The 57,671-nt window shown below is 70.5% G+C and carries 43 protein-coding genes, 6 tRNA genes and 1 riboswitch (1 of these 50 running past the window's edge); of the genes, 22 read left to right on the forward strand and 27 right to left on the reverse strand.

Annotated elements, in window-relative coordinates:
* Positions 1-385 precede the first annotated feature (385 nt).
* Positions 386-940, reverse strand: a complete 555-nt coding sequence (locus tag ACIHFB_RS42555) for a MarR family transcriptional regulator (RefSeq protein WP_365288103.1) — start codon at positions 938-940, stop codon at positions 386-388.
* 122 nt (positions 941-1,062) lie between these two features.
* Here ACIHFB_RS42555 and ACIHFB_RS42560 point away from each other — a divergent pair, with 122 nt between their 5' ends.
* A complete protein-coding gene (locus ACIHFB_RS42560; protein WP_400129729.1) occupies positions 1,063-2,337 on the forward strand; it encodes an MFS transporter in 1,275 nt (424 codons plus the stop codon).
* Between the two features lie 15 nt (positions 2,338-2,352).
* Here ACIHFB_RS42560 and ACIHFB_RS42565 read toward each other — a convergent pair whose 3' ends face one another.
* Together ACIHFB_RS42565 and ACIHFB_RS42570 are read right to left on the reverse strand one after the other, a co-directional pair.
* Positions 2,353-3,993, reverse strand: a complete 1,641-nt coding sequence (locus ACIHFB_RS42565) for a SpoIIE family protein phosphatase (RefSeq protein WP_365288105.1) — start codon at positions 3,991-3,993, stop codon at positions 2,353-2,355.
* A gap of 215 nt (positions 3,994-4,208) precedes the next feature.
* A complete protein-coding gene (locus tag ACIHFB_RS42570) occupies positions 4,209-5,576 on the reverse strand; it encodes an NAD(P)/FAD-dependent oxidoreductase (protein WP_400129683.1) in 1,368 nt (455 codons plus the stop codon).
* A gap of 377 nt (positions 5,577-5,953) precedes the next feature.
* Between ACIHFB_RS42570 and ACIHFB_RS42575 the strand changes: the two genes are divergently transcribed.
* Both ACIHFB_RS42575 and ACIHFB_RS42580 read left to right on the forward strand, forming a co-directional pair.
* Positions 5,954-6,709, forward strand: coding sequence for a helix-turn-helix domain-containing protein (locus tag ACIHFB_RS42575; protein ID WP_365288109.1), 756 nt, complete (start codon positions 5,954-5,956; stop codon positions 6,707-6,709).
* 357 nt (positions 6,710-7,066) lie between these two features.
* On the forward strand, positions 7,067-8,983 hold the full coding sequence (locus ACIHFB_RS42580) for a sigma-70 family RNA polymerase sigma factor (RefSeq protein WP_400129684.1): 1,917 nt from the start codon (positions 7,067-7,069) through the stop codon (positions 8,981-8,983).
* 3 nt (positions 8,984-8,986) lie between these two features.
* Here ACIHFB_RS42580 and ACIHFB_RS42585 read toward each other — a convergent pair whose 3' ends face one another.
* Both ACIHFB_RS42585 and ACIHFB_RS42590 read right to left on the reverse strand, forming a co-directional pair.
* Positions 8,987-12,310: a BTAD domain-containing putative transcriptional regulator gene (locus ACIHFB_RS42585; RefSeq protein ID WP_400129685.1), complete on the reverse strand. Its 3,324-nt coding sequence runs from the start codon at positions 12,308-12,310 to the stop codon at positions 8,987-8,989.
* A gap of 276 nt (positions 12,311-12,586) precedes the next feature.
* Positions 12,587-14,689: an asparagine synthase-related protein gene (locus tag ACIHFB_RS42590; protein ID WP_400129686.1), complete on the reverse strand. Its 2,103-nt coding sequence runs from the start codon at positions 14,687-14,689 to the stop codon at positions 12,587-12,589.
* A gap of 681 nt (positions 14,690-15,370) precedes the next feature.
* Here ACIHFB_RS42590 and ACIHFB_RS42595 point away from each other — a divergent pair.
* The 4 genes from ACIHFB_RS42595 to ACIHFB_RS42610 all read left to right on the forward strand — a co-directional run bounded on the left by ACIHFB_RS42595 (position 15,371) and on the right by ACIHFB_RS42610 (position 20,411).
* On the forward strand, positions 15,371-16,795 hold the full coding sequence (locus ACIHFB_RS42595) for an MFS transporter (protein WP_365288117.1): 1,425 nt from the start codon (positions 15,371-15,373) through the stop codon (positions 16,793-16,795).
* 79 nt (positions 16,796-16,874) lie between these two features.
* Entirely contained in the window at positions 16,875-18,116 is a 1,242-nt protein-coding gene (gene lhgO, locus ACIHFB_RS42600; protein ID WP_365288119.1) for an L-2-hydroxyglutarate oxidase, read from the forward strand.
* 119 nt (positions 18,117-18,235) lie between these two features.
* Positions 18,236-19,063, forward strand: a complete 828-nt coding sequence (gene trmB / locus ACIHFB_RS42605; RefSeq protein WP_365288121.1) for a tRNA (guanosine(46)-N7)-methyltransferase TrmB — start codon at positions 18,236-18,238, stop codon at positions 19,061-19,063.
* Positions 19,064-19,115: 52 nt separating this feature from the next.
* Positions 19,116-20,411, forward strand: a complete 1,296-nt coding sequence (locus tag ACIHFB_RS42610) for a PrsW family intramembrane metalloprotease (RefSeq protein WP_365288123.1) — start codon at positions 19,116-19,118, stop codon at positions 20,409-20,411.
* 114 nt (positions 20,412-20,525) lie between these two features.
* Here ACIHFB_RS42610 and ACIHFB_RS42615 read toward each other — a convergent pair whose 3' ends face one another.
* The 4 genes from ACIHFB_RS42615 to ACIHFB_RS42630 all read right to left on the reverse strand — a co-directional run bounded on the left by ACIHFB_RS42615 (position 20,526) and on the right by ACIHFB_RS42630 (position 24,651).
* Positions 20,526-21,566 (reverse strand): M23 family metallopeptidase, encoded by a 1,041-nt coding sequence (locus ACIHFB_RS42615; protein ID WP_400129687.1) that lies wholly within the window; start codon positions 21,564-21,566, stop codon positions 20,526-20,528.
* 11 nt (positions 21,567-21,577) lie between these two features.
* Positions 21,578-21,734: riboswitch (cyclic di-AMP (ydaO/yuaA leader) on the reverse strand.
* Positions 21,735-22,054: 320 nt separating this feature from the next.
* Positions 22,055-22,128: transfer RNA gene (locus tag ACIHFB_RS42620), tRNA-Met, on the reverse strand.
* Between the two features lie 55 nt (positions 22,129-22,183).
* Entirely contained in the window at positions 22,184-23,401 is a 1,218-nt protein-coding gene (locus ACIHFB_RS42625; RefSeq protein ID WP_365288135.1) for an alginate lyase family protein, read from the reverse strand.
* Between the two features lie 119 nt (positions 23,402-23,520).
* Positions 23,521-24,651, reverse strand: coding sequence for a dihydrofolate reductase family protein (locus tag ACIHFB_RS42630; RefSeq protein WP_365288137.1), 1,131 nt, complete (start codon positions 24,649-24,651; stop codon positions 23,521-23,523).
* A 65-nt stretch (positions 24,652-24,716) separates the two neighbouring features.
* On the opposite strand from ACIHFB_RS42630, the gene ACIHFB_RS42635 reads away from it, so the two are divergent.
* Positions 24,717-25,232, forward strand: a complete 516-nt coding sequence (locus tag ACIHFB_RS42635; RefSeq protein WP_365288139.1) for a MarR family transcriptional regulator — start codon at positions 24,717-24,719, stop codon at positions 25,230-25,232.
* Between the two features lie 106 nt (positions 25,233-25,338).
* Positions 25,339-25,980 carry a GTP cyclohydrolase II gene (gene ribA / locus ACIHFB_RS42640; protein ID WP_365288141.1) on the forward strand — a complete coding sequence of 214 codons (642 nt, stop codon included), beginning with the start codon at positions 25,339-25,341 and terminating at the stop codon, positions 25,978-25,980.
* Position 25,981: 1 nt separating this feature from the next.
* On the opposite strand, the gene ACIHFB_RS42645 is transcribed toward ribA, so the two are convergent.
* Together ACIHFB_RS42645 and ACIHFB_RS42650 are read right to left on the reverse strand one after the other, a co-directional pair.
* A complete protein-coding gene (locus ACIHFB_RS42645) occupies positions 25,982-26,632 on the reverse strand; it encodes a response regulator transcription factor (protein WP_365288143.1) in 651 nt (216 codons plus the stop codon).
* 13 nt (positions 26,633-26,645) lie between these two features.
* A complete protein-coding gene (locus ACIHFB_RS42650) occupies positions 26,646-27,800 on the reverse strand; it encodes a histidine kinase (RefSeq protein ID WP_400129688.1) in 1,155 nt (384 codons plus the stop codon).
* A 113-nt stretch (positions 27,801-27,913) separates the two neighbouring features.
* On the opposite strand from ACIHFB_RS42650, the gene ACIHFB_RS42655 reads away from it, so the two are divergent.
* Entirely contained in the window at positions 27,914-28,954 is a 1,041-nt protein-coding gene (locus ACIHFB_RS42655; protein WP_400129689.1) for a helix-turn-helix domain-containing protein, read from the forward strand.
* Positions 28,955-29,102: 148 nt separating this feature from the next.
* Here ACIHFB_RS42655 and ACIHFB_RS42660 read toward each other — a convergent pair whose 3' ends face one another.
* Both ACIHFB_RS42660 and ACIHFB_RS42665 read right to left on the reverse strand, forming a co-directional pair.
* Positions 29,103-30,005: a catalase family peroxidase gene (locus tag ACIHFB_RS42660; RefSeq protein ID WP_365288149.1), complete on the reverse strand. Its 903-nt coding sequence runs from the start codon at positions 30,003-30,005 to the stop codon at positions 29,103-29,105.
* A 160-nt stretch (positions 30,006-30,165) separates the two neighbouring features.
* The gene (locus tag ACIHFB_RS42665; RefSeq protein ID WP_365288151.1) at positions 30,166-31,371 is read right to left on the reverse strand and encodes an acyl-CoA dehydrogenase family protein; all 1,206 of its coding nucleotides are present in this window, start codon (positions 31,369-31,371) and stop codon (positions 30,166-30,168) included.
* A gap of 130 nt (positions 31,372-31,501) precedes the next feature.
* Between ACIHFB_RS42665 and ACIHFB_RS42670 the strand changes: the two genes are divergently transcribed.
* Positions 31,502-32,545: an AraC family transcriptional regulator gene (locus ACIHFB_RS42670; protein WP_365288173.1), complete on the forward strand. Its 1,044-nt coding sequence runs from the start codon at positions 31,502-31,504 to the stop codon at positions 32,543-32,545.
* Positions 32,546-32,633: 88 nt separating this feature from the next.
* Here ACIHFB_RS42670 and ACIHFB_RS42675 read toward each other — a convergent pair whose 3' ends face one another.
* The 4 genes from ACIHFB_RS42675 to ACIHFB_RS42690 form a co-directional block, all read right to left on the reverse strand.
* The gene (locus ACIHFB_RS42675) at positions 32,634-33,353 is read right to left on the reverse strand and encodes a leucine-rich repeat domain-containing protein (protein WP_365288153.1); all 720 of its coding nucleotides are present in this window, start codon (positions 33,351-33,353) and stop codon (positions 32,634-32,636) included.
* 72 nt (positions 33,354-33,425) lie between these two features.
* Positions 33,426-33,989 (reverse strand): hypothetical protein, encoded by a 564-nt coding sequence (locus tag ACIHFB_RS42680; RefSeq protein ID WP_400129690.1) that lies wholly within the window; start codon positions 33,987-33,989, stop codon positions 33,426-33,428.
* Between the two features lie 110 nt (positions 33,990-34,099).
* Entirely contained in the window at positions 34,100-34,501 is a 402-nt protein-coding gene (locus ACIHFB_RS42685; RefSeq protein WP_400129732.1) for a hypothetical protein, read from the reverse strand.
* Positions 34,422-34,853 (reverse strand): MerR family transcriptional regulator, encoded by a 432-nt coding sequence (locus ACIHFB_RS42690; protein WP_400129691.1) that lies wholly within the window; start codon positions 34,851-34,853, stop codon positions 34,422-34,424. Before ACIHFB_RS42690 ends, ACIHFB_RS42685 begins: the two co-directional genes overlap by 80 nt.
* Between ACIHFB_RS42690 and ACIHFB_RS42695 the strand changes: the two genes are divergently transcribed.
* Together ACIHFB_RS42695 and ACIHFB_RS42700 are read left to right on the forward strand one after the other, a co-directional pair.
* Positions 34,848-35,240 (forward strand): FAD-binding protein, encoded by a 393-nt coding sequence (locus ACIHFB_RS42695; protein ID WP_400129692.1) that lies wholly within the window; start codon positions 34,848-34,850, stop codon positions 35,238-35,240. The genes ACIHFB_RS42690 and ACIHFB_RS42695 overlap by 6 nt on opposite strands.
* Before the next feature lie 8 nt (positions 35,241-35,248).
* On the forward strand, positions 35,249-36,100 hold the full coding sequence (locus ACIHFB_RS42700) for a hypothetical protein (protein ID WP_400129693.1): 852 nt from the start codon (positions 35,249-35,251) through the stop codon (positions 36,098-36,100).
* Between the two features lie 18 nt (positions 36,101-36,118).
* Here the strand turns inward: ACIHFB_RS42700 and ACIHFB_RS42705 are convergent.
* The 6 genes from ACIHFB_RS42705 to ACIHFB_RS42730 form a co-directional block, all read right to left on the reverse strand.
* Positions 36,119-36,191: transfer RNA gene (locus ACIHFB_RS42705), tRNA-Lys, on the reverse strand.
* Positions 36,192-36,301: 110 nt separating this feature from the next.
* Positions 36,302-37,837, reverse strand: coding sequence for an amino acid permease (locus ACIHFB_RS42710; protein WP_400129694.1), 1,536 nt, complete (start codon positions 37,835-37,837; stop codon positions 36,302-36,304).
* A gap of 48 nt (positions 37,838-37,885) precedes the next feature.
* The gene (locus ACIHFB_RS42715) at positions 37,886-40,945 is read right to left on the reverse strand and encodes an FG-GAP repeat domain-containing protein (protein ID WP_400129695.1); all 3,060 of its coding nucleotides are present in this window, start codon (positions 40,943-40,945) and stop codon (positions 37,886-37,888) included.
* A gap of 211 nt (positions 40,946-41,156) precedes the next feature.
* Complete coding sequence (locus ACIHFB_RS42720; RefSeq protein WP_400129696.1) at positions 41,157-43,328, reverse strand: DEAD/DEAH box helicase; 2,172 nt, start codon at positions 43,326-43,328, stop codon at positions 41,157-41,159.
* Between the two features lie 217 nt (positions 43,329-43,545).
* Positions 43,546-44,088, reverse strand: coding sequence for a hypothetical protein (locus tag ACIHFB_RS42725; RefSeq protein WP_365287312.1), 543 nt, complete (start codon positions 44,086-44,088; stop codon positions 43,546-43,548).
* A 111-nt stretch (positions 44,089-44,199) separates the two neighbouring features.
* Complete coding sequence (locus tag ACIHFB_RS42730) at positions 44,200-44,550, reverse strand: metallopeptidase family protein (protein ID WP_067022470.1); 351 nt, start codon at positions 44,548-44,550, stop codon at positions 44,200-44,202.
* A 104-nt stretch (positions 44,551-44,654) separates the two neighbouring features.
* Here ACIHFB_RS42730 and ACIHFB_RS42735 point away from each other — a divergent pair, with 104 nt between their 5' ends.
* The 7 genes from ACIHFB_RS42735 (at position 44,655) to ACIHFB_RS42765 (ending at position 51,389) form a co-directional block, all read left to right on the forward strand.
* Entirely contained in the window at positions 44,655-46,241 is a 1,587-nt protein-coding gene (locus tag ACIHFB_RS42735) for a metallophosphoesterase (RefSeq protein ID WP_365287310.1), read from the forward strand.
* Positions 46,242-46,321: 80 nt separating this feature from the next.
* Positions 46,322-46,394, forward strand: a tRNA-Glu gene (locus tag ACIHFB_RS42740).
* A 37-nt stretch (positions 46,395-46,431) separates the two neighbouring features.
* Positions 46,432-46,506: transfer RNA gene (locus ACIHFB_RS42745), tRNA-Asp, on the forward strand.
* A gap of 24 nt (positions 46,507-46,530) precedes the next feature.
* Positions 46,531-46,604, forward strand: a tRNA-Phe gene (locus ACIHFB_RS42750).
* A 143-nt stretch (positions 46,605-46,747) separates the two neighbouring features.
* Complete coding sequence (gene hrpA, locus ACIHFB_RS42755) at positions 46,748-50,734, forward strand: ATP-dependent RNA helicase HrpA (protein ID WP_400129697.1); 3,987 nt, start codon at positions 46,748-46,750, stop codon at positions 50,732-50,734.
* Positions 50,735-50,828: 94 nt separating this feature from the next.
* Positions 50,829-50,903, forward strand: a tRNA-Asp gene (locus tag ACIHFB_RS42760).
* 285 nt (positions 50,904-51,188) lie between these two features.
* Positions 51,189-51,389, forward strand: a complete 201-nt coding sequence (locus ACIHFB_RS42765) for a DUF6274 family protein (protein WP_365287306.1) — start codon at positions 51,189-51,191, stop codon at positions 51,387-51,389.
* A 413-nt stretch (positions 51,390-51,802) separates the two neighbouring features.
* On the opposite strand, the gene bldC is transcribed toward ACIHFB_RS42765, so the two are convergent.
* Complete coding sequence (gene bldC / locus ACIHFB_RS42770; RefSeq protein WP_003949541.1) at positions 51,803-52,009, reverse strand: developmental transcriptional regulator BldC; 207 nt, start codon at positions 52,007-52,009, stop codon at positions 51,803-51,805.
* 528 nt (positions 52,010-52,537) lie between these two features.
* On the reverse strand, positions 52,538-53,380 hold the full coding sequence (locus tag ACIHFB_RS42775) for a hypothetical protein (protein ID WP_400129699.1): 843 nt from the start codon (positions 53,378-53,380) through the stop codon (positions 52,538-52,540).
* Positions 53,381-53,602: 222 nt separating this feature from the next.
* Between ACIHFB_RS42775 and ACIHFB_RS42780 the strand changes: the two genes are divergently transcribed.
* Positions 53,603-54,703: a Glu/Leu/Phe/Val dehydrogenase dimerization domain-containing protein gene (locus ACIHFB_RS42780; protein WP_365287302.1), complete on the forward strand. Its 1,101-nt coding sequence runs from the start codon at positions 53,603-53,605 to the stop codon at positions 54,701-54,703.
* A 318-nt stretch (positions 54,704-55,021) separates the two neighbouring features.
* On the forward strand, positions 55,022-55,279 hold the full coding sequence (locus ACIHFB_RS42785) for a DUF3073 domain-containing protein (RefSeq protein WP_365287300.1): 258 nt from the start codon (positions 55,022-55,024) through the stop codon (positions 55,277-55,279).
* An 82-nt stretch (positions 55,280-55,361) separates the two neighbouring features.
* Here ACIHFB_RS42785 and purM read toward each other — a convergent pair whose 3' ends face one another.
* Positions 55,362-56,462, reverse strand: coding sequence for a phosphoribosylformylglycinamidine cyclo-ligase (gene purM / locus ACIHFB_RS42790; protein WP_365287298.1), 1,101 nt, complete (start codon positions 56,460-56,462; stop codon positions 55,362-55,364).
* Between the two features lie 34 nt (positions 56,463-56,496).
* On the reverse strand, positions 56,497-57,671 hold the 3' portion of the coding sequence (gene purF / locus ACIHFB_RS42795) for an amidophosphoribosyltransferase (protein ID WP_210593702.1). Its footprint extends 352 nt past the window's final position; 1,175 of the gene's 1,527 nt are visible here — the last part of the coding sequence; the start codon falls outside the window, past its right edge; it ends in the stop codon at positions 56,497-56,499.

Here is a 57,671-nt window from a genome sequence, read left to right on the forward strand (position 1 = left end):
CTTCCTTTGTACTCACCCGAGAGACTCTCTCGCGGCTTTCCTCCGGGCGCTTCCCTTCGGTCTTGCGTTTCCGACTCTATCAGATCCTTTTCTCGGCCTGACCCCCAGTCAGCGGGGTTTGTCTTCCCGGCCGTTGGGCCGTTCCGACGTCTCAAACCTTAGCGGATCCTCTCGGCGATTCCCAATCGAGCCGATCGGGGCTGTCGAGTCCCGATTCGAATTGAATTCGGGCATGCCGAATTCGACCCGGTTGGGAGGTCGTGCTGAGGTTTGGTTGCCGCTTGCGCGGCGGGAGTTGCTGTCGAAGAACCGTTACGGCTCCGCGGCAACCCGGAGAACTTTACGGATCGGGCGGGGGGCTGTCAAGCGTCCCCTGTCAAGATCTTTAATCGAGGTCCGTGAGGCGGCCGCCGGCGTCCGGCTGGGCGTGTTCCACCCTGCGCAGGAGGCGGGTGAGGACCTCGCCGAGTGTCATGCGCTCATCCGGGGACAGATCCTGGAGCAGTTCCTCCTCGAAGACGGACGCGAGGCGCATCGCCTCCAGCCACTTCGCGCGCCCCTCGGCGGTCAGCTCCACGATGACGCGGACGCGGTTGGACTCGTCGCGCTCGCGGGTGACCAGACCCTCGGTGACCATGCGGTCGATTCGGTGGGTCATCGCGGCCGGAGTGAGGCCGAGTCGCTTGGCGAGGTCGCCGGGGCCCATCCGGTAGGGAGCGCCGGAGAGGACGAGGGCCTTGAGGACCTCCCACTCGGCGTTGCTGATGCCGAGGGCGGAGGTCTGGCGGCCGTAGGCGACGTTCATACGGCGGTTCAGGCGGGACAGTGCCGAGACGATCTTCTCGACCTGGGGGTCGAGGTCCCGGAACTCGCGTTGGTAGGCGGCGATCTGCTCTTCGAGCGTCGGTTCGCTGACGCCGGTGCCTGTGGTGTCACCCATCGTCGGAGTATCGCACGGTCGCGCTTGGCGTTGAAGTCCTTCGGCATGTACTCTTTAGCTTCGAAGTTTAGACTTGAAGTCTTCACTCCTAACTACTGAGAGAGGTGAACGTGACCAGGGCGATGGGCGCAGCGATGCGCCGGATTCATGTGGGTAACGCACTCAGCGCGTTCGGGCTCGGCTTCACCGTCCCCTACCTGTACGTCTATGTGGCGCAGGTACGGGAGCTGGGAGCCATGACGGCGGGTCTTGTACTCGCCGTCTTCGCCGTGGCCGCGCTGATCGTGCTGCCGTTCGCCGGACGGGCCATCGTCCGACGGGGCCCGCTGCCGGTGCTGCTCACCGCCCTGGTCACTGCCGCGATCGGCGCGCTGAGCCTCGGGCTCGCGAGCAACGCCACGACCGTGTTGCTGTCGGCGGCCGCCCTCGGTGCGGGACAGGCCGTGATGCAGCCGGCGCTTGCGACGATGATCGTGGACTGCTCGTCGGCGGAGACTCGGTCGCGGGCGTTCGCGACGCAGTTCTTTCTCCAGAACCTGGGACTGGGCGTCGGTGGCCTCATCGGCGGTCATCTCGTCGACGCCACGCGCGTCAGCTCCTTCACGCTGCTGTTCGCGATCGAGGCGGCGATGTTCCTGTCGCTGGTCGTGGTGATGGTGACCGTGCGGATGCCGCACTCGCCGGGGATCGGGGACGCTCCGGTCGGTTCTGCCAAGAGCAGCTGGAAGCAGTTGACGTCCAACCGGGCCATGGTGCAGCTGTGCGTGCTGGGCTTTGTGCTGTTCTTCGCCTGCTACGGACAGTTCGAGTCGGGGCTCAGTGCGTACGGGGTCGAGGCGGCCGGGATCTCGACGTCCGCGCTCGGGACCGCGCTCGCCGCGAACACCGGGATGATCGTGGTGGCGCAGTTCGTCGTACTGAGGTTCGTGGAGCGGCGGAGGCGGTCGCGGGTGATCGCGGGCGTCGGGCTCATCTGGGCCGTCGCGTGGATAGCGGCCGGGTACGCGGGGCTGGGGCAGGGCAGTCAGGCCATGGCGACGGCTGCCTTCATCTCGACGTACGCGCTGTTCGGGCTGGGTGAGGCGATGTTGTCGCCGACGGTGGCCCCGCTGGTGGCCGATCTTGCGCCGAAGGGGCTGGCGGGCCAGTACAACTCCGCTTTCGCGCTGGTCAAGCAGTTGGCGCTGGCTGTCGGACCTGCGGTGGGCGGGCCCATGGGGGCCTCGCTGCACGCGCCGTACATCGTGACGTTCCTGCTGTTCTCGCTGGGGATCACCTACCTCGCCGTGCGGTTGGGGCGGCAGCTGACGGATGTACAGGATCGGCCGTGGCTGGAGAAGAGCCGGGTTGTCGTGCGAGGTGGGGCACCGGTGGGGTCGGTGTCTGCTGAAGCCTGAGGTGCGGGGCCCGCGTCAGCTCTTCGGGAGCACGAACTCGCACCACACCGCCTTGCCGCCGCCGGGGGTTCTGCGTGAGCCCCAGCTCGAGGCGATGGTGGCCACGATCGCGATGCCTCGGCCCGACTCGTCGCCCGGTTCCGCGCGGCGGCGTCTGGGGAGGTGATCGTCGCCGTCCGTCACCTCGATGATCAGGCGGCGGTCGGTGCGGCGGAGGCGGAGACGCATGGGCGGGGTGCCGTGCTGGAGGGAGTTGGCGACCAGTTCGCTGGTCGCCAGGACGCCCAGGTCGTGCAGGTCGGGCGGGAAACGCCAGCTGGTCAGGACGCCGGAGGCGAACGCACGCGCGCGTGGAGCCGCCTCGACGCCGCCGAGGAGTTCCAGGGCGGCATTGCGGAAGAGCTCGCCGTCGGGGCCCGTGCGGGCGGGGTGCTGGAGGACCAGGACCGCCACGTCGTCGTCGTGGTCGGCCGTGACGCCTGCCGTGCGGACCAGGCGGTCGCAGACCACCTGGGGCGTGCCGGTCGCGCCGGCGAGGGCGCGCTCGAGGCTCGCGATTCCCTCGTCCAGATCTTCGTTACGGCGCTCCACCAGGCCGTCCGTGTAGAGGACCGCCGTCGAACCCGGGCTCAGGGCGACCGTGCCCGACGCATGGATCCAGCCGCCCGTCCCCAGGGGCGGGCCTGTGGGCTCGTCCGCGCGGACCACCTGGCCGTTCTCGTCCCGGACCAGGATCGGCAGGTGGCCAGCCGAGGCGTACACCAGCCGCCCTTCGTTCGGGTCGTGGACGGCGTACACGCAGGTGGCGATCTGGTTGGCGTCGATCTCGGTCGCCAGGCCGTCGAGGAGCTGGAGCACCTCGTGCGGGGGCAGGTCGAGGCGGGCGTACGCGCGGACCGCCGTACGGAGTTGGCCCATCACCGCGGCCGCCCGGACGCCTCTGCCCATGACGTCGCCGATGACCAGGGCGGTGCGGCCGCCGCCGAGTGTGATCACGTCGTACCAGTCGCCGCCGACCGCGGCCTCCGTGCCGCCGGGTTGGTAGGTAGCGGCGATGCGCAGGTCGTCGGGCTGTTCGAGGACCTGGGGCAGGAGGGAGCGCTGGAGGGTGACGGCGGTTTCGCGCTGGCGGCGTTCGCTGGCGCGGAGGCGTTCGGCGGCCTCGGCGTGGTCGGTGACGTCGGTCGCGAAGATCAGTACGCCGCCGTCCTCCGTGTCCGTCACCGGGGTGCAGGTGAAGGTGTAGCAGCGGCCGTCGGGGGCCTTGCGGGACTTGACCGTGCGTGGCTTGCGGCTTCGCAGGACCTGGTCGAGGAGCGGGAACAGGCCGAGTTCGTCGAGTTCCGGGAGGGCCTCTCGGGCCGGGTCGCCGAGGGGGCGCAGGCCGAAGGCGGTCACATAGGCGTCGTTGACGTACGCGAGGCGGTGGTCGGGGCCGTGGATGAGGGCGACGAGGGCCGGGACGCGGTCGAGGACCTCGCGGACCGGCAGTTCGTCGACGGCGGGCGCGGACAGCGCCTCGTCGGTGAGCTGTTCGCCTCGGGCGGCGGGCACCGAGCTCTCGCCCCGCCGGTCCGGTGGGACCGCGTGATCGGTCCGCGCTGCGGCGCGGCGCTGCGTTCCGGGGAGCCGGGCGCTCCAGCGCGTGAAGTTCACGAATCCTTGCCTCGTGTCGTCGTCTTCGGCCAGCTCCGGACCCGGCCGGGGGTCTGGGGGGTGGCACCCCGGGGTTGCAGCACTGTGGGTGAGCCTCGTGGGTTCGAAGGGCGAGCAGGTGCTCGTCCGTGGGGGCGGGGACCAGTCTGGCAGGGTGGCCGCCCGGGCCGACATCCGTCAGACGCCGGTCCGGCCGGAGGAGTTCCTGAGTCCGGTCAGGTCGACCCCTTCGGGTCGTCTGAAGGCTTTCCACCGGCCGCGAGTTCGAACTCCGCTCGGGGATGTTCGAGTGATCCGAGGGAGACGATCTCCCGCTTGAAGAGCCCCGACAGCGTCCACTCGGCCAGTACACGGGCCTTGCGGTTGAAGGTCGGCACCCTGCTGAGGTGGTAGACGCGGTGCATGAACCAGGCAGAGTAGCCCTTCAGCTTGCGTCCGTAGACTTGTGCGACGCCTTTGTGCAGTCCCAGGGAGGCGACCGAGCCCGCATATTTGTGCGCGTACGTCTCCAGCGGCTCACCGCGCAGTGAATGCGCGATGTTGTCGCCGAGAACCTTGGCCTGGCGCAGGGCGTGCTGGGCGTTGGGGGCGCATTCCTTGCCGGGTTCGTCGGCGGTGACATCGGGGACGGCGGCCGCATCGCCCGCTGCCCACGCGTGCGTGGTGCCCTCGATCGTCAGCTCGGCGGTGGCCTTCAGGCGTCCGCGGCCGTTCAGCGGGAGGTCGGTGGCGGCGAGGATCGGGTGGGGTTTGACGCCGGCCGTCCAGACGACCGTACGGGTCGGGAAGCGCTGTCCGTCGCTGAGTACGGCGATCCGGTCCTCGCAGGAGTCGAGGCGGGTCTCCAGGAGCACCTGGATGTTACGGCGGCGCAGTTCGGTGACCGTGTAGCGGCCCATCTCCTCGCCGACCTCGGGCAGGATGCGGTCCGAGGCCTCGACGAGGATCCACTTCATGTCCTCGGGCTTGATGTTGTGGTAGTACCGCGCGGCGTAGCGGGCCATGTCCTCCAGCTCGCCGAGCGCCTCGACTCCGGCGTAGCCGCCCCCTACGAAGACGAAGGTGAGGGCCGCGTCGCGGATCGCGGGGTCGCGGGTGGAGGAGGCGATGTCCATCTGCTCGATGACGTGGTTGCGCAGGCCGATGGCTTCCTCGACCGTCTTGAATCCGATGCCGTGGTCGGCGAGGCCGGGGATCGGGAGCGTGCGCGAGATCGAGCCGGGCGCGAGGACCAGTTCGTCGTACGACAGCTGCTGTGCGCCCGCGCCCTCCTCCTCGGTGGCGAGGGTGGTGAGCGTCGCGGTGCGTTTGGCGTGGTCGATGGCCGTGGCCTCGCCGATGATGATGTGGCACTGGTCGAGGACGCGGCGCAGCGGTACGACGACATGGCGGGGGGAGATGTTGCCCGCGGCCGCTTCGGGGAGGAACGGCTGGTACGTCATGTACGGGTCGGGAGTGACGACTGTGATCCCGGCCTCGCCCTGCCTCAGTTCCCGTTTCAGCTTCTGCTGGAGGCGCAGGGCCGTGTACATCCCGACGTAGCCGCCGCCGACAACGAGAATGCGCGCACGTTCCTTCACCATCCCATGACGCACCCGACGCTTGCGTTTGTCCACAGGCTCGACAATTTGTGTGACCGCACGCCGGGGACGCCCCTAGTTGGCCGAATTGCCGGAGTGCGGGAAAAGTTCGCAGGTCAGCGGCGTGAGTCGGGTGGGAGGAGGGGGCGGAATCAGGACGTATACGGCCCGTACTCCGATCGGGGGGCGCTCCGTGCGGAACCTGCCCCTTCTGAATTGACCCCCGCTCAACTATGTTCGTGTGTCGACGGGGTGTAGGGGGATGCGCCTTCGGGCCGGCCGACAGGGCGGGCCCGTGATCCGGGTTTGTTCCCAATGCCCCGGCGTCCAATGGCGGGGAGAGTCTCCGGGGGGAGACGTCATTAACCGGGGGAACACGTATGCATATTCAGGACAATCATTGGTCGTCCGCGTCCGCTGTCGCGCCCGGTGGTGCGATCGGCATGGCGACGGGCAACGGACGTGCGGACGGTGGGCGGGCGACACCGCTGCGCGTGGATGCACAGCGCAATCTTGAGCACGTACTGCGTGCGGCGCGCGAGGTCTTCGGCGAGCTGGGATACGGCGCGCCGATGGAGGACGTGGCGCGGCGCGCACGGGTCGGTGTCGGCACGGTGTACCGGCGCTTCCCGAGCAAGGACGTCCTGGTCCGGCGGATAGCCGAGGAGGAGACCTCCCGGCTGACCGACCAGGCACGTGCGGCGCTCGGTCAGGAGGACGAGCCCTGGTCGGCGCTGTCGCGCTTCCTGCGGACGTCGGTGGCGTCCGGGGCCGGGCGGCTGCTGCCGCCGCAGGTGCTGCGCGTCGGGGTCGCCGACGAGGGCTCCGGAGTCGAAGAGGCCCGGGTGCCGCAGCAGCGCACCCAGCCGGGAGCCGGAGAGCTGCGGCTGGTCCCGGAGGAGACGTCGGTGATCGCCGCGGACGACGCGGGTGCCGCGGCGCTGCTCGAGGTCGTGGGCCAACTCGTGGACCGGGCGCGCACGGCGGGCGAGCTGCGAGCCGATGTGTCGGTGTCGGACGTACTGCTGGTGATCGCGACGGCAGCGCCCTCGTTGCCGGATGCGGCGCAGCAGGCGGCGGCTTCGGCACGGCTGCTGGACATCCTGCTGGAGGGCTTGCGGTCGCGGCCGGTGTGAGTGCGGGTGACCCGCCGTGTGAGTGCGGGTGGCCTGCCGGCCGAAGTGGCGACGCCAGGCGGGGGTGGTGTGCCGCCCCCGCTTCGAGTGCTGCCCGGGCCCTCCGCTTCAAGTGCTGCCCGGCCTCTCCGCTGCGATCGCGATCCCGAACGTTCTGCGCATTTCGGGCGGGAAGCTCAACTCCTACCCCACGAACGCCAATTGACCCTTCCCCGTACGAGTGACGGCTAGTACTGCATCGCGACAAGTCGCCACGGACGAGTGGAAGGTCTGCACTGCCGGGTCCTGAACAAAAGCCAATATGGCACTCTGACCGGGTGTCGGGACGGGTAGGGCAGGCGGCGGGGGCTTTCCGCGATGGGTGTTGACGGGCGGGACGGGTCACTCGGTGACGGCGAGGCGGAGCCCGGTGGGCTGACGTCGCCGCAGGTACCGAGCCAGGGCGGACGTGCGGACGTGCCGCCGGCCGGCGATCCCGTGGAAGGCGGCGTGCCGGCGCAGCGCAACCGGCGTGCGGACGAGCGGCGTGAGGACGACGCCCTGCCGCCACCGATCGACCTGCCGCCGTCCGATGCCGATCTGATCGAGCGGATGCGCTCGGGCGACGACACGGCGTACGAGGCTCTGTACCGGCGCCATGCGGACGCGGTGCGCCGGTACGCGCGCACCTGCTGCCGGGACGCCCACACCGCGGACGACCTCACCGCCGAGGTCTTCGCCCGGATGCTCCAGGCCGTGCGCGGGGGTTCCGGTCCTGAGCACGCCGTACGCGCGTATCTCCTCACCACCGTCCGCCGGGTCGCCGCGAACTGGACGAAGTCGGCGAAGCGGGAGCAACTGGTCGACGACTTCGCGGTGTTCGCCGACCAGGCCGCGCGGGTGTCCGAGGTGTCGGACGACGACACACTCGACCTGGGCGCCGATGTGCGCGCGATGCACGAGGCCGAGCAGTCCATGGCGATGCAGGCCTTCCGGTCGCTGCCGGAGCGGTGGCAGGCCGTGCTGTGGCACACCGAGGTCGAGGACGAGTCGCCGAGCGATGTAGCCACCCTCTTCGGGCTGGACGCCAACGGCACGCGCGTGCTCGCCAGCCGCGCCCGCGAGGGCCTCAAGCAGGCCTACCTCCAGGCCCACGTCAGCGCCACCCTCGCCACCGACGAGGAGTGCGCCCGCCATGCCGACCGGCTCGGCGCCTATGCCCGCGGCGGTCTGCGCACCCGGGCCGAACGGGGCCTGCGCAAACACCTGGAGGAGTGCGCCAAGTGCCGGCTGGCCGCGGGCCAGATCAAGGAAGTCGCCGGCGGTATCCCCGCCGTCGTACCGGTCGCGGTCATCGGTTGGTTCGGCGCCGCCGGATACGCCAAGGTGGCCGCGCTCATCGCCGGCGGCACGGGCGCGGGAGCGGCGGGTGCCGCGGGTGCGGCCGCTGCGGCGAGCGGCAGTTCGTCCGGCGGGGCGGGCGGCGGTGGCGGTGCGGTCGCCTCCGAGGGGCTGGGCGCGCCGATCAAGGCCGGTATCGCGGCCGGTGTGGTCGCGGTGGCCGTCGCCGCGGTGGCGCTCGCGCTGATCGGCGACGAGGATCCGCTCAAGGAACCGGTGGCCAAGCCGCCCGCGTCCTCGCCGGCGGTGCCGCCCGCGAAGGAGACGCCGGCGCCCCCGAAGCAGGGACCCGCGCCGAAGCAGCCGGTGGTCGCGCCCAAGCCGACGCCGACCCCCACTCCGACGCCGACACCCACGCCCACACCTACGCCGCCCCGGACCCCGCCCCCGAGCCCCGCCCCGACGCCTCCACCGAGCCCGACGCCCACGCCCACCCCGACCCCGGAGCCCCCACCGCCTCCGGTCGACTACCAGTGGAGCGAGCTGGCCTACGACGTCAGCGGCGACGGCACCGGGCCGGAGATGCGGATCGCCGAGAGCAGCTGGGTGTGGCAGCGGTACGGCATCTCGATCGCCGGCCAGCGGTACGCGCACGGCGTGACCGTGCACGGCAGGTCCTCCGTCACCATCGACCTCAACCGCGAGTGCACCTCCTACGACGCGCGGGTCGGCGTCGACGACATGACGCTGGGGCTCGGCAAGGTCCACTTCTCCGTCTACGCCGACGGGGTCCAGCTGTGGAAGTCCGGCCTGATCGGCGGCCGCGACCAGGCGGTCCCCGTCCATGTCGACCTCACCGGCCGCAAGACCGTAAGGCTGGTGGTCGAGCCGCACAGTGTCCTCGACAACCTGATGCTCGCGGACTGGGCGCAGTCGAAGTTCGCCTGTTCGTAGGGCTCAGCGGGCCTGTCCGGCGGGGTGGCTGCGCACCGCTTCGACGAGTTCGCCCTGCGCGTCCGCGGGGGTGAGGGCGGCGCCTCTGGTGCGCTCGGCCGCGTACCGGGCGGAGCCCAGAGCGGTACGGGCGACGGCCTCGGTTCGCTCGGCCACCGTGCGCCCGGGCAGTGGGCGAAGGTGGCCCTCCCTCCAGTCCTCGGCGGCGGCGAACAGGCGGACGGCGCGGGCGTGGTCGCCGAGTGCGGACACGAGCCGTGCCGCGTTTTCGGCGAGCTCTGCCGTGATCCATTCGGCGCAGCGCCATTCCACCGCCTGGCGCACCGCGTCCGCGAGGATCGGCAGTCCGTGCTCCGGGCCGGACTCGGCGGCCGTGATCGACGCGTCGAGCCCCTTCAGCCCCACCCGGAACTGGGGCGGCGGGGTGCCGGACGCCGACTCCACGCCGGCCGCGTCGCACAACTCACGCGCGCGTGCGACATCGTCCACGTCCAGAGCCATGTGGGCCCGCAGCATCAGGAGGAACGCCCGGGCGTCCACCACTGCGTACCGGTCGGCGGCGGCGCTCGCCTCGTCCAGCGAGACCAGGGCGGCGGCGCGATCGCCCGAGCGGTAGGCGATCTCGGCGAGCCGGGCCAGGAGGAACGGCGACTCGGTGTAGGCGCCCACCTCGTAGGCCAGCCGCAGGGCTTCGGCGTACTCCTTCTCGGCGTCCTCGAAACGGCTGCGTGCCATGGCCGCTTCGGCGCGCGCGCTGCACACCTGGGCCCTGATCCAGCGGTCTCCGATGCTCTGGCTGAGCTCCTGTAGTTCCGCGAGGTCGTCGTCCACACCCTCGAGCCGGCCGGACACGTCGATGACCATGTGCGCACGGAACATCAGAAGGACGGCGAGCTCCCAGTCGCCGCCGTACGTACGGCAGTTGGCGACCGCCCGGTCCATCATGCCGCGGGCGCCCGTCGAGTCCCGCAGATAGAAGTTGATCAGGGGCCACGCCAGGCCGGGCATGCGGGCAGCTGCCGGACCGCCCGGCTCGAAGAAGGCCCGCACACGCGCGATGTACGTCCGGTACCGCAGATCCTCCGGCGCGGGCGGCGGCTCGATCTCGGCCGTCAAGAAGAGGGCCAGCATCCTGAGCTCCATCCGCCGGGCGTGCAGCGGATGGCCGGACTCCCCGTCAGCGGCGGCGAGGTAGGCATCGATCGGGTCGGGCGAGCCGAGGGACGAAGCGACGCCACCCACCGCGCGGACACCGGGCCCATGGCCGGCCCGAGCCACCGGATCGCCGCTGCCCACGGCATCCAGGGCCGTGCCGAGGCGCAGAACCCGGTCGATCCACTCCACGGCCTCACGGCGGTAGTTGCGCAGCCAGCAGAACCAGCCCATGGCGAGGGCGATGGCACCGGCCTCCGCCTCGTCCCCGGCCGTGAGGGCACGATCGAGAGCCGCGCGGATGTTGTCCAGCTCCGTCTCCAGGCGGGAGATCCAAGGGAGTTGACCGGCGGAGTGGAGCAGGGGCTCGGCCTCCTCCACCAGGGCGCGCACCCACGCGCGGTGCCGGCGCTCGGCGGCCAGGCGCGCCCCGGGGACCTCGGCGGCACGCTCGACGGCGTACTCATGGATCGTCTCGAGCATGCGATACCGCATGCCGTCGCTGCCGTCTCGCCTGCAAGGGGCCGCCACTATCAGGGACTTGTCGACGAGCGCCCCGAGAAGATCCGCGACCGGACCGGTGCACACGGCCTCCGCCGCCGCGAGGTCCCAACCACCGGCGAAGACAGACACCTCACGCAGTACCGTCCGCTCCCCCTCGTCGAGCAGCTCCCAGGACCAGTCGACGACCGCGCGCAGGGTCTGCTGGCGGGGCAGGACCGTGCGGCTGCCGGAGGTGAGGAGGCGGAAGCGGTCATCGAGCCGGTCGGCGATCTGCCGGGGGGTGAGCAGCCGCAGCCGGGCGGCGGCCAGCTCGATGGCGAGCGGCAACCCGTCGAGACGGCGGCAGATCTCCGTCACCGCCGCCGTGTCCCGGAGCACGGCGGCCGCGTCGGGACGGACGGCGGCCGCGCGCTCCGCGAAGAGGCGGCTCGCCTGGTCGGGGACGAGGGGCTCGACCGGGCGCACCGACTCACCGGGTACACCCAGGGGTTCACGGCTGGTGGCGAGGATCGTGAGCCCCGGGCAGCGGGTGAGCAGTGTCTCGGCGAGGGCGGCGGCAGCGCCGATGACATGTTCGCAGTTGTCAAGGATCAGGAGCTGGCTGCGCGGGGCGCAGTGCTCTATGAGCAGGGCGACCGGGTCGTCCTGCTGGGCCGTCAGCTCGGTGGTCATCAGCACGGTCTCGCGCAGACCGAGCGCACTGACCACCGCGCCCGGCACCGCCTCCGGCCGGTCGAGCGGGGCCAGCTCGACCAGCCACGCCTGCGGCAGCCCGGCGGCGGCTTCCTCGGCGAGGCGGGTCTTCCCAGAGCCGCCCGGTCCGGTGAGCGTGACCAGTCGGGCCCTGTGCAATTCGGAACGAACAGCGTCGATTTCGGGTTCCCGCCCCACGAAAGAGGTAAGCCGTGGACGGAGGTTGCCGTTGCGAAGCTGGGGCGCCGCCGAAGAAGCCCCCGGCCGCTCCAACAACGCCTGGTGCAGGGCCCGGAGTTCCAGCCCCGGATCGGTACCGAGGCCGTCCGCGAGAGCGCGGCGCGCGGCCTCGTACGCAGCCAGGGCGTCCGCAGACCGGCCGGTGTCACGCAGGGCACGGATGAGAAGGGCATGCAGCGGCTCGTCGTACGGAAACGCCGCAGTCAGTTCCTTCAGCTCCGGTACGACGTCCTGAGCACGCCCGAGCCGCAGCCGCGCCTCGGCCCGGGCCCGGGTCGCCTCCAGACGCAAAGCCTCCGGACGGGCGGCAGCGGTCCGGTCCGCCAGATCGGCGAGTGCGGGACCGCGCCACAAGGCGAGCGCGTCGTCGAAGTCCCGGGCCGCGGTGGTCGGATCACCTTCATCGAGCGCAGCCGTGCCCTGTCGCACGAGGCCTTCGAACACAAACAGATCGACGTCGTCCTGCGTCGCCGTGAGGCGGTAGCCGCCGGGGTGCGAGGTGACGGCGTCCTTGCCGACGGCACGACGGAGACGCCCGACGAGAGCCTGAAGGGCCGCCGGGGCATCCAGGGGCGGGTCGGCCGCCCACACCTCGTCGATCAGCGTGTCCGGCGTGACGATGCGACCGGGATGCAGAGCGAGGGCGGTCAGCAGGGCGCGCAGACGCGGGCCGCCGACGGCCACGGCCCCGCCGTCACCGTCCTCCGCAAGGGCACTGCCCAGAATTCTGTACCGCACCGGCCCATTGTCACCGCCCCGACTGCGAGGAACACAGAATTCGCAGCCCCGGGCCGGTCAAAGCCCCCGGTGTGACCGCCAGCCGCGTACGGCGGCAAGGGGACGTGGCGGGGTGTCCGCCCGCAGCGGTTGGCGCGTCAACACGGGTGAGTTGGTAATTGACCGATTCCGCGCCGTTCCGAGGACGGACACCCCCGCCACGTCCCCGACCCCCACCCGCAGGCGCTACAGACACCCCCCACAAGCCGCCACCCCCCGCCGGGAGGCACAAAACCATCACCCCCGCCGGGCCGCAGCCCCCGCCCCCAGCGCCCGCCCCTGCGGAGCGATCCCCGCCGGCACCGCACGCGCACGTGCCGGCGTCCCGGTCCAGCAGGTCCCCCTTCGGGCAAGCAGACGACGAAGCCAGAGCTCCAGGGAGACCAGGTCGGCCAGGCCGTCCAGGGGCAACGGCTCACCCTCGGCGGCCGCCCTCAGGGCCTTACGGACGACACGGGCCTCGACCAGCCCGGCCTCGGCCAGGAGGGGCGTGCCGAAGAGGGACATCAGAGTCTCCGCGGAAACCCGCAGTCCCGTGCGCGCGGCGGCCGCAGAGGACGCATGGGAAGGGGCGCCCCACCCCGGCGGAAGATCCATGACCCCCGCGCCCTCCAGCACCGTACGGAGGATCGCCGCCCGCGCACCGGGCCGTACCCGCAGCGCCTCGGGAAGCGTGCGGCAGGCGCGGACCACCTGGTTGTCGAGGAACGGCGCGTGCAGCCGCTGGAAACGGATCTCGGCGGCCTGCTCCAGGACCCGTAGATCCGTGGCCTGACGGGCGAGTGCGGCACGCGCGCGGTAGTCACCGGGACGCTGCCCCGGACCCACGCCCGAACGATTCGTCGCGCCTTGCAGGAGAACCGATACTTCAGCGAGGGCCTCACCGGTCAGCCAGCGGGCGGCCGGCCCCGGTCTGCCCCAGGTGAGCGCGGCGAGGGACGCCCCCACGGCACCTCCGGGCTCGTCGAAGCGACGATGCAGAAGACGCTCGGCGAGGACCTCCAGCCCCGTCCGGTAGGGCGTACGGGCCAGCCGCCGGGCCGCGCCGTACACGCGCGCGGGAACGAGTACAGAGCCCCCGTCGGCCTTGGCCAGCGCGGCGACCGGTCGCACCAGATGGCGCCGCTTGCGGTCCATCAGCAGGTCGGCGAGGCGCGCCGGATGCGCGTCCAGGACCTGCCGGGCGCCGTACCCGGTGAAGTGGTCCGCGCTTCCGGCCGCGAGCCGGGCACGATGCCGGGCCGCCGTCACCAGACAAGGACCGGGCTCGTCCGTCAACGGCCCGTCCAGGTCGGCGTACGGCAGCGTCTCCTCGCCCCCGGTCACCACCACGTGGTGCAGCCGGGGATTGGCCGCCAGCGCACCCGCCCGCTCCAGCTCGGCCTCCCGACCGCCCACGGTCAGGTCGTTGAAGGTCACGGCCAGCAGCCGCTCCCCCGCCCCCGTACCGTGCCCGAGCACCGTCCCCGGCATCCCCGGCAGCCCGGCCGCCAGCAGCGCCAGCGTGCCCGAGGCGGGCCCCCCGGACAGATCCGCGCCGATCCCCGGAACCGGCATCCCGCGCGCGGCACGCCGCTCGGCGGGCCCCATCCCGGGCACCGGCCCGGGGTCGATGTCGGCGCCGGGTACATGCCGGGGCGCGGACAGACGCGCGCGTACGGCCTCGATCAGGGCGTCGCGCACCGCGTCCACGGCGCGGTCGGGGTCGGTCGAGGGCGCCGCGACGGCGAGGGAGGCGACCGGTTCGTACCCGGCGATCTCGCGCGCCCCGGCGCGCAGGATCAGCGCATGCCCCGGCGGAATCCGCCGTACGCCGTCGTACGGGGTGGAGTCGTGCAGCGCGGCGGGTACGTCGGGGGCGGCCAGCAGCGCGGCGAGGTGCCCGAAGTCGAGGTTGGCCTCGATGAGGTCGGCCAGGGGCAGCGCGGCGGTCGCATAGGCCGTGCCGCCCGCCCAGGGGGTGTAGAACACGGGGCGCGCCCCCGCGAGATCGCCGCAGACCATGATCCGGCGGCCGACCTGGACGACGGCCGTGTAGCTGCCCGGCCAGGCCGTCAGATGCCGAAGTGCCCCTCCGCGCGCGGCGAACAGCCCGACCCGGAGCTCCTCGTCCGTCGCCCCGCAGGTGCCGAGGACAGCGATCCGGTTCTGGGCGTCGGCCTTCACCACCCGCACCTCGTCCGGGCGCCAGTCGCCGACCGCCCACAGCGGATCGGGGTCGCCCCACAGGAGTTGGGAGCCCACGGGGTGCAGGGTCTCGCCCTCGTGTCCGGTGGCGCCGGCCGAACCGGGCTCAACGGCGCCCGCGGCGGTGCTGCTCCATCCCACCAACCACCGCATCGACGCCTCCACAGGCTGTGGACAACCAGTGCACCGCACGAACCGGTTCACCATGCTGCCATGAAGGACGCACCCCAGAGGGGCGGTGGGACCGCTTGTCCTCGGGAAACGCGCCTGAGTGGAGATACCCGGAATCACCCGAACAACCGCACGGGAGAGGGAATCTGCGACGCGAATGCGCCCCCTATATGCTCCCCAAAAACACCGGATGCGCCCTCAAGTCCCATGGTAGGAGGGGTAATCGCCCGCAGAACAGGGGGTCGGTTTTCGGCCAAATCGCCGACGCGGGGACAGCCTTGCACACGCTCCGTACATGCCCTGCCCATCGCAGGGTGAGCGCACAGTCCGGGAGGCGGAGTTCGCCTCCCGGACCGGTCCGCCGCCCGCGGGGATGTAGGCGGCGGTGTCCCCCAGCCCACTGGATCCAGTACAGCGGGCCGACCCACGCACGATCCATGGAACCGCTCCCCCGATGGCCGGAGAAGAGCGCACACACGGGCGCACGGCCACACATCGGGAGCACGCCGCAACAGTCCGTACCTGACCCGCACTTCAGTACGGACCACAATCCCGCCAACCGGAAGAATGCCCCTTAACGCTTGGGATGCGGCGAACTACGCTGGGTTTACGAATGCCGCGTGGTTATGCCAGCGCGGCAGCCGTCTGTGTCGAGGGGTGGCCATGTCCAGGGAGCAACGCGGGCCGAACGAAAAACTCGGCGCCGTTCTCGCCCTCGCGGGAATCAGCAACGCAGGACTCGCGCGACGCGTCAACGACCTTGGCGCTCAACGCGGGTTGACTCTTCGCTACGACAAGACGTCGGTGGCGCGCTGGGTGTCGAAGGGAATGGTGCCGCAGGGCGCGGCGCCACACCTCATAGCCGCCGCCATCGGCCAGAAGCTCGGCCGCCCTGTGCCGCTCCACGAGATCGGCCTGGCGGACGCGGATCCCGCACCCGAGGTGGGCCTCGCCTTCCCCAGGGACGTGGCACAGGCCGTGAAGTCGGCGACGGAGCTGTACCGTCTCGACCTCGCCGGCCGCCGCGCCGGCTCCGGCGGCATCTGGCAGTCGCTCGCCGGGTCGTTCGCAGTCAGCGCATACGCAACGCCCGCCTCACGGTGGCTGATAACCCCTGCTGACAGCTCGGTGGCACGGGACGCGAACCCCGCGGAGGGTTCCGGAGCACCGCTCAAAGTCGGCCACAGCGATGTGCTGAAGCTGCGCGAGGCCGCGGAGGACGCCAGGCGCTGGGACTCCAAGTACGGCGGCGGCGACTGGCGTTCATCGATGGTGCCGGAGTGTTTACGGGTGGAGGCGGCGCCGCTGCTACTCGGCTGCTACTCGGACGAGGTCGGCAGGGCACTGTTCGGGGCGAGCGCCGAACTCACCCGTCTCGCCGGGTGGATGGCCTTCGACACCGGCCAGCAGGAGGCCGCGCAGCGGTATTACATCCAGGCGCTGCGGCTCGCGCGCGCGGCGGCCGACGTGCCCCTCGGGGGGTACGTGCTTGCCTCCATGTCGCTCCAGGCGACATACCGCGGCTTCGGCGACGAGGGCGTCGATCTCGCGCAGGCCGCGCTGGAGCGCAACCGTGGCCTGGCCACCGCCCGCACCATGAGCTTCTTCCGGCTGGTCGAGGCACGCGCGCACGCACGCGCGGGTGACGCCCAGGCCGCGGGGGCGGCCCTCAAGGCCGCCGAGGGGTGGCTGGAGCGGTCCCGTGAGGGGGACAACGATCCGTCCTGGCTCGGCTTCTACTCGTACGACCGTTTCGCCGCCGATGCCGCGGAGTGCTACCGCGATCTGAAGGCGCCGCGACAGGTCCGCCGCTTCACGGAGCAGGCGCTGTCGAAGCCGACGGAGGAGTTCGTGCGGTCGCATGGGCTGCGGCTGGTCGTGTCGGCGGTCGCGGAGCTGGAGTCGGGCAACCTCGACGCCGCGTGCGAGCAGGGCGTGCGGGCGGTGGAGGTTGCGGGGCGCATATCGTCGGCCCGCACCACGGAGTATGTGAAGGATCTTCTGCATCGGCTGGAGCCGTACGGGGACGAGCCGCGGGTGGTGGAGTTGCGGGAGCGGGCCCGGCCGCTGTTGATGGCTCCGGCGTAGCGGCTGCGGCACAGAGGCTTCGGCGCAGAACCGGTTTCCTTCGCAGATCCCTGCGTTTGAAGTGACTGTCAGTGGCGCAGTGCACTATCGAAAGCGGGAGGTGGTGCTGGTGCGGTCGGAGATCGCGTACGACTGTGACGTGCTCGTGATCGGCGGTGGGATCGTCGGGCTGTCGACCGCGTATGCGATCACGCGGGCCGCGCCGGGCACGCGGGTCACGGTGCTGGAGAAGGAGGGCGGACCGGCCCGGCACCAGACGGGGCGCAACAGCGGCGTGATCCACAGCGGGATCTACTACCGACCGGGCTCGCTCAAGGCGCGGTACGCGGTGCGGGGCGCCGCCGAGATGGTGAAGTTCTGCGCGGAGTACGGCATCGCGCACGCCGTCACCGGCAAGCTCATCGTCGCCACCGACCGGGAGGAGCTGCCGCGGCTGCACGCGCTCGTGCAGCGCGGCCGGGAGAACTCCATTCCGGTGCGCGAGCTGGGCCCCGCACAGATCGCGGAGTACGAACCGGAGGTCCGCGGAGTCGCCGCGATACACGTCGGGACGACCGGCGTGTGCGACTTCGCGGGCGTCGCCCGGCAGCTGGCCGACGCCTCCGGCGCGGAGATCCGCTACGGCGCGGAGGTCGTACGGGTGGACCGGCGCCCGACGCTCGGAGTGGCCGTACGGACGCGGGACGGGGCGGTCGTGCGGGGGCGGGTGCTGGTGAACTGCGCCGGGCTGCACTGCGACGAGGTGGCGCGGCTGACCGGGGACGATCCCGAGATGCGGATCGTGCCGTTCCGCGGGGAGTACTTCTCGCTGACGCGACCCGAGCTGGTGCGGGGGCTGGTGTACCCGGTCCCGGATCCGGCGTTTCCGTTCCTCGGGGTGCATCTCACGCGCGGGATGGACGGCGGCGTGCACGTCGGGCCCAACGCCGTGCCCGCGCTGGCGCGCGAGGGGTACGGCTGGGGGACCGTGCGGGTGCCGGAGCTCGGCGCGGTGCTGGCCTGGCCGGGCGTGTGGCGGATGGCTCGACGGCACTGGCGGTACGGCGCCGGGGAGCTGCGGCGCTCGGTGTCGAGGGAGGCCTTCGCCCAGGCCGTGCGGAGGTTGGTGCCGGCGGTGACCGCGGACGACCTGGTGCCGACCGCGGCGGGGGTGCGGGCACAGGCGGTCCTGCGGGACGGCACGCTGGTGGACGACTTCATGATCCGGGAGGGGCAGCGGGCCGTGCACGTACTGAACGCCCCGTCTCCGGCAGCGACGGCTTCGCTGCCGATCGGGCGGGAGGTGGCTCGGAGGGCGTTGGCGGTGTTGGGTGGGGTGTGAGGGTGCCCCGGTGCTGTGAAGGTGTCCGGCCGGACCGGCTGGACGCGGCCGAAGCGGCCCCGTCCTCAGGGCACCGGACGGGCTGGATGTCTCGCGCTGCCAGTAAAATCGACCGCACTGTGTCTGAGACTCACCACGCCCCCGAAGCCGAGCACACTCCCGGTGCCTCTGTTCGTCACACCCGTGCCAAGGGGGAGCCGCGGTTTCCCGATGGGCCGAAGGCCGATCCCGCCGGGTCGCATTTCGAGCGGCGGATTCGGAGTTTTCAGCCGCGGCGCAGCAGGGTGACGGCGGGACAGGCCGACGCGTTGCAGCGGCTGTGGGCCAAGTGGGGGCTGGACATCGACGGGCAGCAGGTCATCGACCTGGCGGAGTTCTTCGGCAATGCGGGCCCGGTCGTGCTCGAGATCGGCTTCGGGATGGGGGAGGCCACCGCCCAGATGGCCGCAGGGGACCCCGGCACCAACATCCTCGCCGTCGACGTGCACACCCCCGGCCAGGGCAATCTGCTCAACCTCGCCGACCACCACGGCCTGTCCAACATCCGCGTCGGCAACGGCGACGCCATCATCCTGCTCCGCGAGATGCTCGCCCCCGACTCCCTCGACGGGCTGCGCGTCTACTTCCCCGACCCCTGGCCGAAGAAGCGGCACCACAAGCGGCGCCTGATCCAGCCGGAGTTCCTCAGCCTCGCCGCGACCCGGCTCAGGCCGGGGGCGATCGTGCACTGCGCGACCGACTGGGAGCCGTACGCCGAACAGATGCTCGAGGTGCTGAGCGCGCACCCGGACTTCGAGAACACCCAGCCCGACGGCGGTTTTGCGCCCCGTCCCGACTTCCGGCCGCTCACCCGTTTCGAGGGCCAGGGGCTGGACAAGGGACATGTCGTGAACGACCTGCTCTTCCGTCGCGTACAGCACCAAGACCGTCCCCCCACCGGCGCCTGAGCCCACCCAGCGCTCCTGCGGGCTGCGCCCCTCCCTCGTTAGGGTCAATGCCGTGGCCACCAGTCCCCCGTATCCGCCGCGCCCCAGCGACCCCGCCGGTGGCGCGCTGCGGCACGCGCACTGGTGGCAGGCCCGATGGGTGCGCTACGGCGCTCTGATCACGCTCCTCGCGCTCTCCGGGCTCGTCATCCTCGCCCTCGTCCGCGAACAGACCGGCACGGAGGGGTTCCTGGTCGGGCTCGGGCTGTCGGTGTTCCCCGTGCCGCTGCTCATAGCCGCCTTCCGCTGGCTGGACCGGGTCGAACCCGGCCCCTGGCGGAACCTGCTCTTCGCCTTCGCCTGGGGCGCCTGCGCGGCAGCGTTGATAGCGATCGTCGCCAACAGCTTCGCGACCCGATGGATAGCGACGGCCACCGCGGATCCGTCCAGCGCGGACACCCTCGGGGCGACCGTGATAGCGCCGATCGTGGAGGAGTCGGCCAAGGCGGCGGCCGTCTTACTCGTCTTCCTCTTCCGGCGACGCGACTTCACCGGGATCGTCGACGGGGTGGTGATAGCCGGCGTCACCGCCACCGGCTTCGCGTTCACCGAGAACATCCTCTACCTCGGTACGGCCTTCGGTACCGACCAGCTCAGCGGCGACCGCGGCATCGCCTCCGTCACCGCGGCGACCTTCTTCGTGCGCATCATCATGTCGCCGTTCGCGCACCCGCTCTTCACCGTCCTCACCGGCATCGGCTTCGGCGTCGCCGCGCTCTCGGGGGACCGGCAGCATCTGCGCCGGGTCCTCGTGCCGCTGTCCGGGCTGCTGCTGGCGATGGGCATGCACGCGATGTGGAACGGCTCGTCCACGTTCGGCGAGTACGGGTTCTTCGCCGTGTACGCCGCCTTCATGGTGCCCGCGTTCGGGCTGCTCACCTGGCTGGTCATCTGGACCCGGCAGCGCGAGCTGAGGACCGTACGAGCCGAGCTGCCCGCGTACGTCGCCGCCGGCTGGCTGGGGCCGACCGCGCCCTTCGTACTCGGATCGATGCGGGCGCGACGGCTGGCCCGGGAGTACGCCCGCCATCACTTCGGCAGGCCGGCGGGGCGGGCGGTGGCGCAGTACGAGGCGTACGCGACGTCGCTGGCGTTTCTGCGCCACCGGGGGCGGCGGGGGCGGGCGGGCACCGACTTCGTCGTACGCGAACGGGAGTTGCTGCATGAGCTGTGGCAGCGGCGGAGGGTCGCGGGACCGGCGCTGGAGTACGCGGCCCGAGTGACGGCGCCGGTCGTCATGCCGCCGGCCTGGCCGATGTACGGTCCCGCGGCACCGTATCCGGCGCACCACAACCCGTACCGGACCTAGGCCTCGCGAGTGGCCGCGAGTAACCCGCCCAGGCCGAGCTGCGCTCCGCCCGAAAACCGGCAGCCCTGACGTCGGGGGGTCGTCGTCAGGGCCGCCGGGGAAGGGGAGGCTGGCTCAGGGGTTCAAGCCCTTGCTCCGCAGCCAGGCCATCGGGTCGATGCCGCTGCTGTCGGAGCTACTGGTGTGGACCTCGAGGTGGAGGTGAGCGCCGGTGACATTGCCGGTCGCACCGACGCGGCCGATGACATCGCCGGTGGCGACCTTCTGGCCGACGCTGACACTGATCGAGGACTGGTGGGCGAACCACAGCTCAGTGCCGTCGTCCAGGGTGAGGACGGTCTTGTAGCCGTACGAACCGTCCCAGCCGGCCTGGGTGATGGTGCCGCTGTGGATGGCCTTGATGAGCGTGCCCGTGGGGGCGGCGAAGTCGAGCCCGGTGTGGTAGCCGGAGGACCAGAGGGAACCGGCCTGACCGAAGGTCGAGGTGATGGTGTACGAGGAGGTCGGCAGCGCGAACTGCTTGGCCAGCTCGGCGAGCCGCTCGGCCTCCGCCTTCTGCCGGGCCGCCTCCTCCGCCTTCGCCTTCGCGGCGGCGGCCTTGGCCTCGGCCTGCCTCTCCGCCTCGGCTGCCGCGTCGGCGGCCTTCTTCTGGGCGGCGGCCTGCGCGGCCTGGGCGGCCTTGGTGTCGACCTGGTCCTGCTGCTGCTCGGCCTGGGCCAGGATCCTGGACCGCAACACCTCACCGGCGTCGGAGGTGCCCTGCTCGGTGTCCTCGGAGGCCACATTGACGCTGCTGAGCGCGGTGTCCTGGGCCTCCTCGTCCGAGGAGTCGTCCGAGATGATCGAGCCCACGGACGGCAGGTCGGGCATGGAGATGGACACCGGCGGCTTGCCGGTGTTGGCGCTGGCCATGCCGCCCGCGCCGACGGCGGCTATGACACCGACGCCCAGAACCGTGGAGCTGCGGGCGAATGCCCCGTTGCGCTGCTTGCTGACGCGGTGCCGGCCGCGTAGGGGAGGGAGGGACTCCTCGGTGGGATTCCACTCCTCCTGCGGGCCCTCGTCGTCGGTGCGGTAGCCCCCGTACACAACGGTGTCGGGCTTGCGCTGACTAGGCACGAACGGGGCCTCTGGAGCAGGCCGGTTGGACGCCACGTAGGCGTACTCCTTTCCTTCCCTATCGCCTACCGGGTTAGCTGACGGGTTCGGAGAGGAAGGTCTCCTACGCGCGTATACCCGCCGTGCTTCCACGGTGGCATCCGCGCGATTCACCCCAAGGTGGTGGTTCCCCGGTTCCCTTGCGGAATTCGGCGCGTGCGCACGGAGCCGACTCTTGTGACGGCTGGGACGACCGCGCTGCGTTATCGAACGTTAATAGACCCAGGGGCCGGATTCCAAGCGGTTCCACTTGATCATTAACGTTTTTGCCCAGGACGTACGGGCCATGACCGGTGAAAATCGGGCGAGTTGACCACGTCACCGAAGCAACTCATCGGCCCCACCAGTTCTGACGTTGTGTCAGTTGTTATCGCAACGGGGTGGCTCGATCACGCCGGGTGACAACGGGCATCACTCGGGCTCGGCATGGGCCGGAACACACCGAAGGGCCCGGATCGCAATGATCCGGGCCCTTCGGCCTTCAGTAGCGGGGACAGGATTTGAACCTGCGACCTCTGGGTTATGAGCCCAGCGAGCTACCGAGCTGCTCCACCCCGCGTCGTTGTGTTCACAAGTGTACGTCATCCGTGGGACACCCATGACCACACGGTGGTTCACCCGGCGGGATTGCCCGCGTGGGTGAGGGTTTCCCAGGCGACGAAGAGGCCGTCGGTGCCGGCGGGGCGGGTCTGTTCGGCGAGTTTGCGGGCGGTGGGGACGGAGAGGTGGAGACGGTCCTCGAGGTGGTTCAGGGCGACTTCCAGGTCCGGGCCCATGGTCCTGGCGATCCTGCCGCCGCACAGCCAGGTCGGCGCGGGTGCGCCCAGCTGGTGGCGGGCGTGCAGGGAGAGGGCGGCCTTGAGCCGGTCCTTGGCCTCGGCGTACAGGTCGACGCCCTGGTGCCAGGCGGTCTCGGCGATGTGCGCGGTGGCGGCGAGGGAGTGGCCGACGTGCTCGAAGTCACGGCAGGTCTCCTGGGTGACGCCGTCCTTGTAGGTGGACTGCTTGAACCAGTACGACGTCAGCCGCTGCGGGCTGTCCATGCCGGAGCCGGGCGCGGTGAGCGGGAGGCGGCCGTCCTTGCGCAGGTAGAAGTAGGCGGGGACGCGGTCGCGGAAGCGTTGCAGGGCGTGGTCGAAGGTCTTGTGGTCGTCGAGGAAGACGGCGATGCCGATGGCCGCGTCGGTGGAGACGAGGTCGCGGTTTCCGTTGACGTCCAGGACGCGTCGGGTGACGTGGGGGAGGTAGGCGGTGCGGAGCATGGTCTCGAAGCGGAGTACGCGGTGGGCGGGCCAGTCGCCGCCGGGTGTGTGCCGAATGATCTCGGCGGCCCGCGCCCAGGTGGACCCGGCCCAGGCGGCCTGAAGAGCGGCGTTCTGCCCCGTGTGCCGCTCCAGCTTCGCCGACCAGCCGTCCATGATCTCCCTGGCCTTGACGGCGTGCTGCGGCTTGCCGGTGACGGTGAACATCAGGGCCTGGGTGTAGGCGGCGATGGCGTCCGCGCGCTCCTGGATGCAGCCCCGGCCGGCCATGGCGCCGGCGGGGCAGGAGACGGTCCGGTACGGCTCGGACCGGTACTTGTACGCCCCGTACTTGCTGTCCCGCATGTCCAGGAACGCCTTCAGCCAGGGCTTCCTGCCCTCGTTGACGTTCTCTCGTACGGCGTCCAGCTGGTCCTTGCCGACCAGGACGCCGGGGTGGGTGAACTCGGCGTCCGGCGGCAGGGCGCGGCCCATGGTGCGCGTACCGTCGTCGCTCCCGCACGAGGCGAGCAGTGCCGTGACCAAGGGCAGGATCAGCAAAGCCGCCGTCCGTCTGCGCACCGACCTCATCGCCACCTCCGTGATCCACACCGGTCATTGGCAGCGTTACCTGTACGGCGGCGGGGCGCAGGATCTGATGGGCCGAAGGGGAGTTGGGGTCGGGCCGCAGCCGAGGCCGATTCCGTGCTTCACCCCGTCAGATGCCGGTTCGGCGCCTTCGCCCGTTCCTCGTACTCCGGCAGCACCACCACGGCCACGCCCGCCGCCTCCAGGAGCCCGCTCCCGTCGGCGGCCACGACGAACGTGTCAGGCTCGCGCCACGCCGTCACCACCCGCCGTACCCCGGCGTCCAGAATCAGCCGGGCGCACGGCGCGGGGCGGGACGCGCGGTGGGCGCACGGTTCGAGGCTGCTGTACACCGTGGCGGTCGGGAGCCGGGGATCGTCAGGGGCGAGCTTCGCCAGCGCGGCCTCCTCCGCGTGTACGACCGGGTCGTCGCCCTCCCTCGAGTGCCCCCGCGCAAGCTCGGTCCCGTCGGCGGCGACCACGACCGCTCCCACGCTGAACGCGGTCCGCGAGGGCGGGCACTGCGCCGCGAGTTCACAGGCCAGGGCCAGCCAGTGGCGGTCGGCGGCCGACGGGGTGTTCCCGGTGCCGGGGGCGGTGGGCTCGTAGCGCATGAGGACGACGTCCTCGATCCGCCGGGTCTCCACCAGGCGGAGGCGGCCGGCCTGGTACCCGCCGGGGCCGAACAGCCTCGGCGCCTTCGGTTCGCCCACGAACAGCGGTGCCAGGACCAGCTGCAACTCGTCGGCGAGCCCCTGCTGGAGCAGCTGGGTGTGGATGATCCCGCCGCCCTCGACCATCAGGCGCCGTACGCCTCGTACGTCGTGGAGGTGCTCCAGCAGCCGAGGCCAGTCCAGTTCCGGGCCCAGCGGGACGACGTCGGCCGCGACCGGCGTCCGCCGCAGGCGCTCGGCGCCGTGGTCCGTCGTGTAGACGACCTTCTCGCCGCCGGTGTGCCAGAACTTCGCCGTCGGGTCGAGGTCTCCGGAGCCGCTGACCGTGACCTTCAGGGGGTACGCGGGTCTGCCCGCCGCCTCCCGTGCCGTGCGGCGCTCGGGCGAGTTCACCAGGAGCCGGGGGTTGTCGGCGCGGATGGTGCCGGCGCCGACCAGGATGGCGTCGACGGAGGAACGTACCTCGTCGACCCGGTCGAAGTCGGCGGGGCTGGACAGGAGCAGGCGTTCGGGACCGGTGTCGTCCAGGTAGCCGTCGAGGGAGACGGCTGCGGAGAGCAGGACGTAGGGGAAGGGCATCGGCGTACTCCACCTCGGCAACGGGCGGGCTTGGTTCAAGTTTGAAACAAACCTACACTGGGTGCATGACGACCCGCTGGCTCACCTCCGAGGAGCAGCGCGCCTGGCGCGCGTACATCGGCGCCGTTCTCCTTGTGGAGGACGCGCTCGACCGGCAACTCCAGCAGGAAGCCGGCATGCCGCACATGTACTACTCCATCCTCTCCACCCTGTCCGAGGCCCCGGAGCGCAAGCTGCGCATGACCGACCTCGCGGAGCGGCTGAAGATCACCCGCAGCCGGCTGACGTATGCCGTGACGCGTCTGGAGAAGGACGGGCTGGTGGGGCGCGAGAACTGCCGCTGGGACAAGCGGGGCAGCATCGCGTCGCTGACCGACGAAGGGATGGCGGTCCTGGAGCGGGCGGCGCCCGGGCATGTCGAGACGGTACGTGCGCTGCTGTTCGACCGGCTGTCCGAGGAGCAGGTGGGGCAGCTGGAGGAGATCTTCAGCAAGGTCACCGAGGGGTTCGAGGGGGACGCTGCACAGGCGGCACCCGACGAGGTGCCGTGGCGTCGCCGGTCCACCAAGCCCTGTTCATGACGCGGATCACAAATTCATTGCTTCAAAATTTAAACATGAGGTAGGGTCCTGGGCCGAGGAGCTGCTTCAAATCTGAAGCAGATGTGCCGAGGACCGGAGTACCCGCATGCCCGACTACCCCGCCGCCACCCAGCGCTCCCGCGTCCGCGTACCGCTGCGCTTCGGGGACGGCTACCGCGTCGACGCCGAACTGGTCACCTTCCACGGTCTGACCGACGGCCAGGAGCATGTGGCCGTCGTCCTCGGCGACCCGGCACCCGGCACCGTCCCGCTGGTCCGGCTGCACTCCGAGTGCCTGACCGGCGATGTCTTCGGCTCGGCCCGCTGCGACTGCGGCCCGCAGCTGCGCGAGGCCGTCGAGCGGATCGCCGACCGAGGCGGCGTTCTCCTCTACCTCCGCCAGGAGGGCCGCGGCATCGGCCTCTACAACAAGCTCGACGCATACGCCCTCCAGGACCAGGGCCTCGACACCTACGCCGCGAACACCGCGCTGGGCCTGCCCGAGGACGCCCGCGACTACACGGCGGCCGCCCAGATGCTCAACGCCCTGGGCATCACCGAGCTCGACCTGCTCTCCAACAACCCTGACAAGGCAGGCCAGTTGCGGGACCTCGGCATCGCCGTCCACGACCGTGTGCCGACCGGTGTGTTCACCACCGCCCACAACGTCCGCTACCTGCGCGCCAAGGTCCTTCAGACCCAGCACACGCTGCCGCTGGGCGAGCTGACGGAGCGTACGGCGGGCTGAGCTACCGGGGTGTGTGCGCCAGGTACGCCAGCACGGCCAGCACCCGGCGATGTCCGCTGTCGCTCGGCGGCAGGCCGAGCTTCAGGAAGACATTGCCGATGTGCTTGCTGACCGCGCGTTCGGTGACCACCAGGGTCCCCGCGATGGTCGTGTTGTCGTGGCCCTCCGCCATCAGCTTCAGCACCTCGCGCTCGCGCGGGGTCAGTGAGTCGAGCGGCGAGTCCCGGCGCCGGGTCAGCAACTCGGTGACCACCTCGGGGTCGAGGGCGGTACCGCCGGAGGCGACCCGTTCCAGCGCGTCGAGGAACTCGTCGACGCGGCCGACCCGGTCCTTGAGCAGATAGCCGACGCCGCTGCTGCCCCCGCCGAGCAGTTCGGCGGCGTACGACTCCTCGACGTACTGCGAGAGGACCAGCACCGGCAGTCCGGGCATCCGCTGCCGCGCCTCCAGCGCCGCCCGCAGCCCCTCGTCCCGGAAGCCCGGCGGCATCCGTACGTCGAGGACGGCCGCGTCCGGCCGGTGCTCCAGCAGGGCGGGCAGGATCTCGGGCCCGGTACCCACGACGGCCGCCACCTCGTGTCCGGCCGACGTCAGCAACAGCACGAGCCCTTCCCGCAGCAGGGCGTTGTCCTCGGCGATGACGACTCTCACGCCGGGCCTCCGATCACCACACGCACGGCAACTCCACCTCGATCACCGTCGGCCCCCCGACGGGGCTCGACACCTCGCAGCTCCCGTCCAGCGCGGCGACCCGCCGCCGCATGCCGAGCAGCCCCGATCCCCCGCCGTCGTCGGCGCCGCCCCGCCCCTCGTCCCGTACGGTAACCCGCAGCCCGCCCCGGGTCCGCGCGAGCGCGACCCCGGCCGCCGCGGCCCCGCTGTGCTTGGCGACGTTGGTGAGAGCCTCGGCGACCACGAAGTAGGCGGCCGCCTCGACCGCGGCGGGCGCGCGCGGACCCTCGTCGAGACCGCCGTCGTCCACGGTCACCGCGAGCCCTCCCCACCTCGCGGCGAGCGCACGCACCGCGCCCGCCAGCCCCCGGTCCGTGAGGATCGGCGGATGGATGCCGCGCACGACGTGCCGCAGCTCCAGCAGCGCCTCCTCGGCCTGGTCCTGGGCGTCGTCCAGCAGCTTGCGAGCGGCCTCGGGGTCACGGTCGTAGGCACGCTTGGCGAGACCGATCCGCATCGACAGCGCGACCAGGCGGGCCTGCGCGCCGTCGTGCAAGTCCCGCTCGATACGGCGCAGTTCGGCACCGTGCGCGGCGACCGCGTCGGCCCGGGTCGCCTTCAACTGCTCGACACGCTCGACGAGTTGCGCCTTCGGCGAGGGCTTGAGAAGCGTTGTGGACCACCGTGCCTCGACGTCCGCGAGCCGGGTGACCAACGGCAGCGCGACGGCGTCGCGCCGCAGCGCCCCGCACCACACGCCGTCCACGACCAGTCCGACGACCAGCAGCGGCAGGGCGACGACGAGGAGAGCGCCGTACACGTAATGGGCGGCCAGCCACTTCAGGTCCGCCGTCGTCCCCGGGTCCTTCACGGCCGTCCGGAACCGCTCGGCGAGCGGCCCCTCGATCGGCCGGTACGCCTCCGGGATCTCCCGCCCCGTCCACGCGGCCGTCATCCGCCGCTTGGCACCCGCGATCCGCCGCAGCAGCAGCACCGCCTCGGGCAGCATCCAGGCGCCGATCACGACCAGCGTGCCCGTGGCGGCGATCAGCAGCACGGTGATGAAGAGGTACGTCCCGAAGGTCATCGCCGCGACGAGCACGAGGTGGGCCGTGGCCCGCGCGGCCTGCCGCACCGTTTTCCACATGCGGCAACGCTAGATGACGACACCGCCCGCGCACGGGAGAGCAGGCTCCCCGGGCGGGGGTGTAGCGGGCTGCACCCTTCTCTGGTGCCACCCCTGCCGGGCACTATCGCTGCATGTCCATCCCCAAGGAGACCTCAGGACAGGACGCCGCGGCGGCGGGGCCGGTCCTGACGATGGACGCCGGCTCCCTCCCGGCGTCGGACCGGTTCGGCTGGTGGGCCGAGGTGGTCGACGAGATCATGCCGGTGTCGATCCGCAGTGCGCACGAGCCCAGCTTTCAGGGCCGGCTGGAGACCGTGGGGGTGCTGCCGCGCAGTCAGGCGACGACGTTCACCTTCTCCCCGATGACCGCCCGCCGTTCCCTGGCCCAGATCCGCCGCCAGGATCCCGAGGACTACTTCATGCTCCTGGTCGGGGGCAACAGCTCCGCACGGATGGAACAGGCCCGCAGCGTCGCCTGCCTGGGCGCCGGCGAAATGACCCTGTACTCGAGTTCGCACCCGCTGATCACCGACTTCCACGACCCCGGCCAGCAGTGCCGGATGACGGTGCTACGGCTGCCGCGTACCGTCCTGCCGCTGGCGGGCGGACGGGCGGACCGGCTGCTGGCCGAGCCCCTGACCCCCGCGACCGGCTCCGCCGCGCTGCTCGCCACCTACCTGACGGGGCTGCCGGAAGCCGCCCGCACCTGCGGCCCGGCGGAGCTGGCCCGGCTCGCTTCGATCGCCGTCGACCTGGCCGCCTCCGTGCTGGCCGCGCACCTCGGCGACCAGGGCACGCTTCCCGTGGAGACACGCAAGACCGCACTGCTCGCCCGCATCAACGCCTTCATCGACCACAACCTGGCCGACCCGTGGCTGCGCCCGGCGGCCATCGCCGCCCACCACCACATCTCCGTACGCACCCTGCATCTGCTGTTCCGCGACGCACCCGAGCCCGTGGCCGCCACGATCCGGCGCCGCCGCCTGGCGCGCTGCCACGCCGATCTGACCGACCCCGCACTGCGCCACCGCACGATCAGCGAGACCGCGACCCGGTGGGGATTCCGCAACCCGGCGGACTTCAGCCGGTCGTTCCGCGCGGCCTACGGAATCTCCCCCAGCGAGGTCCGGGAACGTGCACAGAATGCGAAGGATCTCGGCACGGGCTGCTAAAGACGGGACTGACCAGCACAGGAGACAGTTGGATCACAGCATCCCAGTGGCTTCAGGACCGGGGCCGGAACCCATCGGGCACGCTCTCGATGCGGCGGAGGACCGCGGGGGGACCTGAGGCCCTGGGGTGCTTCCTACGTCGAACAGGTCAATCGGCGACGAGTCGCAGCCCGCCCCGGGGGCGTCGACTGCGCCGGTCGAAGGACTCGGCATAGGCATGGGCGCGGAAGGCGAGCACGGGATCGTCGGAGAGTGCGATTCCGGGGGTGACGCGGGTCGCGTCGAAGCGTTGTCCGTCCCAGTGTTCCGGGTCCTGGACGGGCGCTGTCAGCTCCAGGCGTCCGGCGGTCAGCTCCTTTCGCGTGTCCGGCCAGGGGACGGTGGGATCGTGCGTGGGGTCGCCGTCCTCCCCCAGCTGAACCTGGAGCGTGAACGCGACCGGGCCGCTTCGCAGGCGCTCGTGGAACTCCCCGGTCAGATAGTCGGCGGTACGGGTGGCCGCCTCCTCCGCGGTCAGGGCCGTACGGCCCGACACCGGCTCCCAGCGGTAGCGGACGGGCTGACGCCCGCCCCTCGCGTCCTCCCAGACGAACGCGTGGATGGCCCAATAGGCGACGCTGCCATAGCTGACCGGCACGGGAGGCTGCTGCATCACGGCCGGGGCGAGGTGCGGGTGCGCCGCGACATAGGCCTGCACGGCGGCCGGGTCGGGGTGTCCGGTGGTCGGGTCCGGCCGCAGCGCCTCGGTCAGTCCGAGGAATTCCTCGGGCGTCGATGCCACGAACAAGGGCACGGTGATGCCGAGGAGATCGGTCCCGGTGCCGTCCGGGAGATGGAAACGGGTCGCCATGCCACGGGTGACCGGGGCGGCGTCGGAGGTGTGCGGGTTTCCCTCCGAGTTGGAGAACCGCACGGTGACGGGGACCTGCTGATGCTGAAGGTGCGCTGCCGTGGTCAGCGCCGACGCCTCCCCGGTCGGGGTGAAGGTGCCGGCGAAGCAGGTGCCCCTCGCGCTGGAGCGGCGGTATCCCGGACAGGGCCCTCCGCTCATACGCTCCATGCTGTCGACCACTTTCCCGGCGTCGGGCTGGTCTACCGGTCGGGTAGGCATGTCGCTCCTCCTGGGGCCCGGTGGATGTGGTCGAGGGCGTGTCCGACGGTTCCGACGGTGTCGAACTGCCGCCCCGCGCCCACTCGTTCGTCGGCCGGGGTCAGATGATGAAGGTCGGCTGGTCGGTGAAGCCCAGCAGGCTGCGGCCGTAGATCTCGCGGCCCAGGTCGGGGTTGACGACGCCGTGCCGGGAAGCCGTGCCGAGGTCGCGCCAGATCCGCTGGAGGGGGTTGGCCGAGGCGAAGGCGCTCGCCCCGGCCACGGAGACGAGACGGTCCACGGCCTCGCGGGTGCGGATGGCGGCGACGGCGGTGTCCATGCGGACCCGGGCCCGCTCGGCCAGGGTGAGCTGCCGTGCCTCGGCGGCGGCGTTGTCGAGGTCGTCCGCAGCACGGAAGGCGTGCAGTTGGGCCGTGTCGATGAGGGACGCGGCATCGGCGACGGCGAGCTGCACGCTCGGCGACTGCGCCAGGCGCTCGTAGAACGTCAAGGACATGGGCTTGCGGCCGGCGATGTCGAGCGTGAGCTCCAGGGCGGCCCGGGCCATGCCGATCATGGGGGCGACCACGGTCAGGGCCAGCATCGACGCCGGCGCGACGGCGATGTGGGGCTCGCCCTCGTGACGGGTGGCGTAGGCGCCGGCCAGGACGGCGCCCATGTTGAGGATCCGATGGGCCGGGACGCTCACCTGATCGGCGACGACGGTGTTGCTGCCGGTGCCGGCCATACCCGCCACGTGCCAGGTGTCCTCCACCGTCAGCTCCTGGACCGGCACCAGGGCGATCATCGGAGGCGTGTCCGCGGCCTGCGGGGCGATGGCGAGCACCACCCACTGCGCGTGGTCGATGCCCGAGGCCCAGGCCCACCGGCCCGAGATGACGAGTCCACCGTCGTCGGTGGCGGTGCTGCTCCCCGACGGGGTCAGCGACGCGGCGACGGCCGCGTCACTGTCCCGGCCCCAGACGTCGTCGCGTGCCCGGCCGTCCATCATCGAGGCGACAAGACTGCCCCCCGTGTAGACCATCGCGATCCAGGCGGCGGAACCGTCGCCGCACGCCAGCTCCGCCGTGACCTCCATGTTGGTGCGCACCGAGGCCCCGTGGCCGGCGAACGCGCGCGGTGTGCCGAGGCGGAACATGCCGGCCTCGCGCAGGGCCCGCGCCGCGTCGTCCGACACACGACGCAGCCGTTCGCCCTCATCGGCCTGCCCGGCGAGAATGGGCACCAGCTTCCTGGCGGCCGCCACCAGCTCGCCTCGGCTTTCGCGGTCGTCGACCTGGGGGCGGAGGTTGGGGGACAAGTTCACAGCAGAGCTCCACAGCGATGGGTGCGGGCGGCCAGGGTGCACGCTCGACGCGTTGGGAGCAGCGTATGGAGCACGTCACGGCATCCGTAAGGAACGCCGGTGCCACGAAGGGGGGATTCGCGTGCCACGCATGGGAGTGCAGGACGACGTACGAGAGTGGCGGCATCGCGCGTCCATAGCCGTGCCGCTGCATCTGCCCCACCGGCAGGACCTCCTGCGCGAGGAGTGGGGCCGCCGGCTCGGCCACATCGGCCATGTGCGGAACCTGCGTCTGCCCACCGACCGGCCCGACGGTGTCTACCGCACCCGGGTCGATCACCGCCTGATCGGCGACGTCGCCGTCAGCCGCCAGTACAGCGACCCCGTGGCAGGGGTCTCCGGCCTCGGCCGCGGCGACCTGGTCGCCGTGCACATCATCGAGAGCGGTGGCCTGACCGTCGAGGACGCCGGCCGACGAGTCGGCGTCGCACCAGGCGTCCTGTGCATCCGCGACCTCCGGGTCCCCTGGCAGTTCGCCTACACCGAGCCGACCAGGACACGCGTGCTCGTCCTGCCGCGGGCCGCGCTCATCGATCACCTCGGCCGAACACCCCTGCCGGCCCTGACCACCGTCTCCGCCACGGCCCCGGAATCCCGCCTGCTGCTCGCCCACCTCGACACCGCCTGGACCCTCTCGGACCAACTCGGCCCGACGGGCACCCGAGCGGCGTCCGCCGCCCTGGCGATGCTGCTCACAGCCCTCATCAACACCCATTGCCCGCCCCCGCCCGCCCCGCCGCACGCCCTGCACGCCGCGGCGACGGCCTACGTGGACAGCCGCCTGCGGGACCCGGACCTGAGTCCGGCGACCATCGCCCAAGCCCTGAACGTCTCCGTCCGCACCCTCCACCGCGCCTTCGCCGACGATGAGTCCGTCATGGCCTACGTCCGCCAAAGCCGCCTCCGAGCCGCCCGCCGCGAACTCGACCGGCCCGACAGCCCGTACACGGTCGCCGAGGCCGCCGCCCGCTGGGGCTTCGCCGACCCCAGCCACTTCCGCCGCGCGTACCGCACGGCTTTCGGGCGGGCACCTCGCGGGGGTGTCCGGCCCAGCCCGCAGGCACACCCGCTCACGCAGACCCCCGAAAACAAGTCAGCGCCCGTGCCGACCGAAGCCGGCCCGGACGCTGCGTAGCAGGTCAGAGGGCATACCCCCTGGCGTACGGCTCCGTCTGCCCACGCAACGCTCACGCACGGCGGGCTGCTGAGCGGCAGCTTGTGGTCTACGAGAGGACGACGCACCCTCGCTGCTCCAGTTCGTTCAGCAGCGACGGGGAAGGCTCGCAGGAGTTCCAGCGCAGGTCCAGCTTCTCCAGCGAGGGCATGCCGACGACCCAGTCCGGCAGCCGCGTGAGGCGGTTGCTCCGCACGTCGAGCTGACGCAGTCGGGGAAGGCCGGCCAGCGCTTCCGGGAGTTCGGCGAGTGCGTTCTCCCGCAGGTCCAGGTGACGCAGTTCGCGGAGGGCAGCCATGGAAGGCGGCAGGCTTTCGACCACGTTGCCCCGCAGCCACAGCTCGCGCAGGCTGCGGAGGTCTCCGATGCTGTCGGGCAGTGTGGTCAGCCGGTTGTGCTGTGCCCGGAGTTCGATCAAACCGGTCATACGGCCGATGGTCTCGGGCAGGGCGGTGAGGGTGTTCTCACCGACGTTGAGGTAGCGCAGCCGCGTCAGGCTTCCCAGTGAGTCGGGAATCTCCGACAGCTTGTTGTCGTGCAGATAGAGGCAGCCGCTGAGGTCGGCCAGGTCGCCCAGGTCGGCGGGCACCGAGGTGAGGTGGTTGTGGCCCAGGTCCAGGGTGGTCAGCCGGTGCAGCCGTCCGATCCCGGGCGGGAGGTCGGTGAGCCCGTTGTCCGCGAGGATCAACACCTGAAGTTCGGCGTCCTGCCAGACCGACTCGGGTACTTTGCCCAGCTGTTGACGCCAGAGGTTCAGCACGTGCGGCACGGTGTGATCCCTTCCTCGGTATGTCGAAGCTCGAAGGTAGCTACGGCCGAATCCCGAGAGCCACGCTTAGGGCTACGGGGCCGTTTCCGGGGTGGGCTCGTGTGTGGTTCGCGCTCGTGTGATGGCGTCGTGGAGGGTCTTCGGGTCGTCTGCGTGGAGCCTGATCACGGTGACGAGGCGGGGTGTGCCGAGGAAGGTCGGTGCGTCGAACGGTTCGGTGAGGTGCAGGGTGATGGACGTCTGTGAGCCGATGGGGAGGTTCAGCTCGCCGTCCTTCTTCTCGTGGGTGAAGCGTGACTCGCGGCGGATGGAGGCGATCTGGTCGAGGGGGAGGTGGATGTCGACGTTGGCGGCCTGTCGGATGCGCAGGGTGCGGCCGGTGAGGGTGTGCGGCCGGGTACGGGAGGCGGCGTGCAGGCCGAGGACGAACAGGACGGTGTAGACGTCCACGACCAGCATGATGGTGTGGATCACGGGCCAGCTCGCGAGTAGATAGGTCAGGGCGACGGTCTCGACCACACAGGCGAACGTGAGGCCGTACATCAAGGCGGCCTGGTCCCGGCCGTGGGTGAAAACCCCGTCGGCCCCGTCGATGCCGTGTGGCCGGCGGGTGATCCACCGGATCAGGCTTTCCATGATCCGGCCCTCGTGTGCGAGGAACCGCAGGGCGGGTGGGGACGGGCGTGTGGGTGCGGACGGGCGCGCGGGTGCGGCGCGTTGCGGCTGGTCAGCTGGGGGAGTCATGGTCATACCCGTGCTTCCTGTCGTTGCTTGACGAGTTCGAGGGCGGAGCGCACGGCCGCGGCCTGGGCCGGGTCCAGGTCCTCGTAGAGGACGTCGGTCAGGCCATGGGCGCCTGTGCCGGGGACATGCGACGCCAGGCCATCGGGCAGAAGGGCCGCCAGCGCCGTGGCGGCCCGGGAGACCTGCGGGTCCTCCGGCTCCAGGCCGACGAGGCCGTCCAGTAGGCCGTAGACCGCTCCGGCGTGCTGCTGCATTGCTTGCAGCGCCGCCATCAGTGACCCCCGGCTTTCGTGGGGTGCCACGGTGTCGAGGAAGACCAGGTGCTCACGGTCCTTCACGGCCATCGGTGAGCCGTCCACGTCGTCCCCGAGGGCGGCCAGCAGGCCGGTGAGTGCAGGTGACACGGGTCCCTCGGGGGGGCAGAGATCCGGTCCGTGTCTCGATCAGCAGCGCGGCCAGGCGCGTTCGACGCTGCCGAGTCACGGCTTCCTGCCGGGCCAGGTCGGTGTCCAGCTCTTCCAGGACCTCACTCAGGTCATGACCTTCGGTGCCCGCGAGGACGTGCCGTATCTCGTCGAGCCCGCCCCCGAGTTCGGTCAGCTGCCGGATCCGGGCGAGCAGGACGGCGTCCCGGACGCCGTACTCGCGATACCCGTTGCTGCGCCGTAGGGGCTCGGGCAGCAGCCCGAGTCGGTGGTAGTGCCGCACAGCCCGCGGGGTCACCCCCACCACCGCTGCGACTTCGCCGATTTGCATGAGCCCAGTGGAAACCGTGACGTCGCGTCAAGGTCAAGTGCGGGGCGCGTCGCCGCCCGCCACCGCGCGGCGGTCGCCGTCCAGGCCACCGGCCACGGCATCTCCCGCTCGGCGGACGGCGGACTGCTCATCAACACCCGTCTCATGAAGGACACTTGCGTCAGCACGGCACGGCGCAGCGCGGTCGTGGGTCCCGGTGTCGTCTCCTCCGAGCTGATCACCGAAGCGGCCGCGCACGGCCTCGCACCCGCCAACGGTTCGGCGCCCGACATCAGCGTCACCGGCTACACCAGCGGCGGCGGCCTGCCGGTGCCGCCCAGAACAGGTCGGAGTTCCGGTACGGGTGAGCCTGCGGCGGCGCCGGAGGCAAGTCGAACTTCGGTGTGATCACCGAGATGGAGACGGCGCTCTTCCCCGTCACCCGGCTGTACGGCGGGAACATGCAGTTCCTCGGTGGACTGCCCGAACTCCTGGCCGCCTACCGGGAGTTCACCCGCGACCTCACCGAAGAGATGACGACCTCCCTGGCCATCATGAACGTCCCCCCGAGCCCGGCCTTCCCCGAGGCGCTGCACGGCAGGATCCTGACCACCCTGCGCGTCGCCTTCACCGGTGACGCGGCCGAGGGCGAGCGGCTGCTGAGCCCGCTGCGGGCGCTGGGCCCGATGGCGGACGCCGTCGCGGAGATGCCGTACACGGATGTCGCGAAGATCTACGCCGACCCGGCGGGCCCCATCCGCACCCGGGAGCGCTCCGGCGCACTGCGCGAACTGAACGACACGACACTGCGCCGCCTGCTCGCGGCCGCCGGTCCTGGCGCCGAACGGCCGCCGCTGGTCGTGGAGATCCGCCACCTCGGCGGTGCGCTCGCCCGTGCCCCCGGGCGCCCGAACGCGGTCGGTCCGCGCGACGCCGAGTTCACCCTCTTCGTGGCGGACATCGCGCCGGACCCTGCCCTGGACGCCACGCTCGAAGAGGGCCGGCAGCGCGTCTTCGACGACCTCGGCTCCTCGCTGACCGGCCAGGTGATCCCGCCCAACTTCCTCACGGACCACGACACCACGGCCCGCCAGGTACGTACCGCCTACCGCTGCCAGGACTACGACCGCCTCGTCTCCCTGAAGCGCCGCTTCGACACCGGCTTGCCCATCCACCCACGCATCGCTCACGCACGGCCCCGAAAAAGCAGCAGCGCCCAACCCGACCGAAGCCGAATCAGACGCTGCGCAGCAGGTCAGAGGGGGTAACCCCGTCACCCGCATCCGTAGGCCCTGTGGGACTCGAACCCACAACCAATGGATTAAAAGTCCACTGCTCTGCCAATTGAGCTAAGGGCCCAGGCGATGTTGCCTCCCCGAGCATAGCCGGACCCGGCCGGGTCTCCGATCGGGTATCGGGGACCCGGCCGTGCCGTCACCGGTGCGGCGGGCCAGGAGTGTCCGGGCGTGTTACGGATCTACCGGTTCGGGCGCCTGCGCGCGGGCGGCCTCGCGGGCGATCGTCCGTTCGTGGTCGGGGTTGAGGAACCAGTGCCGGGCCGAGGCCAGCCACCAGGTCGCGGCGAAGCCGACGACGACCAGGACGGCGACCGGGGCGTAGTTGAAGGTCTCTGAGGTGACGGGGGAGACCTGCGGCAGCATGAAGAGGATCGTGATCACGACGACCCAGGTCACCGCCACCACGCCGATCGGTCGCGACCAGCGCCCCAGGTGCCACGGTCCGCGCTCGAAGTCCTCGCCCTTCCGCAGCCGCAGCAGCGTCGGGATGACGTACGCGATGTACAGACCGATCACGGCGATCGACGTCACCGCCGCGTAGGCGGTGACATTGATCAGATACGGCAGCCCGAGCACCAGCGCGCCCAGTGCCGCCAGCCAGACCGCCGCCACCGGGGTGCGGGTGCGCGGGTTCACCGTGTGCCAGAGGTGGGAGAAGGGCAGCGCGCCGTCCCTGGAGAACGCGTAGATCATCCGGCTGTTGGCCGTCACCGACGCCATCCCGCAGAACAGCTGCGCGCCGATCACGACCAGGAGCAGCAGCTTGCCCGACGTGGCGCCCAGCGCGTCGAGCAGGATCTGTGCCGGCGGTGCGCCGGTGGGAGACGTCAGCGCCCCCTCGTACGACTGGATCGCGAAGGTGAAGCCCAGGAGGAGGACGAAGCCCGCTATCCATGACGTCCAGATGGACTGGACGATCCCCTTCGGGCCCGCCGTCGACGCGTCGTGGGTCTCCTCGGTCATATGGGCGGAGGCGTCGTAGCCGGTGAAGGTGTACTGGGCCATCAGCAGGCCGATCGCGACGACGTACACCCCGCTGCCCCAGCCCGTGTTGTTCACGAACTCGCCGAACACGAAGGACGCGGACTGGTGTTGGTCGGGGGTGAAGGTCAGCGCGCCGACGATCAGGGCCACGCCCAGCACGTGCCACCACACGCTGACGCTGTTCAGCAGCGCGACGATGCGTACGCCGAAGGTGTTCAACAGCCCGTGCAGGACGAGGATCCCGGCGAAGAGCAGGATCGTGCGGCCCGGGGTCACCTCGAAGTCGAACTGGAGGTTCAGGTACGCGCCCAGGAAGGACGCGGCGCCGAAGTCGATGCCCGCGGTCACCGCGACCTGGCCCAGCACGTTGAACCAGCCCGTGAACCAGGCCCAGGCGGCCGCGCTCCGGGGTGGCGCGAGACGGTGCGCCCAGAAGTACAGGCCCGCCGACGTCGGGTACGCCGAGCAGATCTCGGCCATCGACAGGCCCACGAACAGCGTCATCAGTCCGACCGCGACCCAACCCCAGGTGATCACGGCGGGACCGCCGGTGTTCATGCCGAACAGATACAGCGTCAGACATCCCGACAGAACCGAGATGATCGTGAAGGAGACCGCGTAGTTGGAGAACGCCGACATGCGGCGGGCAAGGACCTGTGTGTAACCGAGCTGGGCCAATCGCTCTTCGTCAGACAGCCCACTCGCTTTGGCGTCATCTGTCATGCCCCCAGCGATTCCCTCGCCGGGGGCATGACATGCATCACAACTTGGCTAGAAAAGGCCCTTGTAGTACTGCCAGCCGCTGCCGATCTTGGCGCGGGTCCCGAACGTGCCCTTGCCGGTGCCGTTGAGACGGTAGAGGTTGCCGGCCGTGTCACGTGCGACGAGGTCGGCCTTGCCGTCGCCCGTGATGTCCCCGGTGCCGACAACCGCGTTGTAGGAGACGCCCCAACTCGCCGACAGCTTCACGCGGGCGCCGAACCCGCCATTGCCGGTGCCGTAGTAGCGGTACAGCGCGTTCGTCTTGTCCTGCGCGATCAGATCGCCGACACCGTCGCCGTTCAGGTCCCCGGCACCGACGACCTTCTTGTACGTCTTCCAGTTGTCGTAGAGCTTCACGCGGGCGGAGAGCTTGCCGGTGCTGGTGCCCTTGTAGACGTAGACGGCGCCGGTGGATGTGTTGCGGGCGATCAGGTCGGGGCGGCCGTCCTTGGTGAGGTCGCCGGGGGCGGTCAGGACGTCGTACTGGTTCCATCCGGTGCCGAGCGTCGTGTACGGCGTCGTCGTCTGCACGGCGTTGCCGCAACCCGGCTTGTACAGGCGCAGGGAGCTGCTCAGCCGTATCAGGACGTCGTTGCAGTTGTCGCCGTTCAGGTCCCCGACGGGCACCGCCTTGAGGGCCGCGGACCAGCGGACGCCGATCGCCGCCGTCTGGAACTTCCCGTCCCCCGTGCCCCGGTGGAAGGTCAGCTCGCCCGAGGACTTGAGGGTGAGCAAATCACCAGTGCCGTCCGAGCCGCCGACGTAGTCGCGGTGCACCGCGCGGCCGTGCAGCAGCCGGATCGTGCCCTGGAGCGAGAGCGGAGCGCCCACGCCGTCCGCCGGGGTGATCGACAACGTCCAGTCGTACGGACCACTGGGGAGCAGCTTCGTGCCCACGCCGTCCCAGCCGACCGTCAGCTTGCCGCGCGCGGGGCCACCGGTCGTGGTGTCGACGACCCTGCCGGTCGCCTTGTCCCGAACCGTCAGTGTCCAACTCGCAGCCGGCTTCGACAGCAGTACCCGGGTGACCGGGTACACAGCCGGATCGGTCTGGCGTGCCTCCAGCTCCGTAGCGCGGAACACCGGGCCCAGCAGCCGCAACGGCTGCTCGGCCACCCCGGACGGCACCAGGTGCACCTGCTCCTTGGCGTCCACATAGGCCGCGTTCGCACCGGACTCGTCCACCGTCCAGCGCACATCCCGCTGCGAGACACCGGTGTCGGGCAGGTCCCCGATGACCCGGCTCGCGGGTGTGCCGTCCGCGACCGCGGTGAGCGTCAGCTTTCCGGCCGCCTTGTCGTGTGTGACGACGTATCCGTCACCGAGCTTGGCCTCGCCGGCCGGGACGGGCACGGACTTCTTGGCCGTACGGTCGTACACGCCCGCCCTGTCACCGCAGTTCCAGTACAGCCAGCGGTCCAGCGCCTGAAGTTCGGTGGGCGAGCAGCCGGCGTCGGTGGTGAGGCTCTCGGTGGTCTTCTTCTGCGTCAGGTCGTACGCGGCGACGGTGCCGGGGGTCGCGTCCGCGGTCCACAGGACATCGCCGGAGAGGGCTGCGGGATTGGAGGTGCGGGTGAGGACGGAGTCAAGGGTGTAGCTCATCCTGTAGACGAGTTGCTCGGTGGGCGTCGTGTAGAGCAGGTACTCGCCGGAGACACCGGTGATCCGGCCACCGGCAGGCACGCTCTCCTCCCAGTGGCTTCCGGGCCCGCTGGCCCTGATCCGGTCGTACTGGCCCGAGCCCCGCTCCAGCCACACGACCGACCCGTCCACCGTGCCGAACAGCTGCGAGCACCCGGCATCCGTCACCGGACAAGATGCCGGCACCGTGCCGAGCCCGTCGTGCGACGAGCGCTGCCCGAACGTCGGCGTCCCGGTCGCTGCGACGGTCCGCACCCACGTGTCGCGGTGCCCGTTGCTGGTATCGGCCACCGAGAGCCGGCCCTGGTCCAGCGCAAGACCCTGGATCTTGTACGGCGGTTTCGACAGCGTCTTGATCATGGTGACCGTCGGCCTGCCGTCGGCGCCGGGGGCGATGCGCTGGATGCCCCAGTCGTCGGCGCCGGTGCGGCCGACGACGACCGCGGTGCCGTCGGAGACAGCGGACGCGCCGGGGTTCGACGAGGTGAGCAGGGTCACCTCCGGCCCCCCGGAGAGGGGCTTGGCTCTGACGGTCGTGCCGTTGCTGGGCCGGTGGATCAGCCAGTCACCGACGACGGCGAGGTCCTCGGCGGGGTTCACGCTGCCGCCGCCGTCCAGCGTGAGTTCGACCGGGGTGGCGGACAGGTCGGAGCGCGGGAACACAAGGACGGTCGCGTCGTTGAGGTTGAACAGCACCACGTGGTCGCCGGTGACCTGCGCCTTGAGGTAGGCCTTGGAACGCGGCGGCGTCCAGCTCAGCACCTGCCCCGTTCTCCGGTCGACCATCACCGACAGGTTCTGCCCGTCCTGCGAGGCCTGGAAGAGCAACCCGCCCGCGTCGGCGCCCACCACCGCCCCGAGGTTCATTCCCGCGGGCAGCCCGGTGACCGGCACATCGCGGGTGCTGCCGTCGGCCTCCGGAACCAGCAGGTGCATCTCCCGCCGGGCGGTCCCGTTCTCGTCCGGCACAGAGCGCCAACCGATCGACAGGTCACCGTACGAGCTGAGCAGTGACAGGCCCGACGGCACCTTGATGGTGCGGGAGGTCCCGTCGACCGCGTTCCAGAGTTCGACGCGGCCCTCACCGTAGAACGAGAACGCCAGGACGTCGCTGCCGGTCCCCTGCCGGAAGAAGTCCCCCGTCCGCTGCGGCACGGGCACCGACTTCCCGTCCGAGTACCGCGTCCAGACCGGCCCAGCGCCTTCCAGCGTGTGGAAGACGCCCTGTGCCCCCGCGCCGTCCCGACCGCTGTACGACGACGTGTTCTGAAGGACTGCCGCGATGTACGTGCCGGGCATCGCCGCCGGCACCACCGTCTCCTGCGGCACCTCCGCAACCGCGGTGGACGGCAGCAGCGGCGCCAGTCCGGCCGCCAGTACGGCGGAGGCGGCGAGCACGCGCAGGCGTATGCAGGCATGCCGAGCCAAGGAGACCCTCCCCGAAACGTGAGGCGGGACGCACACCGCTGCTCGATGCCCAGGCCCCCCGGCCGTCGCATCCGCCTCTCAAGTCGGCTGATCTTACAGTGACTTCACAGTTTCGGAGTGAGCGATTTCGGGCCGCTGGGTTACGCATACGGAAACGCCAAAAGGGCCCGCACGGCCGAAGCCGTACGGGCCCTTCTCAGTTCACTCGGCGTCAGCCGTTGCGCTTCCAGCGCGGCTTGTCGTCACGGCGTCCGAAGGACGAGGAGGACGAGCCGGTGCCGCTGCCGCCGCCGCGGTGGTCGTCACGGCGGCCGTAGGGACGCTCGTGGCCGCCGGAGCGGAAGCCCGGGCGGTCGCCCTGGCGGTCGCGGTTGAACGGGCGGTCGCTGCCGCGGTGCCCACCGCGCTCGTCACGGCGCTCGAAGGAACGGCCGGCCGGACGGTCGTCGCGGCGGAAGCCGCCACGGTCGTTGTCACGACGCTCGAAGGAACGACCACCACGGTCATCACGACGGTCATCGCGACGGAAACCACCACGGTCGTTGTCACGACGCTCGAAGGAACGACCACCACGGTCATCACGACGGTCATCGCGACGGAAACCACCACGGTCGTTGCTGTCGTCGCGGCGGAAGCCGCCACGGTCGTTGTCGCGACGCTCGAAGGAGCGGCCGCCACGGTCGTCACGACGGTCATCGCGACGGAAACCACCGCGGTCGTTGTCACGACGCTCGAAGGAACGACCACCACGGTCATCACGACGGTCGTCACGACGGAAGCCGCCACGGTCGTTGTTGTCACGACGGTCGTCGCGGCGGAAGCCACCACGGTCGTCCCGACGCTCACGACGCTCGTACGACGAAGGGGCCGCCTCGGTCCGGTCGGCGTTGTCGACGCCTCGCGCCGACGGCTGCTCGGGCACCGACACCGCTGCCGCCTCGACGGCCGCCTCCGCCACCGCGGCCTGCGCCTCGGCGACCGCGGCCTCGGGGTCCTCGCCCCGCTCGCGGGCGACCCGGGCGACGAGGCGGTCGGCCTCCTCGCGCAGCTCGGTGGCGCGGCGCTGCGCCCGCTCCAGCTCCTTGGTGAGCTGGGCGACCTCACGCTCGGCCTGCTGCGCGGCGTTGCCCGCGGACTCGGACTGGACCTCGGTCATCGAACGGGCGCCGGTGATCTCGGCGACCTCGGGCTCGAAGGCCGTACCGGAGTTGATGATGTGACGGCCGGCGTCGACGCCCGCGTCCTCCATCAGCCGGAAGATCTGGCGGCGCTGGTGCGGCAGCGAGAGGGAGACGACGGTGCCGGTGCGGCCCGCGCGGGCGGTACGGCCGGCGCGGTGCAGGTAGTCCTTGTGGTCACCGGCGGGGTCGACGTTCAGGACGAGGTCGATCCCGTCGACGTGGATACCGCGGGCGGCGACGTCGGTGGCGACCAGGCAGTTGACGTAGCCGTCCTTGAAGTCGGCCAGCGTCCGGGTCCGGGCGCCCTGGGTCATGCCGCCGTGCAGCGCGTCGGCCTTCACACCGGCGTCGCGCAGCTGCTCGGCGACACGGTCGGCACCGAGCTGCGTACGGACGAAGATGATCGTCCGCCCCTTGCGGGAGGCGATCGCGGCCGTGACCGGCGCCTTGTCCTTGGGCTTCACCACGAGGATGTGGTGCGACATGGTCGTGACCGCGCCCTGGGCGGCGTCCACCTCGTGGTGGACCGGGTCCTTGAGGTACCGGTCGACGAGGGTCTTGATCTCGTTCTCCATGGTCGCGGAGAACAGCATCCGCTGGCCGCCGGCCGGGATCTGGTCGAGCAGCTCGGTGACCTCGGGCAGGAAGCCCAGGTCGGACATCTGGTCGGCCTCGTCGAGTACGGCGATCTGCACGTCCTCGAGGGAGCAGGCACCGCGGTTGATGATGTCGCGCAGACGGCCCGGGGTGGCGACGAGGATGTCGACGCCGCGCTCCAGGGCGTAGATCTGGTTGCCCATGGAGGTGCCGCCGCAGACGACCTTCATCTTCAGGCCGACGACATCGCCGTAGGGCTGAAGCGCGTCCGCCACCTGCATGGCGAGCTCACGGGTCGGGGTGAGGATGACGGCGCGCGGCCTGCGCTTCTCGGTGCGGCCGCCGGCCAGCGAGGCCAGGGTCGGCAGACCGAAGGAGAGGGTCTTGCCGGAGCCGGTGCGGCCACGGCCGAGGATGTCCTTGCCGGCCAGGGCGTCCGGGATGGTCGCGGCCTGGATCGGGAAGGGGGTGGTCACGCCGTTCTGTGCGAGCTTGCGCACGACGCCCTCGGGGAGACCGAGGTCCGCGAACGTGAGCTCGGGGGTCTCTACGGTCTCGTCCCCGTTCTCGGGCACGACGACGTGATCAGTACTGGAAATGGACATGCGAATGCGAAACCTTCCGGAGTCTCGTCGGCACGCGCCCGTCAACTCCGTGATTTCGCAATACGACCGCCTCTATGCGGTCAGCCACGGCAAGGGAGAGAACGCGCCACACGGCGCGCTCTTCTCTGGCGCCGGGCAAATGAATCAAACGATCTATAACCATACGCACCCACCAGCCTCCAAGGCAAACCGCGCCCCCGAGAGACAGGTCACACCCTCACGCCGGTGACCCCGCGGTCGGCGCCGGCTCCCGCTGGGCCAGTTGCGGTGCCGTCTCCCCGTGCGCCGACGACGACGGCTCGGCCACCGTCGGCTCCGGGGTCACGGGCGGCGCCGGAGGCGTGGGCGTCGGCTCCGGCTCGGCCGTCCGTGTGGGCGTCGGCTGCGGCCCGGTCGGTTCGGGCACGTCCGGCGAGGCCGGCTGTCCCGGCTGCACCGGCGCCGAAGCAGCCGCGCTCCCGGCCGCGGAAGCCGGAGCCGAAGGCCCTCCGGACGCCGCCCCCGGCTTGCCCTTGCCCTTGCCGTCCCGCTTCTTCTCGTCCTTCCCGTCCCGCTTGCCGTCCCCGGCCGGCCCGTACCCGGAGCCACCGCCCGACACGGCCGATCCCCCGTCCGGCGCCTCACCGCCCCGCTGCCCGGCGGAATGTGACGGCTTGGCTCCCCCGCCGGACTCGTCGTCACCCACGCTCATACAGCCGGCGGCGGCAGCGACGGCCACGACTGTGGCAGCCAGGCGAACGGGTACGTACAAGGGGCGCACGGGCAGCCACCTCCGGGGAGGGCGAAGAAGTCAACCTGCCCAACTCCCGCCGCCCACAAGAGGACACGCGCAGGACGACACGCGACGCGCCGCCACTGGACATACGACGGCTCAGCCGTATCCCAGCGCGTGCAGCCTGGCGTCGTCGATCCCGAAGTGATGCGCGATCTCATGGACCACGGTCACCTCGGTCTCCGCCACGACCTCCTCCCGCGACTCGCACATCCGCAGCGTCGGCCCCCGGTAGATCGTGATCCGGTCCGGCAGCACCCCGGCGTACCACTCCCCGCGATCGGTCAGCGGCGTCCCCTCGTACAGGCCGAGCAGCTCGGGATCGTCCGCCGGCGGTTCGTCCTCGACGAACACCGCGACGTTGTCCATCAGCCGCGTCAGCTCCGGCGGAATCCGGTCCAGCGCCTCGGCGACCAGTTCCTCGAACTCCTCGCGCGTCATCTCCAGCACAGGGCCATTGTCCGGTACGGAACGGTCGTAGGAGAGTCACGGCGACGGTATGAGAGTCGCCGGCGCCCCGCATATCCACTGCCGGACTTGGGCATACGGGATCAATGGCCGCCCGCGTCCCCAACGTCGCCGTCCTGAACCGCGTACGCCGGGCACCGCGTGCGCTCGCCCGCCGCTACCGTTCGCGCCGCCCGAACCCCACCGTCGAACTCGTCCCGCAGCCGCACCCCTGGGGCCGGGCTCTGGGTCTGGTCGCGGTCGTCCTGATGGGCGCCTGGCTGGGCCTGCTGATCGTCGGGAACGTCCGGGTTCCCGTCGGCCCCATGGACACCACCATGACCCTGCGCCCCTCACTCACCGGCGGCACCAAGATCAACGTCTCACCGCTGGGGGCACTGCAACTGGACAGCCACTCCGCCCCGGTCCGCCTGGACGTGAACGTCGACCAGCTCGACCCGGTCCGCTCCCAGGCCCTGGTCGACCACCCCGAACGCCTCTCCGGCCTCCAGGACGAGGTCGCCGAGGACGTCGGCCACGGCACCCTCGACCTCGCCGTACGCTCCGCCGTAGCCGTCGTCTCCGGCGCCACCGCCCTCGGCCTCGCGGTCTACCGCCGCCCCCGCCGCGCACTCGCGGCGGGCGGCCTCGCGCTCACCCTGCTCGCCGCGTCCGGCGGCACGGCCTTCGCCACCTGGAACCCGAACTCGGTCCTGGAGCCCAAGTTCTCCGGCCTGCTCTCCTCCGCGCCCTCCCTGGTCGGCGACGCACGCAGCATCGTCACCGAATTCGACGTCTACCAGAAGGAGTTGGCGCGTCTGGTCACCAACGTGACCAAGCTCTACGACGCCACGTCCACGCTCCCGGCCTACCAGCCGGACCCGACCACGATCCGGGTCCTGCACGTCTCGGACATCCACCTCAACCCGGCGAGCTGGAAGATCATCGCGTCGCTGGTGGAGCAGTACGAGGTGAACGTGGTCGTCGACTCCGGCGACACGATGGACCACGGCACGGCCGCGGAGAACGGTTTCCTGGACCCGATCGAGGACCTGGGCGCCCCGTACGTCTGGGTCCGGGGCAACCACGACTCCATGCTCACCCAGCGCTATCTGGAGCGCATGAAGAACGTGCACGTCCTGGACGACGGCCGGGCGGTGTCGATCGCCGGCCTGCGCTTCGCGGGCATCGGCGACCCCCAGTTCACCCCCGACCGCACGAACGAGATCGGGGCCGAGCAGTCCCAGGAACTGGCGGGCGCCCGGCTGGCCTCCGCCCTGCGCGACCAGAGGACCGCCGGAACGCCGGTCGACGTGGCCGTGGCCCATGAGCCGTCGGCCGCCCGGCAGACGGACGGCCAGGTACCCCTCGTGCTGGCCGGTCACCTCCACCACTCCGAGATGGAGGTCATGCCGTTCGGCACCCGGCTGCGGATCGAGGGCTCGACGGGCGGCAGCGGCCTGCGCGCGATCGAGGGCACGTACCCCGACCCGATCGAGGCGTCGATCCTCTACCTGGACCGGGACACCCGCCGCCTCCAGGCCTGGGACGAGATCCGACTGGGCGGACTGGGCCTGACCACGGCGGAGGTGGCCCGCCACCTCCCGGAGGAGAACCAGCCGGGAGCGGCCCCGTCACCCACCCCGACCCCGAGCCCGTCACCCTCCCCCAGCCCCGCGACCGCATCCCCGTAAACCGTTTTGGCGATACCTCCCGCCATCCCATATGCTTCTCACGTCCCCGACGCGCTGAGAAGCGCCCAGGCGGGCCGATAGCCCTCATCGTCTAGCGGCCTAGGACGCCGCCCTTTCAAGGCGGTAGCACGGGTTCGAATCCCGTTGGGGGCACGCAACACCGTGTGCGACACTGTCGTACGCATCGCATGGTCCTGTGGAGCAGTTTGGAGTGCTCGCCACCCTGTCAAGGTGGAGGCCGCGGGTTCAAATCCCGTCAGGACCGCTGAGGTTTCGCAAGAGACCTCGTGGCTGGGTAGCTCAGTTGGTACGAGCGATCGCCTGAAAAGCGATAGGTCGCCGGTTCGACCCCGGCCCCAGCCACAACAGGAACCCCCGCCGAGATCATCGGCGGGGGTTTTGCGTTGTGCGAGGCAGTGCCGGCGTACGGCGCCAGGTTCCGACCGGTCCGCCGGAGACAAAAGCGTTCGCCAGTGATTTCCCCGGGATGAGATCCTGGGTCGCGTATGTCTACGCACCCCGCCCCCGGCACCCCAGCCCTCGGCGCCCTCGCCCCCCGTCTGACCGAGCTGTCGCTGCGCGACGCGCACCGGCTCGGCCGGCGGCTCGAGGGTGCCCGGAAGATCCGTAAGCCGGAGGCCCGTGCCGCCGTGCTGGCCGAGATCGAGGCCGAGGTCGGCAAGGCGGAGGGGCGGATGGCCGAGCGGCGGGCGCACGTACCCGCCGTCAGCTACCCCGAGCAGCTTCCGGTCAGCCAGAAGCGCGACGAGATCGCCGACGCCATCCGCGACCACCAGGTCGTGATCGTCGCCGGTGAGACCGGGTCCGGGAAGACCACGCAGATCCCGAAGATCTGCATGGAGCTCGGCAGGGGTGTGCGCGGGATGATCGGGCACACCCAGCCCCGGCGGATCGCCGCGCGCACCGTCGCCGAGCGAGTGGCCGAAGAGCTGAACACCCCGCTCGGTGAAGCCGTCGGCTGGAAGGTGCGGTTCACCGACCAGGTGAACCCGGACGCCACCTTCATCAAGCTGATGACCGACGGCATCCTGCTCGCCGAGATCCAGACCGACCGCGAACTGCGCGCCTACGACACGATCATCATCGACGAGGCCCACGAGCGGTCCCTCAACATCGACTTCCTGCTCGGCTATCTGGCCCAGCTGCTGCCCAAGCGGCCCGACCTGAAGGTCGTGATCACCTCCGCGACCATCGATCCCGAGCGCTTCTCACGGCACTTCGGCGACGCCCCGATCGTCGAGGTCAGCGGCCGCACCTACCCCGTCGAGGTGCGCTACCGGCCCCTCCTGGAGGACGACGCCGACGACGCCGACCGCGACCAGATCACCGCGATCATCGACGCCGTCGAGGAACTCCAGGGCGAGGGGAAGGGCGACATCCTCGTCTTCCTCTCCGGTGAGCGGGAGATCCGGGACACCGCCGACGCACTCGTCAGGAAGCAGTTCCGGTTCACGGAGGTGCTGCCGCTCTACGCCCGGCTCTCCCACGCCGAGCAGCATCGCGTCTTCCAGCCCCACACCGGCCGCAGGATCGTTCTGGCGACCAACGTCGCGGAGACCTCCCTCACCGTCCCTGGCATCAAGTACGTCATCGACCCCGGATTCGCCCGCATCAGCCGGTACAGCCATCGCACGAAGGTGCAGCGGCTCCCCATCGAGGCGATCTCCCAGGCCAGCGCCAACCAGCGCAAGGGCCGCTGCGGCCGTACGTCCGACGGCATCTGCATCCGCCTCTACAGCGAGGACGACTTCGAGGCCCGGCCGGAGTTCACCGACGCCGAGATCCTCCGTACGAACCTCGCGTCCGTCATCCTCCAGATGACCGCCGCGGGCCTCGGCGACATCGAGAAGTTCCCCTTCATCGACCCGCCGGACCACCGCAACATCCGCGACGGCGTGCAGCTGCTCCAGGAGCTGGGCGCGCTGAACCCGGCGGAGAAGGACGTACGCAAGCGGCTCACCGACAGCGGCCGCAAGCTGGCGCAGCTGCCCGTCGACCCCCGGCTGGCCCGGATGGTCCTGGAGGCCGACAAGAACGGCTGTGTCCGCGAGGTCATGGTGATAGCCGCCGCGCTCTCCATCCAGGACCCGCGCGAGCGCCCGGCCGACAAGCAGGCGCAGGCCGACCAGCAGCACGCCCGCTTCAAGGACGAGACGAGCGACTTCCTCGCCTATCTCAACCTGTGGCGCTACATCCGGGAACAGCAGAAGGAGCGCGGCTCGTCCTCGTTCCGCCGGATGTGCAAGCAGGAGTATCTGAACTTCCTGCGCATTCGCGAATGGCAGGACATCTATACGCAGTTGAGAACGGTCGCCAAGCAGATGGGCATCCATCTGAACGAGGAGGACGCACCGGAGCAGAGCGTCCACGTCTCGCTCCTCGCGGGTCTCCTCTCCCACATCGGCATGAAGGACGTGAAGAACGCAGGGGGGGAGGGCGGGAGAAACACAGCGAAGAACGAGTATCTGGGCGCCCGGAGCGCCAAGTTCGCGATCTTCCCCGGCTCGGCCCTCTTCAAGAAGCCCCCGCGCTTCGTGATGTCCGCCGAGCTGGTGGAGACCTCCCGCCTCTGGGCCCGGGTCAACGCCCGCATCGAGCCCGAGTGGGTCGAACCCCTCGCCGAGCACCTGCTCAAGCGGACGTACAGCGAACCGCACTGGGAGAAGGACCAGGCCGCGGTGATGGCGTACGAGAAGGTCACGCTCTACGGCGTCCCGATCATCGCCGACCGCAAGGTCAACTACGGTCGGATCGACGCGGAGGCGTCCCGCGAGCTGTTCATCCGCAACGCGCTCGTCGAGGGCGACTGGCGCACGCACCACAAGTTCTTCGCCGACAACCGCAGACTCCTCAGCGAGGTCGAGGAGTTGGAGCACCGGGCACGGCGCCGGGACATCGTGGTCGACGACGACACCCTCTTCGACTTCTACGACCAGCGGGTCCCCGAGCACGTCGTCTCCGGCGCCCACTTCGACTCCTGGTGGAAGCACAAGCGGCACGAGCAGCCCGACTTCCTGGACTTCGAGCGCGAGATGCTCATCCGGGAGTCGGCGGAGGCGGTCACGAAGGCCGACTATCCGGACTCCTGGCGGCAGGGGCAGCTGAAGTTCCGGGTGACGTACCAGTTCGAGCCGGGCGCGGACGCCGACGGCGTGACGGTCCACATCCCGCTCCAGGTGCTCAACCAGGTCACGGACGAGGGCTTCGACTGGCAGATCCCGGGTCTGCGGGAGGAGGTCGTCACGGAGCTCATCCGCTCCCTCCCGAAGCCGATCCGCCGCAACTACGTGCCGGCGCCGAACTTCGCTCAGCGGTTCCTGGACGCCGCCGTCCCCCTCCAGGAGCCCCTCACCACCACCATGGCCCGCGAGCTGAAGCGGATGGTCGGAGTGCCGTTCGAGGCGGACGACTTCGACTGGACGAGGGTTCCCGAGCATCTCCGCATCACCTTCCGGATCGTCGACGAGCGGCGCCGCAAGCTGGCCGAGGACAAGGACCTTCAGGCGCTGAAACTCCGGCTGAAACCGAAGGCGAGACAGGCGCTCTCGCAGGCGGCGGCCGCGACCGCCGAGCGGCAGGGCGGCGAGTCGCTGGAGCGCAAGGGCCTGACCGACTGGACGATCGGCTCCCTCACCCGCGTCTTCGAGACCCGCCGGGCCGGCCAGCCGGTGAAGGCGTACCCGGCGCTGGTCGACGACGGACCGACGACCAACACGGTCTCCGTACGGCTCTTCGACACGGAGGCGGAGCAGCAGCAGGCCATGTGGAAGGGCACACGGCGCCTGATCCTGCGGAACATCCCGGTGAACCCGGCCAAGTTCGCCTCGGACAAGCTGACGAACCCCCAGAAGCTCGCCCTCTCCGCGAACCCGCACGGCTCCGTCCAGGCCCTGTTCGACGACTGCGCGATGGCGGCGGCGGACAAGCTGATCGGTGACTTCGGGGGGCCGGCGTGGGACGAGGAGTCGTACCGGAAGCTGTACGAGAAGGTGCGCGCGGAGATCGTCGACACGACGGTCCGTACGGTGGGCCAGGTGCAGCAGGTCCTCGCCGCCTGGCAGGCCTGTGAGCGCCGTCTGAAGGGCGTACGGAGCCCTGTCCTGCTGGCGAACGTGACGGACGTACGGGCACAGCTGGACGGCCTCGTGAAGCCCGGCTTCGTGACGGACACGGGGATACGGCGGCTGCCGGACCTGATGCGCTACCTGGTGGCCGCGGACCGCCGGCTCCAGCAGATGCCGGCGAACGTGCAGCGGGACACCACGCGCATGGAGAAGGTCCACGAGATGCAGGACGAGTACGCGTGGCTGCTGGAGCAGATGCCGCAGGGCCGCCCGATCCCCTCCACCGTCCTGGACATCCGCTGGATGATCGAGGAGCTCCGGGTCAGCTACTTCGCCCACGCGATCGGCACGGCGTACCCCGTCTCCGACAAGCGCATCGTGAAGGCGATCGACGCGGCCGTTCCGTAATCGCCCCCGCACGCTAAGTGAGTTCGACCAGGCGGTCCCCCTCCTGTACAGTCTCTTCTCGCAGCACAACGCACCAGCAAGTGCCGCGAAACCAGGTCCTGTGGAGCAGTTTGGAGTGCTCGCCACCCTGTCAAGGTGGAGGCCGCGGGTTCAAATCCCGTCAGGACCGCAGTGAAGAGCAGGGCCCGCACCCACCAGGGACGCGGGCCTTCTCCATGACACCACCCACCCCAACACCCCCCACCACCCTGTCAAGGCGGAGGCCGCGCCCGCGGCGCAGCCGCAATCGGGTACAGCAAATCCCGTCAGGACCGCACGATATGGAGCCCGGGTCTTCGGACCCGGGCTCCGCTGCGTTCCCGCCTCGCCCCCGTGACGCCGTCTTGACGTCGTCTCCATCCCTCGGTACTCAGAAACCAGGGACGCTTCTCGGGCGGCTCTGCGGAGGTGGGGTATGGCGGCATCGGTCAGGCACGAGACGCGGGCGTTGCTTCGTGCGCATCTGGCGGCCGCGACCTCCTATCGCCATGTGACGCGCCACTGCCCCATCTGCCACCGGCTGTTGAGGCTGGCGACGGACTCCGCGCCGCGGGCCGCGCAGGCGCCGCAGGAGAGCGGCGACGACTGCGCGACGGAACGCACGCCGCCCCAATAGCGCACGGGCAACAGGGGCGACAAGGACTGTGGCATGTGACGGGTGTCACCGTATGAGTTTTTCAAACCCCGGTTCTTACCCTGCTCCTACAACTGGTCAATTTAATATGTGCAATTGCACCAGCCTGAGGGGTCTCTCAGGGCCCGCACACAGAAGATCCGACACCCCTCCCCAGACTCCGACAAGGCCGCTCACAGGGCCCCCCGGATCCGCCGCGACAGGGCACAAAAAAGATCGCGCTGGACTCGGCGGAGTCCAGCGCGATCGACGACGCACCCTTTGATGTGCTTCAAAAACCCTGTGGAACGTGGGCGTGGGCTCCGTTGGGGCAGAACCCGCGTCGTTTGGAGCTAGGGTTCCGAGCGCGTCGGCCTGTTGGGGGACCTGCCGATTTGCCCGGTTTATTCAGTTGTTCAGGCTTCGCTGCGCTGCTGCGGGATGCCCGCGAGCAGAGCACGGACCTCCGCCTCGCGGTAGCGGCGGTGCCCGCCGAGCGTGCGGATCGATGTAAGCTTCCCGGCCTTCGCCCACCGCGTGACCGTCTTCGGGTCCACACGGAACATGGTGGCGACCTCAGCCGGGGTCAGCAGCGGCTCGGCATCAGGGGTGCGAGCGGTCATGAGCGGCCTCCTCGGGAGAACCGATCGTTCTCGGTTCTTTCCTCTAAATTCTGCACCTTGACCCGCGTTGCCCGAAATGGCGGACGCGAGTCGAGTCGGTTATAGGACGAACGGCTTGTCCTCGGCACTACAACTACACCATCTGTCCAGCCGCGTCGGCCAAACCGATGGAATTGCCCCCCAGGTGTTCATCGGCGACGGAAGCCGATGGACCATGCCATAGCGGACAGTCACGCCACTGTGACGATCAGTCACAGGACGATCAGGAGTCACAAGACCCCCCAAAGCATTGCAACGCGGAGATTCCGCCCACAGTGGAACACAGCGGGACGGACGGAGTCCTCCCCGGACTCCTTGTCCTATTTTGACATGAGGAGGGGCAAGGGAGGCAAGGGCCGCGTACGTGCGGTCCGTCACGCTTGAGACATAAGCCCGGATCGGGACCTACGTCCTATGTTGACGAAACCTCAGGAACCTCGGGACCCTCAAATCAAGGACGAAACCCCAAAACGGGCGTCAGGTCAAACGTCAGTTCGCCGACCGCCGGTCCCGAACCGACCGCCACCGCTCCACGAGCCGGCCGTACGCCTCGCCCGCGGCCTCCCCGTCCCCCTGCCGCAGCGCCGCGATCCCCTCGGCCACGTCGGCGGCCGAGTGATCGTCCTCCAGCTCACCGGCCGGCAGCGTGTGCACCAGACCGCCGTAGTCCAGCTCGACCAGCGAGCGCGGATGGAACTCCTCCAGCCAGCGCCCCACGTCCAACAGGCCGTCGATCAGCGGCCCCTCGTCGATGGCGTCCTTGAGCGTCCGCAGCGCCCGCGCCACCCGCCGCCGGGCCTGCACCATGGGCGTCCGGTAGCGCAGCGTCGGCGGAATGTCGCCCGAGCCCTTGTCGAAGCGCCGCTCCTCGTCCGCGACCAGCACGAACCAGTGCAGCGGCACCTGCCAGGTCGAGGTGCGGATCCATGGGCGGGCGTCGGGGTTGCGGCTCAGCCAGCGCTCGTAGTCCTGGGCCGCCTGGCGCCGTACGACCGGGGGCAGCACCGCGTCCAGGACGGGCGGCGGAAGTTCCTCGGCGAGGTCGTCGAGGGCCTGCCAGCCGCGCAGCCGGGTACGCCAGGGGCAGACGCAGACCACCCCGTCGACCTCCACCACGAAGGCGTCGGGGCTCTCGTGTACCGGCACCGGGACAGGCGGGGTGGGCAGCAAGTCGGCCAGCGCGCGCCGGAGTTCGTCCTGGTACGTCGGACGGTCGGGGCGCCGGGCATAGCGCGCCCAGTGGTCGCGTTCCGGTTCGGGGAAGGCGGCCAGCGGTTCGTACACGCGCAGATAGGTCGCGTACGGGACGATCACCGAGGACACCTTGGGCACGCCTGCTCCCTCCCCCGCCGTCTGCCAGGAAAACCTGCGAAACCCGCTCACAAACCGGCGGGAAAACTATGCAAATCGTCGCACGGGCGTACTCCGGGAGTAGGTGATCCTGAGCACGTCGCGGTCGACGGGGCGCACAGGCTCTAATCTCGTGCTCACAGGCCCCGCCACCCACACGGGAGCCTCCTCCCAACCGCCGCTCACTACCCAGGAGTCACCACAGTGACCGACGTAACCGGCGCCGCTACTGATGTACTGCACACCCTGTTCCACTCGGACCAGGGCGGCCATGAGCAGGTCGTGCTCTGTCAGGACCGCGCCAGCGGCCTCAAGGCCGTCATCGCCATCCACTCCACCGCCCTGGGCCCCGCGCTCGGCGGCACGCGCTTCTACCCGTACGCGAGCGAGGCGGAGGCCGTCGCCGACGCGCTCAACCTCGCCCGGGGAATGTCGTACAAGAACGCCATGGCCGGGCTGGACCACGGCGGCGGCAAGGCCGTGATCATCGGTGATCCCGAGCGCGACAAGACCGAGGAGCTGCTGCTCGCCTACGGGCGGTTCGTGGCCTCGCTCGGCGGCCGCTACGTCACGGCCTGCGACGTCGGTACGTACGTCGCCGACATGGACGTCGTCCACCGCGAATGCCGCTGGACCACCGGCCGCTCGCCCGAGAACGGCGGCGCCGGCGACTCCTCCGTCCTCACCGCGTTCGGCGTCTACCAAGGCATGCGGGCCAGCGCCCAGCACCTGTGGGGCGACCCCTCACTGCGCGGCCGCACCGTCGGTATCGCGGGCGTCGGCAAGGTCGGCCACCACCTGGTCGAGCACCTGCGGGCAGAGGGCGCCGAGATCGTGATCACGGACGTACGCGCCGAGGCCGTGCGCCGGATCTCCGAGGCCCACCCCGAGGTCACCGTGGCCCCTGACACGGACGCGCTGATCCGGACCGAGGGCCTGGACATCTACGCCCCCTGCGCACTCGGCGGGGCGCTCGACGACGACACCGTGCCGGTGCTCACCGCCCGGATCGTGTGCGGCGCCGCCAACAACCAGCTGGCCCACCCGGGCATCGAGAAGGACCTGGCCGACCGCCACATCCTGTACGCGCCCGACTACGTGGTGAACGCCGGCGGTGTCATCCAGGTCGCCGACGAACTGCACGGCTTCGACTTCGAGCGCTGCAAGAAGAAGGCGGCCGGGATCTACGACACCACGCTCGCAATATTCGCACGTGCGAAGGAGGACGGCATCCCGCCGGCCGCCGCGGCCGACCGGATCGCCGAGCAGCGGATGCATGAGGCGGCGGTGAACCGCGGACGCTGACCCTCCACGGGGCCGGGCCGCGAGGTCCGGCCGAAGAGGTTTGGCCGGTACCCGCCGATGGGCACTTAGAGAGAACTCTCACTTCCGTCGGCGGGTCGACCGCCAATAAGTGGTTAAAATCGCGATTGACCAGCGAGGACGGGGCTCCTCGAAGGCCCTGTGCACACGCGGCTCCTGCGGGCGACGTACCGTATGGGCACGGGCTCAGGTACCGTGGAAGCCCTACGGACCGGTCTCTCCACGGAGAGCCCGTTCCAGATCATGAACGCGTGTCGAGACTCTGGGGCCGTCGAGCCCCGTCACCGAGGGGGTCGAGCCATGGGGCGCGGCCGGGCCAAGGCCAAGCAGACGAAGGTCGCCCGCCAGCTGAAGTACAACAGCGGCGGGACTGACCTGTCGCGTCTGGCCAACGAGCTGGGCGCTTCGACTTCGAACCAGCCGCCGAATGGCGAGCCGTTCGAGGATGACGAAGACGAAGAAGACGACCCGTACGCCCAGTACGCGGATCTGTATAACGACGACGAGGACGATGAGGACGACGAGTCCGGTCCCACGTCGCAACGCCGCGGCGCTTGACGCAGCACATTTCGCAGTTCCTGTGGAGACTGCACCTGACCCGGTCCTGACCTTGGCGTCGGACCGGGTTTAGTGCTGCCTCTCAGGCGTAGTCCCCGACGAGCTCAGCACCGGCGGTGTGCTCACCCCGGTCCGTGATCTCGCCTGCGATCCAGGCCTCCACACCGCGGTCGGCCAGCGTCGCCAGTGCCACGTCCGCGGATTCCTCCGGCACGATCGCGATCATGCCGACGCCCATGTTCAGGGTCTTCTCCAGCTCCAGCCGCTCGACGTCGCCGGTCTTCCCGACGAGGTCGAACACCGGGGCGGGGGTCCAGGTGGAGCGGTCGACGGTCGCGTGCAGTTCGTCGGGGATGACGCGGGCCAGGTTGGCCGCGAGACCGCCGCCGGTGACGTGGCTGAACGCGTGTACGTCCGTCGTCCGGGTCAGGGCCAGACAGTCCAGCGAGTAGATCTTGGTGGGCTCCAGGAGCTCCTCGCCGAGGGTGCGGCCGAACTCGGCCACCTGGGTGTCCAGCGCCATGCCCGCGCGGTCCAGCAGGACGTGTCGTACGAGCGAGTACCCGTTCGAGTGAAGACCGGAGGCCGCCATGGCGATCACCGTGTCACCCGTACGGATACGATCCGGGCCGAGCAGCCGGTCGGCCTCCACCACGCCCGTGCCGGCGCCGGCGACGTCGAAGTCGTCCGGGCCGAGCAGTCCGGGGTGCTCGGCGGTCTCGCCGCCGACCAGGGCGGTGCCGGCGAGGACGCAGCCCTCGGCGATGCCCTTCACGATGGCGGCCACCCGCTCGGGGTGGACCTTGCCGACGCAGATGTAGTCCGTCATGAACAGCGGTTCGGCGCCGCACACCACGATGTCGTCCATCACCATGGCGACCAGGTCGTGGCCGATGGTGTCGTAGACGCCCATCTGCCGCGCGATGTCGACCTTGGTGCCGACGCCGTCGGTGGCGGAGGCGAGCAGCGGGCGCTCGAAGCGCTTGAGGGCGGAGGCGTCGAAGAGGCCGGCGAAACCGCCGAGGCCGCCGAGGACCTCGGGGCGCTGCGTCTTCTTCACCCACTCCTTCATCAGCTCGACCGCGCGGTCGCCCGCTTCGATGTCGACGCCGGCAGCCGCGTAGGAAGCACCGGAGGCAGGGTGGCCCGTCGCCGGAGGCGACTGATCAGACACAGAAGACATTGCCTGGGATCTTTCGGGTTGAGTGATGCTGGGCTTACGGGCGACGGATCGCGTCGGCCGCGGCCGTGGCTGCCGGACCGGCGGCCAGCTCGGTCTCCAGGAGCTGCTTGCCGAGCAGCTCGGGGTCCGGGAGCTCCATCGGGTACTCGCCGTCGAAGCAGGCGCGGCAGAGGTTCGGCTTGGCGATGGTGGTCGCCTCGATCATGCCGTCGATGGAGATGTAGGAGAGGGAGTCGGCGCCGAGCGAGGTGCCGATCTCGTCGATGGTCATGCCGTTGGCGATGAGCTCCGCGCGGGTGGCGAAGTCGATGCCGAAGAAGCAGGGCCACTTCACGGGCGGCGAGGAGATCCGGATGTGGACCTCGGCTGCGCCCGCCTCGCGGAGCATCCGCACCAGGGCCCGCTGGGTGTTGCCGCGCACGATCGAGTCGTCGACGACGACCAGGCGCTTGCCCTTGATGACTTCCTTGAGCGGATTCAGCTTCAGTCGGATGCCCAGCTGGCGAATGGTCTGTGAGGGCTGGATGAAGGTCCGGCCGACGTAGGCGTTCTTCACCAGACCCGCACCGAAGGGGATGCCGGACGCCTCCGCGTAGCCGATGGCGGCCGGGGTGCCGGATTCCGGGGTCGCTATGACGAGGTCGGCCTCGACGGGCGCTTCCTTCGCGAGGCGGCGGCCCATCTCGACCCTGCTGAGGTACACGTTCCGGCCGGCGATGTCGGTGTCGGGACGGGCCAGGTACACGTACTCGAAGACACAGCCCTTGGGCTTCGCTTCCGCGAATCGGGAGGTTCGCAGACCGTTCTCGTCGATGGCGACGAACTCGCCGGGCTCGATCTCGCGGACGAAGCTGGCGCCGCAGATGTCGAGGGCGGCGGACTCCGACGCGACGACCCAGCCGCGCTCCAGGCGGCCGAGGACCAGCGGGCGGATGCCCTGCGGGTCGCGGGCGGCGTACAGGGTGTGCTCGTTCATGAAGACGAGCGAGAAGGCGCCGAGCACCTGCGGGAGGACCGAGTGGGCGGCCTCCTCGATGGTCAGCGGCTTGCCGTCCTCGTCGACCTGGGCCGCGAGCAGCGCGGTGAGCAGGTCGGTGTCGTTGGTGGCCGCGACGCGCGGGGTGCGGCCCTCCTGCTTGGGCAGGTCGGCGACCATCTCGGCGAGCTGGGCGGTGTTGACCAGGTTGCCGTTGTGGCCGAGCGCGATGG

The organism is Streptomyces sp. NPDC051963 (assembly GCF_044593495.1).
GTDB lineage: Bacteria > Actinomycetota > Actinomycetes > Streptomycetales > Streptomycetaceae > Streptomyces.

Bases quoted from the DNA above. Each gene is read 5' to 3' on its own strand.
- ACIHFB_RS42735 (WP_365287310.1), top strand. From the start codon at position 44,655: ATGGCCGCCCGCGTCCCCAACGTCGCCGTCCTGAACCGCGTACGCCGG.
- ACIHFB_RS42710 (WP_400129694.1), bottom strand. From the start codon at position 37,837: ATGACAGATGACGCCAAAGCGAGTGGGCTGTCTGACGAAGAGCGATTG.
- ACIHFB_RS42595 (WP_365288117.1), top strand. From the start codon at position 15,371: ATGTCCAGGGAGCAACGCGGGCCGAACGAAAAACTCGGCGCCGTTCTC.
- ACIHFB_RS42560 (WP_400129729.1), top strand. From the start codon at position 1,063: ATGGGCGCAGCGATGCGCCGGATTCATGTGGGTAACGCACTCAGCGCG.
- ACIHFB_RS42655 (WP_400129689.1), top strand. From the start codon at position 27,914: ATGTCCATCCCCAAGGAGACCTCAGGACAGGACGCCGCGGCGGCGGGG.
- ACIHFB_RS42635 (WP_365288139.1), top strand. From the start codon at position 24,717: ATGACGACCCGCTGGCTCACCTCCGAGGAGCAGCGCGCCTGGCGCGCG.
- ACIHFB_RS42650 (WP_400129688.1), bottom strand. From the start codon at position 27,800: ATGTGGAAAACGGTGCGGCAGGCCGCGCGGGCCACGGCCCACCTCGTG.
- ACIHFB_RS42680 (WP_400129690.1), bottom strand. From the start codon at position 33,989: ATGGAAAGCCTGATCCGGTGGATCACCCGCCGGCCACACGGCATCGAC.
- ACIHFB_RS42765 (WP_365287306.1), top strand. From the start codon at position 51,189: ATGGCGGCATCGGTCAGGCACGAGACGCGGGCGTTGCTTCGTGCGCAT.
- ACIHFB_RS42785 (WP_365287300.1), top strand. From the start codon at position 55,022: ATGGGGCGCGGCCGGGCCAAGGCCAAGCAGACGAAGGTCGCCCGCCAG.
- ACIHFB_RS42580 (WP_400129684.1), top strand. From the start codon at position 7,067: ATGGGTGTTGACGGGCGGGACGGGTCACTCGGTGACGGCGAGGCGGAG.
- purM (WP_365287298.1), bottom strand. From the start codon at position 56,462: ATGTCTTCTGTGTCTGATCAGTCGCCTCCGGCGACGGGCCACCCTGCC.
- ACIHFB_RS42570 (WP_400129683.1), bottom strand. From the start codon at position 5,576: ATGGTGAAGGAACGTGCGCGCATTCTCGTTGTCGGCGGCGGCTACGTC.
- ACIHFB_RS42720 (WP_400129696.1), bottom strand. From the start codon at position 43,328: ATGTCCATTTCCAGTACTGATCACGTCGTCGTGCCCGAGAACGGGGAC.
- ACIHFB_RS42700 (WP_400129693.1), top strand. From the start codon at position 35,249: ATGGAGACGGCGCTCTTCCCCGTCACCCGGCTGTACGGCGGGAACATG.
- ACIHFB_RS42625 (WP_365288135.1), bottom strand. From the start codon at position 23,401: ATGAGGTCGGTGCGCAGACGGACGGCGGCTTTGCTGATCCTGCCCTTG.
- ribA (WP_365288141.1), top strand. From the start codon at position 25,339: ATGCCCGACTACCCCGCCGCCACCCAGCGCTCCCGCGTCCGCGTACCG.
- ACIHFB_RS42630 (WP_365288137.1), bottom strand. From the start codon at position 24,651: ATGCCCTTCCCCTACGTCCTGCTCTCCGCAGCCGTCTCCCTCGACGGC.
- bldC (WP_003949541.1), bottom strand. From the start codon at position 52,009: ATGACCGCTCGCACCCCTGATGCCGAGCCGCTGCTGACCCCGGCTGAG.
- ACIHFB_RS42590 (WP_400129686.1), bottom strand. From the start codon at position 14,689: ATGCGGTGGTTGGTGGGATGGAGCAGCACCGCCGCGGGCGCCGTTGAG.
- ACIHFB_RS42660 (WP_365288149.1), bottom strand. From the start codon at position 30,005: ATGAGCGGAGGGCCCTGTCCGGGATACCGCCGCTCCAGCGCGAGGGGC.
- ACIHFB_RS42575 (WP_365288109.1), top strand. From the start codon at position 5,954: ATGCATATTCAGGACAATCATTGGTCGTCCGCGTCCGCTGTCGCGCCC.
- ACIHFB_RS42555 (WP_365288103.1), bottom strand. From the start codon at position 940: ATGGGTGACACCACAGGCACCGGCGTCAGCGAACCGACGCTCGAAGAG.
- ACIHFB_RS42690 (WP_400129691.1), bottom strand. From the start codon at position 34,853: ATGCAAATCGGCGAAGTCGCAGCGGTGGTGGGGGTGACCCCGCGGGCT.
- ACIHFB_RS42670 (WP_365288173.1), top strand. From the start codon at position 31,502: ATGGGAGTGCAGGACGACGTACGAGAGTGGCGGCATCGCGCGTCCATA.
- hrpA (WP_400129697.1), top strand. From the start codon at position 46,748: ATGTCTACGCACCCCGCCCCCGGCACCCCAGCCCTCGGCGCCCTCGCC.